Consider the following 55,903-nt stretch of genomic DNA (forward strand, 5'->3'; position numbering starts at 1 on the left):
TTCCCAGGAGATAAATGGTATTAAGTGACATATATGGTAAATAGATCACGGATGGCTATCTCCCTGGCTGTGCTGGAGAAGCCGCTTTTTTGACATTATTTTTTGTGTCGTTTTGTTTCGACAAAATATTGCCTCAGGGAGGATTATAATGGTTATGTAGCTTAAAATTATGTAAGATATGAAGATTGAACAAGGAGATGTTGCGCAATGGCCAGAGTTCTGATTGCCGGAATTGGTACAGGGCCTTCATTTCTACGGGGAGAGAAGGCGGTTAATAGTACAGCAACAAGTCTGGTGCCATCGCGTAAATATAGTTCAGCAAATTATATGATAGATAACGAACTCTACGAGAAGAAAGAGCTGATAGCCCAGGCTTTGATCGAGCACTATAAAATTGAGCGAGTCTTTCTGGTGGGTACGGCCCGCTCCATGTGGGAGCGAGTTTATGAGATCTTTTCGGCTGATAATTTTGATGAAGAGTACTGGCTGGAATTGTCTGATGCTATTGATAGGAGCAATCATAATCAGTACTGCTTAACCAGTGCACACCTGAAAAAATTGGAGCAGGCTATTGACCGGGAGCTTGGCCTTACAGGTTCGCGCTGCCTGCTGATCAAGTACGGTCTGAACACGGAAGAGTTGTTGTACGACTTCGACGTTTTTATGGATATCGCCGAATTGCTGCAGGATGGCGATGAAATTTATCTGGATATAACCCATTCTTTTCGATCCCTGGCATTATTTCAGTATGTGATGGTAGATTATATTGAGAATCTGGCGGACAAGCGGATTGTGATTAAAAAAGTGTTTTACGGTATGCTGGAATGTGCGCGGGAAATGGCAGACAAAGCACCGATAGTGGACTTGAAAATGGTTTATGATATGACCAGGTGGATTAAGGCCATTCATGAGCTAGATAGTTATGGTAACGGTTATTTAGTGGCCGAGCTTCTGGAAGGGCATGATAATAATCTTGCCAAAAAGATGCGGGGCTTTTCTGATTTAATAAATCTTAATTATTTATCTGGCATCAGGAATCAGCAGGACCAGTTAATCAGGGCTCTGCCCGAACAAATGCCGGGGCCAGCGGCCCGGGTGGTCAAGTATATCAAGGAATATTTGACGCGCTTTTCTCGTATACGGGAAGATTCCCTATTTCAACTGGAAATGGCCAGGTGGTATTTTGAAAACAAACGCTATGCTACTGGCTACATAGTGATGGCCGAGTCGATACTGACCAGGGTATGTGAATTGCTGGGCTGGAAATGGGATGAGAAGGTTAACCGGGAAGAGGCCAAAAAGCTATTATTCGCAAGCAGAAGTGATCTGGCAAAACAATTGAATGATAAATACAGGAATATTGCCCGAATACGCAATAACATTGCGCATGCTTTACCTGATAGAGATGAAAGTAATTATCTCATGGATATAAACAAAGTGTTCAACTATTGCGATACCCTGAAAAATATCTATCGACGAATTCAACCTGAAGATTTGAACGGGTGATGTTTGTGCATTTAATTACCTCTATTGGCAAAACCAAATATCAACCTTGTACATACTACTGGGACGGCCGGGAATACAGCACACCTTTTGCTCCCGTGGCGCTGGCCCGTCTGAAAGAGCTGCGCGGAGCCAGGGCCAGTGTGCTGGTGACCGCTGCGGCCAGGGAAGCAAATTACACGCCGCTGGCGGAGCAACTGCTGCAGGCCGGGCTCGAGCCCCGGGCCGTGCCGGTGCCCGAAGGGCGCGATGAGGCCGAGATATTGCAGATCTTCCGGATTATCACCGATTTGGTGCAGCCAGGAGAGGATGTGGTGTTGGATGTAACCTTTTCCCTGCGCCATTTGCCCTTCACCTATCTGGCTGCTCTGATCTATCTGGTGGGCCTACGGGAGGTAAATCTGAAGGGTATTTATTATGGTGCCTACGAATTCGGTACAGGGTCGGGGGAGGAACGGCGGGCTCCTATACTGGAAATAACTTACCTGTTCCGCCTGATAGAATGGTATTATGCTCTGAACACCGCCCGCCAGGAGGGGGATTTCCGACCTCTGGGGCGCCTTTTGCACGGTGACCTGGGCAACCTGTTCCGGCAGGGCGGCCGGGACGAGGTGCTGTCCCGGGTCAAAGGGCATGTGCAGGAGCTGGCTTTTGCCCTGGGGGCGGTGCTGCCTCTGGAAACCGGGTATCAGGCGGCCCGGTTAACTGCTTTGCTGGAGCAGTTGAGCTCTTTGGAACAACTGCCGGCCGCGGTGCTGGCCTTGAAAGATATGGGAGAGCTGCTGACCAGCTGGCAACTGACGGTGAACCTGGCAGAGAAAAACTGGAAACAGCAGGTGGTGCTGGATCGCCGGGAACTGGAACGGCAGCTGGTTCTGGCCCGCTGGTACGCCAGCCGGATGAACCGGCCGGCGGTGATGCTGGTGTTGCGGGAATGGCTGATTAGCCGCCTGCAGCTGGCCCATTGCTCCCGGGATGGCCAGCCGGTTTACAACTGGCTGGGGTATGAAAGGCGCAAGCGCTACGAACAGGCGCTGAACTGGCTTAAAGAGCGAGCTAAACAGGGTCTGGTAAAAGATGCGCAGGAAAAGCAGTTGGCTTCTCTCTGGAGCAGGGTCACTGCCGACCGGAACCTGGTGGCCCACGGCGGCATGGATGAGGGGACTGTGCAAATATCAGTGGATGAAATCAATAACCTGTTGCGGGAATGCCAGGCCCTGCTGTGTACCGAGGTGCCACTGGAAGTCATTCAGAGGAAAGGGCAAAGGGTTTTGCTAACCCCCCTGGGTTTGTCCCGGGGTGTGTTATATAGTGGGGTGAAGCTGACCGATCCGCAGCGAGTGGTGGTGCTTTCTTCCCCGCAGGCGGCGGCTGCCATACCCGAGATATTACAGGTGGCCGGGGCGGATCATATACCCTGCCATGTGCTCAATCTGGCCGACCCGCATCTGGGCTTTCGGGAAGCAGAAAGGCTGCAGCGGGAAAACAGGGCACTGTGGCAGGAGCTGGCCGGTGCCGGGGAAGTAGTGGTGAATATCACCGGCGGTACTACGGCCATGCAGTGTGTGGTGGAAGATCTGGCCGCTTATTTGAACCGGCTGGGTGTAGCAGTGCGCCGGGTGGCCCTGGTGGACAGGCGCCCTTATGAAGAACAGCGGGCCAATCCCTATGTCTGCGGAGAGCTGGTAGAACTGGAGCCGATGAGATGATACCGGGTGGGCGCTATGTGCTGCTGCGGCTCACCCCAGGGAGGGAGATTTTTTGCCCCGGGGCAGGAATGCGGACAGTGCTGTTAAAGAGCGCAGGGAAAGTATTTTGACTGCATTGCATCAGGTACCGGCTAACTGGTTGACCTATGAGGAATTACGGCAGGCGCTGGCCGAGCGGGGCTTTACAGTTTCTCCCCGCACACTGCGCTATGATTGTGCTGCTCTGGTTAGACAAAGTCTCCTTTGTGTGCAGCGGGGCAGGGTGCAGGCCAATCTGGCTGCCGGCAGTGATAATTGGGGAGAGCTGGCGGACAGGGTGCACAGCAGGCAGCGCAAAAAGCTGGCCCTGCTGAAAATTCTCTATAATGTACCCGGAGGGCTGACCACAGCTCAATTGCTGGCCGGTCATCCAGCCCTGGGGGGCCGGGATACAGTGGAATCCTTGCTGCATGAGCTGGCCAGTTCCGGCTTTGTGCAGGAGGTGGACGGGCGCTGGCAGCCCGGGCCGGCACTGGCCCGACCGATACCGGTGTCTACGGCCCTGGCAGCAGAGCTCTATGGCTATCTGGATTTGTTGTCCCAGTTGATCAATTTGCCTTCCGAGCTGGTACGTCTAAAAAGCCGCATGATACCGCACCTGGTTTTTCCCGGCCGTTCAGCCTGGCGCGAAAAAATGTGCCGGGTGGAAGAACGTATTTTGGCACACGGTCCCGGTACGGGAGGGCTGCTGGAAAACGCTGCTCTGGTGGGTACCCTGCGGCGGGCCATCCGGGAGCAAAAGTGGGTACAGGTGACTTACCGCCAAAAAGAACTGCAGCTGGCCCCGCTGGGCATGGTCTATCTTTGGGAGAAAAGACACTGGTATCTGGTGGCTGTGCCGCAGCATGGGGAAGAGCCGCGGGAATACCGGGGGGACCGGTTGGGGGTGGTGCAAGTGCTGCCCGAAAAACATACTTTCTCTGACGGTTTTCATTTGGAGCAATATCTGGGCCGGCGCTGGGGCATTGGTAACGATGCTGCCGAGCACCAGGTGCGGGTACGCTTTCGGAATACAGAATGGCATATGGTGGCTCTGGAACGGCTGCAGGGGGAAATCGCCCGCCGCTGGCCTTGCCGGCCCGATTGCCGCCTTTACGCCCGGGGTGAGGAAACGATTTTAGAAGACCGCATCTGCGGACTGTCCGAGTTTGCCTCCTGGCTGCGCAGTTACGGGGAGGCAGCAATTGTGGAGCAGCCTGCCGAACTGCGCGCCCGCATGTACCATACTGCCCACCGTATGCTGGAGCGTTATACCGGAGGTGATGGGCGTGAGTGAGTCCTGCTCCCGTCCCCTGCGGCGCCTGATGGATACTCTGGCCGCCCTGGAAGCCCATCCGGCCGGTTTGAGCGCCCGTCAGCTGGCGGAGATCACCGGTTACCCGCAGGGTTTGATCTTGCAGGACTTAAACGATTGCCTGCTGGACACCGACCTGGCTGGTTATTTTCCCCTGTATGTGGGGGAAGATGATCCGATCAATGACAGCATGCAGATCCAGGACCCGGATGTGCGCTGGTTTTTGCAACCCAATACGTCTATGCAGCAACCGGCCTGGCAGCTGGCGCCGGAGGAGGCGCTGGCTCTGGCCTGGATGATGCAGCAGTACCGGCCGGGTGGAGAACTGGAGCAGCTGGGGCGAACCATTTTGGCTGGCTGCGGAGCGGGGCAGCAGGCAGCGGCTGCTCGGGAAGGTGACGCCATGCCGGTGCTGCGCGGCGGGGTACAGCTGCAGGGGGGAGAGATTTGGGAAAAGGCGCGCCGGGCTTTGCTGGAAGAGAAAAAGATAGTCGTCAGCTATTATGCCCGCAATCTTCAGCAGGTGGTGGAATGGTTGCTCTGGCCCCTATGTCTGGTTTTCTTTACCGGCAATGCGGCCTGGTATTTGATTGCCCGGCGGGAGGATACGGCCGAGATTGTAGCCTGTCATCTGAACCGGGTGCGCCGGTTGCAGGTTAGCGAACGCTCATTTGTTTATCCCGCAGATTTTAGCCTGGAGGGCTACCTGCGCTTGCGCTGGGGCATGGATCTAAGCCTACCCGAGACCGTGCGGGTGCATTTTTACAATGAAGCTGGCGTGTGGGAGAAAGTGCGCCGGGAATTTGCCCGCCGGAGGATGGGTGGTTTGCGGGAAGTGTCTGACGATGTGCTGGAATATTACGGACCGGTGCACGGGGTGAACAATTTTGCGCGCTGGGTGCTCTCCTTTGGCTCTTCGGCCGTGGTGCTGGAACCGCAGTGGTTGCGGGAAAAAATGCTGCAAACCGCCCGGTACTGGCTGGAGATGTATGGTGAGGCGGCGGATGAGGGAAAAAATAAACAGGTTAAGTTCTGGTAAAGGATGGGATATGCAGGTGCGTCTTTGGTCGCTTCACCCCTGTTATCTGGATTCCCGGGGGCTGGTGGCTCTGTGGCGGGAGGCTTTGCTGGCCCAACAGGTGCTGGCCGGGCTGACCAGAGGTTATCGTTTTCATCCCCAGTTGATTCGTTTTCGGGAGCATCCGGATCCGCTTTCGGCTATCGGTTTCTACCTGGGCGCGGTGCTGGAAGAGGCCGGCAGACGGGGTTACAATTTCCGGAAGGAAAAAATTAGGTGTTTGCCGGCAGACATATCCTCTCTGACGGTGACTGCTGGACAGCTGGCCTATGAACTTTACCACTTGAGGCAGAAACTGGTGCGGCGGGATCCGGCCTGGCATGAGAAAATAATAAAAGTGGATCACCCATTGCCCCATCCCCTTTTCCAGGTAGTGCCCGGTAAGGTGGAGGAATGGGAGAAGATTTATTAGACGGCGGCCTGATAAAGGGCTGCTTTTTTGTTGCCCGGGGAAATTTGGGCGTAAGGTTAACTGGCAAAATAATCTACCGCAGCATGTAATAAAGTTAAGGATGGTGACAGAAAAGTTGACCCAAAACCATGATGGTGGAGGTGAGTTGAATGCAGAGCAAGCTATGTCCCTTTTGCGGCCGGCGGTCCTACAGCGCCTGGGGGGACCGCTGGGTTTGTCCCTACTGTGGTCGGGACATTTCCCATGTACCGGTAGAAAAAAGGGAGGGCAGTGAGCAAGATATGGACCGTTGCAATAAGTCTAATCATGTCGAAAATTAATGGAAAAATTTTTCAATATTAAGCAGGATTTAGATTATCGGGTAAAAAATAATCCATATCATGGGGAAAGGAGTTTTTTGATACTGGAGGTGAGTTGTTTGCCGGCAAAACAGAGGATGAAATATATCGAATGGCTGGCCTGGCAGTGCCAGAGGCAGGTGATCGCCAGGGATGATCTGCCCCGGGAGCGGGTGCACACCTGGCAGGACCCGCTGACCGGTACATGTTTTTTTATTACCGGTCAGGATCTGGACCAGATTGCAGGCCGGGCCGGGCAGGTCTGGCAGTACTGGGCTGACCGGATGGGTGAGGACGAGCGGGCAAATAGTTTCTGGGCTTATCTGCAGGATCCGGTGGGGCAGTGCCGGCGGCTTTTCGAGCAGTACGGCTGGCCGGCTACCGCCAATGACAGGAAGGAGCAAAGTGCGGCAGGGCCGGCCGGTGGGAAAGGGGCTTCCGGGGAAAGCGAATGGGAGAATGCACTGCGCCTCTGTCCTGCCCTGCCATATCTGCCCGGGCTGCCGGAGAGGGACAGTGGGCCGCTGCCGGCCTGTCCCCGCGGTGATGTGGCCGGAGTGGTAACCGGCCTTTACTATGCCCTGACCGCGGCTCTGTACCACTGGCCGGAACGGCCGGAGGAATGGCAGCGGGAAAGGTGGGTCAGCTTGCAAGCTGTGCTGGGCGGTTTCCCGGAAGGGGATGCGCAGGAAAAATTGCGCGCCCCGGATTTATGGCAGGCGGCCCTGGCCATTGCGCTGGCCCGGGGTGAACAGCTGCCGGGCAGTGCAGATGAAGCCAGGGGCCTGCTCCAGGGAAAAAAGCTTTTGCTGCTCAAGGGCGGGTCGGTGAAGGTCAAGCAGTATTTCCTGGAAAACAACAAAATTCCCGATGTGCGCGGCGCATCGGTGCTGCTGGACAGCATCAACCGGCTGCGCATCCCCTATTACTTCGAGAGAAATTATACGGCCGAGTCGCTGGTCTATTGCGGGGGCGGCAACTTCCTGGCTGTTTTGCCGGCATTGGGTAACAGTGAGGAAGAGAACCGGCAGGAGGCTGACCGGTTGGCCGGGGAGATAGAGGAGATTTACCGCCGGGTAACGCTCACCGCCCAGGCGGTGGTCACCGGCCGGGTGGTGGAAGCAGAGCAACTGCTGGACCGGGAGCAGTATCGCCGGGTGATGAGTGCGCTGGAGGGGCAGCGGGTGCGGCGGCAGCTACACCGGGCCTATCCGATAAATCCCGGGAGTGGGGACATCAATTATTATCTGTCCCCCGATGAAAAGCCGGTTGCCGTCGGAGATGAGGGCAAGGGCACTGATCTGCAAAGACTGTCGCCCGGGTCTACCCAGAAATGTACCCGCTGCGGCCGGCGCCCGGCCGCAGGGCGGCTGGTTTACACCCCGGGGGAGGAGGAATATTTTTGCCTGTCCTGCTGGCATAAATATCAGGCTGGTCGCCTGTTCAAGCAACTCATGCGCCGGGATTATGAAAGTTTTTGCCAGACCGAACTGGGCGGAGAGAAAAATCAGCTAATAAAAGTGGAAGCCAGCAGTACTCAGGATCTGGCCAGATGCTCCCGCGATGGGCGTTACATCGGGGTGCTCTACGGCGATGGCAACAATATGGGCCAGGTGGTGATGAACCTGCCTCATATGGCCGCCAGCCGCTACTTCAGCCGCCGGGTGGAGGAGGTGACCAAAGCGGCGGCCTACCGGGCGGTGGGGCGGCACACGGGCTCTACGGCCGTGGAGTTTATTGCTCTGGGGGGCGATGACGTATTTCTGCTCACGCCGGGCGATGTGGCCCTGCAGGTGGCGGTGACTCTGGGCCGGGAGTTTGACACGGCCTTTAAAAATTTATCCGAGAACAAGTATACCATGACCATGTCCCTGGGGGTGGTGGTGGCCGGTTATCAGGATCCCCTGGCCGAATTGCTGGAGATAGCCACCCAGCTGCTCAAACAGGCCAAGAAAAAAGCGCGGGCCAACCAGGAACAGGTGCAGCATCCGGAACTGGCGGGCGGTACGGTGGACATAGTGGTGCTCAAATCCTTTAGCGGTTATATCTCGGGGCCGGTGCAGTACCGGGAACAAAACCTGTGCCGGCAGGGCTGGTACCAGACTATGCGGCCCTATAGCTGGACGACGGCCGAACTGCTCATGCAGCTCATTGCTTACCTGCGCAGCGGCAAGGTGCTGTCCCGCAGCAACCTGTACGGTTTGCGGGATTTCGCCGCCCGACACGGGCCCGGGGAAAGCCAGCTGTTCTATTTGTACCAGGTTAGCCGCTTGCTGTCCGGCAATAAAAAGGAGCAGTTCCATACCCTGGCCCAATGGTGGGATAAACTGGCCGTTTCGCTGGGAGCACGGCAGGTGGGCGAGCAGCCGGACGGCAGTGCGCTTTTGCCCGGTTTGCCCCCGCCCGGCTTTAAGGATGTCCAAAAAGCTTATTATGCTCCCTGGCTGGACATTCTGGAACTGTGGGATTTCGCTTTCCCGGAGAGCGCTGCGGAAAAAATCCGCCAGGCAGAGGTGGAAACTGCCGGGAGTTCAGGACGGGAGGTGAACAGCCGTGTTCAGGCGGGTGCGCATTGAGATAATTGCCCGGCCCCGCAGCCGCTGGCACAGTGGATCGGCGGGGGCTGAAAGCGGGCTGCTGGACAAGTACTTGTTGCTGGACGGCCGGGGTCGCCCTTACATTCCCGGTTCCAGTTTGAAGGGCAAACTGCGGGCTTATGCCCGGCAGCTGGTTAACTGTCTGGAAGGTTTTGTTCGCTGTTCCGGTACCGCCGATTGCCCCTGTGATGTTTGTGAGCTGTTTGGCACAGGGGGCAACCGGCCGGGACGGCTGTATTTTCCCGATTTATACCTGACCGGGGAGGAAAGGGGATTTACACTGCACACTGCCGGCCGGGTGGCTCTGGAGCGCTACCGGCGGGTGGCCCGGGACCAGGCGCTGGCCTTTATTCAAGTAGCCGAGCTGGGGGCCGGTTCGGTCTGGCAGGGAGAGATCACCGGCAGCCTGGACGAAAGGGCCTTTAAACGCCAGCTGGTACTGCTCAGCCTGGCCCTGCGGCAGGTTTACGCCCTGGGGGGCGGAGTATCCAGCGGCTGGGGGCGGCTGCAGCTGGACTGGCAGGTGTACTGGATGGATCAGGATGGGGAGCAAAACCTGTCTTTCGACCTGTTGCGGAAATGGAGTGAAGAAATTGGAATGGCGGGTTGATGTGGAGCTGAAAAGCCCTCTGCTGGTGGGGGGACAGAAGACGGGCAGCGACTACATACGCTCCCTGCCTTACATTCCCGGTGGGGTGCTGCAGGCGGCTCTGGCCCGCTGGATTGTGGAGCAGTGTCCTCTGAACCGGGTAGGGAACAGGCTTTTCTGGGTGGAATTTCGAGATGAAATGGCCTGTGCAGAGTGCGCTGCCCATTTTTGGTGCCGTCATTTTACCCGGCTGCTGTTCACCTTTTGTTACCCGTACGGGGCCAGGCCCTGGCCGGTCACCGCAGTGCAGTGCAAATTCGATTCCGGCCATCCGGCCCAGGATGCGCTGGTACACCGCCTGCTGGCCGGACGGGGGCAGGCGGAGGGGCCTCCGGTATGTGCGCATTGTCCGGGAGGCAAGGGACGGGTGGAGAGTGTGAGTGGCTTTTATGTAGAGGATGGCGGGGTATATCGCTCTGTGCAGCCGGTTTATCGTCCGCTGACTCGCCTGGGGGTGGATCCTTACCGCCGGGTGGCCCGGGATGGCCTGCTTTATACGGTTAACGTGCTCAGCGAAGTGAACCGGCAGAACGGCCGGGAGCAGCCGGCGGTATTTTCCGGCCGGGTACGCCTGTCAGAACAGGCGGTGTCGCCTGCACCGGAAACGTGGCCATGCACTTTGCGCCTGGGGGCCAAGACTACCAGTGGATTGGGACAGGCCCTGGTTACCTGGCGGTTACTGCCTTCCCGGCCGGAGCAAGAAGGGCAAGAGCGCATAGCTAAGGGTATCAAGGCATTCACTGCGCTGCTTCCGGAAAGCTGGCGCCGGACGGGGCGGGTTTACATACCTCTGCTCCTGCTCAGTGACGCCTGCTGGCCCCAGATGCCGCCATCCGAACACCTGACCGATGAAGGCTGGCGGGAATTCTGGCAGCAGTCCCTGCAGGAAGCGCTGCCCTGGGAGGATGCGGGCTGGCAGGAACTGGGCTGGCAGCTGGAAGAGGTGCTGGTCAGTACGGGTTACCGGAGCGGTTTTGACACTTCCGCCCCCGGTGGAGCCTGGAAGGAATATGCCTTTCTGGTGCAGCGGGGCAGCATTCTGGTGCTCAGCCTGCCCGGGGATGCTCTGGACCGGGCGCTGCCATTGCTGCGCAGCCTGGAGTGGTGGGGGCTGGGGCAGCGCCGGGAAGAAGGTTACGGTCAGGTCAGTGTGGCCGATGAAATACACTGGCGCTGCGGGAAAAGTGGTTAAAGGGGGAAGCAAGATGAGCGGGCCGGTTGTCAATCTGGAGGAGTATTATCCTCAGGCTTTGCAGTGTGTAAATCAACTGATGGATGTTCAGGAGATCCGCCATGCTTTTTTAAGTAAAGAGCTGGGCAACAAGCAGGTGCGCAGCTTGATTGATATTGCTTCCCGGGCGTCCTGTCTGGAGGAGCTGTATGCTTACATCCTGTACAAGGTGGGACGGGATAAAAACCAGCATGGCTGGGCCAGGGCGGTCCCGTCTGACAGGGCGGCGGGTGATGGTCGTACCAATGTTCCTCTGGGAGAAAGGTTAATTGCGGCAACGCGTCACCTGTTGTCCAAGGAATCTATGGCCGGTCTGACGCAAAAGGAGAAATTAATGCTGCTCAGCCGCTTTTTTGGCTATCTGTACTGGCGGGTGACATATGAGGATTTTAAGGGTAATAACGGTGCCAGAGAGCAGGGCAATGGTCAGAGAAACAACAGTCAGCAGCAGGCCCGCCGGGGCAGGAATAGATGACCCGGCCGGGCCAGGAGGTGAAACTGTGGAGCAGATTTTTCTTTATGATCAATTTTACAACCGTTATATTATCACCGGCCGCCTGCGGGCGCTGACCGCCCTGCACATCGGGGCACCCCAGGACAGCCTGGAGATCGGAGCGGTGGATGCCCGGGTGGTGAAAAATGCGGCGGGCCAGCCTTTTATTCCCGGTTCTTCCTTCAAGGGTGTATGGAGATCCTTCACCGAACAGGTGCTGCGGGCGCTGTTGGGAGAGGATAAAGTATGCCTGATTACCGGCCAGGGCCAGCGCTGTGTGGACAGGGAAGTGGAACGTAATGATGAAAAGGTTAACATAATCAAATACTTAAAAGATAGTTATGGGGATAATCTCGAGGAACTGGCCAGGGAAATTTACCAGCAGAGCTGTCCGGCCTGCCGCCTATTTGGCCACACCCATCTGGCGGGCAAGGTACAGGTGGCCGATTTGCCGGTCCTTCCGGAAACCTGGTGCGGGCATTACGACCTGCGTACCGGCGTGGGCATTGAGCGCGACTCCCTGACCAAAGCGGACAAAGTGCTTTATGACCTGGAAGCGGTGCCGGCCGGCACCTGCTTTGCCCTGGAAGTGGTTATGGAAAACCTCACCGATCAGGAACTGCAGCACGCCCTCTATGGCCTGCTGGCCTGGCAGCGGGGCGAACTGGCCCTGGGAGGCCGTACCTCCCGGGGACTGGGCCGGGTGGTGCTGGAGGATGTGGCGGTGCGGCGGATTACCAGTAAGGATTTGAAAAAGTGGCTGCTCTGTCACAACTGGCAGGACTGGCCTGCTGTAACGCTGCAGGATATGATGCAAGCGTGCCGGAGCCGGACAGGGGGTGAACAGGATGTTCAAGGCGCTGTATAACCAGGCCCGCCTGACCTTTCAGGTGCAGGCCGATGGTCCGCTGCTGATCAAGGCGGGCGGTGAGGCGGCCAGCCTGGACCCCACCCTGCCCGATATGCAGTTTGTGCGGGCCTATCACAACGGGCAGGAAACGGTATTTTTGCCCGGCAGCAGTTTGAAGGGGGTTATGCGCAGCCGGGCGGAGCAGATTCTGCGGACTCTGGGCGAAAACTGCTGTATGGTTTTTGGGAGAGAGCAAAGTTGCTTGAAATATGAAGAAAAAATACGAAAAAAACCCGATGATTTCAAGGAAGCCTGGCAGCGATACAAAATAGCCTGTCTGGCCTGCCGTTTGTTTGGCAGCCCTTTCCTGAAAGGGCGGGCCCTGTTTGCCGATGCCTACCCGGTGGGTCCGGTGCGCCTGGGGGTGTGCAGCAATGTGGGCATTAACCGCATCACCGGCGGGGCGCAGAAAGGCAGCCTCTTCCAGCCCGAGGTGGTGGAAGAGGGCACCTTTCAGGTGAAAATTGAACTGGTCAACTATTTCACCTGGCAGCTGGTGCTGCTGCTTTATGTGCTGCGCGACCTGCACGACGGCCTGCTGGGGCTGGGCATGGGCGGCACCCGGGGCTACGGCAGGGTGCAGGTGTGCGGGCTGGAAATTAACCTGCGCGATTACCGGCAGGATAAGCCGGCGGGGATAAGAGGTTTTTCCGGGGAGGATGTACTGAATCCGGATGGGCTGGACTGGCAAAAGCAGTTTTACTACTGGCAGGGCCGGCAGGCAGAAGCAGCCATCTGGGGCGAGGCGGGCTGGCTGGCCCGGGCAAACCTGAACGATCTTCTGGAGAGGGAAAAAGAGTGGCTGGAACAGGTTAGTAATAAGGCAGGGGGGAACCGGGCATGAGTAACGGCAGGCAAGGCGGGGCAGACCGGCAAAGGCAGACCCTGCTGGGAGAAAAGCCCTATTCTTTTGTGCCCCTGAATGCACAGGTAGAGCGACAAAAGCCGGTGGGACACGAGCAGCTTTGTAGTAATTTGTACAGCGGACGGCTGGAACTAAAGATTACCTGTCTTAGTCCTGTGCACATTTTTTCCGGCCTGTACCAGCCAGACAGCCAGCATGGTTTATATAAGGTTTTTGCCCGGCGGGGGGAAAAGCCGGTCATTCCCGGTTCTTCTGTAAAAGGTGTGGTGCGCAGTGTGGCCGAGGCGGTGAGCCTAAGCTGTGCCCCCCGCTTGCCCTATAATAATAGTTGGCTGCGCGACTGTCTGCCGGAGGGAAACCGCCAGCGGTGTGACGATCCCAGAGGACAGCAGGCTGCGGATGGGATGGGACTTTGCCCTGCCTGCCGCCTCTTTGGTCACAGCAGTGGGCAGCAGGGCCGACGCGGCCAGGTGGCCTTCAGCGACTTCCATCTGGTTGGTGAACCGGCCCGGCAGCTGGATATTATTGCCCTGCCTGCGTTGAATGAACCCTTTAGAAATTATCCCGCCAAAAATAAGCGCTCCAATAGCAGAAGTGCGTCGGCGGAACCGCGCTATTATCCTGACAACACAGATACAGGCAATGAGCGCCTTTATTACTGCCGCCTTTGTGCGGAAGATTGTTTGAGCTGTTCCAAAAGTGATTTCTGGCAGCGGCTGAGCAGTCGGCCAGCGCGGGAAGCATTAAATCGCCCCCGCCTGTTTCGGGGCCGCAAATTTTATTACCACAGCCAGCAGCCAGAGGTGGGAAGAAATAATTCGGCAGCCCGGGAAAAACACGAGGTAGCCAGAAAGGACAGCGTTTTCCAGGGGCAGGTGGTGTTTTACAACCTCACCCGGGAGGATCTGTCGCTTCTGGCCTTCAGCTTAGGCCTGGATGGGAGCTTTTGCTTAAAAATAGGTTATGGCAAACCGGCCTATCTGGGCAGTGTGCGGGTGGAACTGCTGGCTGTGGAAAACCTGCTGCAGCGTTACGGGGTATCCACTCCGGATCAGCCGCCGTGGGATACGCCCGAAGCAATTCAGGAACTGGCCCGCCAGTATGGCCAGAACAGTGACGAAGCTATTGCCCGGGCCGTAACAGAGCTGCGCCGCATTTGGGACTGGAATAATCCTCGTGGTCCGGCCTGGCGGGAAGTGATGATTTCAGGCCAGGAGATGAAGATATATTAAGGAGGCGGTGCATGTGCTGCCTGAACCTTTGCGCCTGGCGCTGGTGGTGGTGGGCAAGTCGAAATACGGCAAAGTGGAAGTTGTTAATAAAGATAGAAGCAGTAAAATTGTTCCGCTGGATAACAGTGCGGTGGGCCTGGTGCTGGAAGTGTTTCGCTCAGTGCAGGCCCAAAAGGGTCTCAGTGATGAGGAGAAAAAGCAGCGGTTCTGGCAGTTGCTCCGGGAAATGGGGAAAAGCCCCTTTGTGCAGCGGGGCAGCATGCGAGTTCACTATGATTATATTGTGGAGAAAATATGGTGCCTGCCCAAGCAAGGGGACGGAAATAAAGGGCAAAAAATCCGAACAACATGTCCCAAACTGGACCGGCTGGATTTTGACCAGCTCTACCAGTTTGCCGGCTGGATCCAGCGCCTGCATGAAGCGGCCCTGAAACACCGGGAGAGTTTGGCCGGGCTTAGTCAGCCGGCAGCCGGGACGGGACCGGCAACTGCAGGGAGCCAGACCGTTCCGGGTCGGCACGGTGGAGCAAAACTCTCCCGCCAGCCGGCCGGGCAGAGTCAGGCGGGCCGGGTGTCCCCGGAACCCGGCCTGCAGGCGACAGCACAGGCTACATCGAACAGTGAGAGCATTAGCAGCGAATATATAGCGGCCATGCTCGGTCGTAATCCTAATATGAAGATCAGCAGGTCTCGTAGATAAAAATAGCCTGTTTTGGTGGCAGCTGTGACCAGATTGTGACATTTTGGTCATTGAGCTGCCAAGTTTTTTGTTTATACTGGCGGTATTATCAGAGTAGACCGGGATTTGCACATTATTGTAAGGAGGGGTATTGTGGTGCAAAATATTCGTTATCTGGTACAGGGAGTATTTCTGGTTTTGCTATCTTATCTGGGAGCGCGGCATGTGCTGCTGGGAGGAGGCCGTATGGGAGCAGCACCGGTGGATGCTTATTGCCCCTTCGGGGGCTTGGAAAGTTTGTACAAATTTGTAGCCGCTGGCACCTTTATTAAAAGGACAAACTTTTCCAATCTGGTTTTGTTAGCTGCGGTTATACTTACAGCTTTACTGGCCGGGCGGGCCTTTTGCGGCTGGATTTGCCCTCTGGGTACGATGCAGGAATGGTTATTAAAACTGGGGCAAAAAATAGGCATTAAGACTATCAGGGTGCCAGAACGAGTGGATCGGCTGCTGCGCTATGTAAAGTATGGCGTGCTGTTTATCTTTTTGGCGCTGACCTGGTGGACAGGGGAGCTGGTTTTTCGGACCTATGACCCCTGGGTGGCATTTAATCATCTCTGGGAAGGGATTGGAGCAGCTTTTAGCAGTTTTCCTGTCGGTGCAGTACTTTTATTAGTAGTTTTACTGAGCAGTCTTTTTATTGATCGAATCTGGTGCCGCTACTTTTGTCCGCTGGGTGCTTTGCTGGCTATCTTCAGCCGGATAGGTCTGTTGCGTCAGCCCGTGGGCGAATTGTGTAATAACTGTCGGGCCTGTGGCAGAACCTGTACCTTGCAGGTTATAGGTAGAGAAAACAGGGTGGATATTGCGGAATGTATTGCCTGTGGGCAGTGTCAGGAAAAGTGTTCCCGGGACGCCCGGTCGATGCAGGTGCTGGGCAGCAGAATCACTCCTCTCGGGGCTGGACTGCTGGCAGTAGCTATATTTTGGGGAAGTTATGCCGTGGCCAAAGCAGCCGGCCTCTGGATCACCCTGGGGGGAGGTAGGCATTGATAAACAAGCGGGGATTCGCTGTGCGGAATTTGCCTGATTAAATGACTATTGTGTATTCTTGGGGCAGGCCGCTAAGGTCTGCCTAAAATTTTTGCCATTTACTCTTTACAAAATTACTCGCTCATGCTATTATTCAATTGTGGATATAATATATCCACATAATCAGAAAAGAGGCACTGAACATGCAAATCACCCGGCAGACCGAATATGCCATCCGCACCATAATGGAACTGGCCCGGGCACCCTATGGCGAATTTGTCCAGACCCGGCTCATCTCCGAGCGCCAGCAGGTACCCGAGCTTTTCCTGAAAAAAACCATCCAGGCGCTCAGCAAGGGAGGGCTAGTGGTTACCCAGCGCGGCGCCCAGGGGGGGGTGCGCCTGGCCCGTCCGGCCGATACCATTACTATCGCCGATGTGCTGACCATTATTGAAGGTCCACTGGCTTTGAATGTGTGTCTGGGCAACGGTTTTTACTGTGCCAATTCAGATACGTGCAAAATTCACCGCATTCTGGGGCGCGCCCAGAAAGTATTGCTGGAGGAGTTGACAAAGGAAACTTTTGCCGATATAATAATGGGCAATATCGAATAATATTATGAATATTTGCACAATAAGCGACATAATGCTATTATTTACCCGAAACGATAGTAGTTTCGGAAATTTTTACCGCTTAATTTATACTAAATAGGTCCAATATGTATTAAAAAAATTAACCTTTGTTAGAAAAAATTAATCTTTGGGTTTTCCAGAAGGGGGTGATGTGTTGGTACCGGTGGTAAATCAAGAAACCTGTATAGCCTGTGCTACCTGCTACGAGGTATGCCCGGCCGTGCCCAAGGTGTTTGAAGTGACGGACAAATCCAATGTGGTAAATCCCGATGCCTGTTTGGAATGCGGAGCCTGTGAAGAAAACTGTCCCACGTCTTCCATCAGGTTGGTCTGATTTGAAACGGTTATTCAATTAATCAATCAAACACATATTGATCAAGGGAGGTAGAATCATGTTTTGTAACCAGTGTGAACAAACCGCCAAAGGGATGGGCTGTACTGTAGTGGGAGTATGCGGTAAAAAGCCCGATGTAGCCGCTTTGCAGGACCTGCTGCTGCACGCTGTTAAGGGGCTGTCGCTTTACGCTGCCGCCGGGCGCCAGGTGGGCGTGGTGGATCCCGAGGTGAACGCCTTTACTGTGGAAGCCCTTTTTTCTACTCTGACCAATGTTAATTTCGACCCGCAGCGTTTTGTGCCCCTGTTGAGCCGCTGCGTGGAGCTAACCGCCCGCCTGAAAGAGAAGGTGGCCGCTGCCGGTGGCCGGACCGACTTCACTGATCCTGTTGCCAGCTTCCAGCCTGCCGCCGACCTGGCCGGCCTGGTCAAGCAGGGCGAGGAAATTGGCGGCGCCTGGGATAAAAACGCCGATCCGGACATCCAGTCCCTGCAGCAGATTCTGATTTACGGGATCAAGGGAATTTCGGCCTATGCCGACCATGCCCGCATCCTGGGCCAGGAAGACGACCGGGTATATGCCTTTGTCCATGAAGGCATGGCGGCGCTGGCCAACCAAGAGCTGGGCTTGAATGACTGGCTGGGCCTGGTTTTGAAGTGCGGCGAAATCAACCTGCGGACCATGGAACTGCTGGATGCTGCCAACACCGGCGCCTACGGCCACCCTGTGCCTACCGAAGTACCCCTGGGTCACAAGAAAGGCAAATGCATCCTGATTTCCGGTCACGATTTGAAAGACCTGGAAGAACTGCTCAAACAGACCGAAGGCAAGGGCATCTATGTTTACACCCACGGCGAGATGCTGCCCACCCACGGCTATCCCGAGCTGAAGAAATACAAGCATTTTTACGGCCATTACGGTACGGCCTGGCAGAACCAGAAGAAGGAGTTCGCCCAGTTTCCTGGGGCCATCTTGATGACTACCAACTGCATTCAGGAGCCCCAGGGCTATCAGGACAATATCTTCACCACCGGTCTGGTGGGCTGGCCGGGTGTGCAGCACGTTAAAAACGGCGACTTCGGCCCGGTAATTGAAAAGGCTCTGGCCATGCCCGGCTTTGCTGAGGATGAAGACAAAGGGACGGTTATGGTCGGTTTTGCCCGCAACAGTGTGCTGGGCGTGGCCGACAAGGTCATTGCCGGTGTGAAGAGCGGGGCCATCCGCCACTTCTTCCTGGTGGCCGGCTGTGATGGCGCCAAAGCGGGCCGCAACTACTACACCGAATTTGTGGAAAAAGTACCACAAGACTGTGTAGTGCTGACCCTGGCCTGCGGCAAGTTCCGTTTCTTTGACAAGAAGCTGGGCGATATTGGCGGCATTCCGCGCCTGCTGGACGTTGGTCAGTGCAATGACGCCTACTCGGCCATTCAAATTGCCGTGGCCCTGGCCAATGCCTTCAACTGCGGTGTTAACGACCTGCCCCTGTCCATGGTGCTGTCCTGGTACGAGCAAAAAGCGGTGGCCATCCTGCTCACCCTGCTGCACCTGGGGATCAAGAACATTCGCTTAGGTCCCAGCCTGCCGGCCTTTATCACGCCCAATGTGCTGAATGTGCTGGTGGAAAACTTCGGCATCAAGCCCATTACCACCCCGGACGAAGACCTGGCGGCTATTCTTGGTAAATAAATAGAGTTTTGCTCAGTGGCTGGCTCCGGCCGGCTGGAGTGCTCCCTTTCAGGTGTCGTAGAAGTCCCCATCAGGCATAATAGCTCCGGCAGAGGGGGAGAATAGGGGACAAAGGGCACGGGAAAGAGGAGGAGCCGTATGGCCAGACACAGAGATAGACTGGATATAGCAGCGCAAAAAAATCCCAAAGAAGTTCTCAACCGGGAACGGGGTAAACAGAAGTTCATTGATCCGGAAAAAGGTCCAGAAAACAAGTGAAGCGGGCGCAGGCCGGCATGATTGCCGGCCTGCGCTTTTAATAACAACCTGATTACATATTGACATATATAAGCCATATCAATAATATTTTGAATATACAAAAAAGGGAAGTGTTGCCATATGGCGGAACAGATGATCAAACTCCCTCAGGGGGCCTGGTTTGCCGAGCAGGATATTGAGATCAGCTTTCCAGCTGACTGGCAGGTTAACCGGTGTGATAGTCCGGCCGACAGTATGGAGCAGGTGACGGAAGAAGAAATCCGCCGGGCTTTTGCCTCGCCGGTAGGATGCCTGCCCCTGCGCGAACTGGCGGTGGGGAAAAAAGAGGTCTGCATCATTTTTGACGACATCAGCCGCGGTACCAGGGTGGAGCAGCTGGTGCCTTTTGTGCTGGAGGAGCTGGCTGCCGCCGGCATCCAGGACCAGCAAATTCGCTTTATTTGCGCCCTGGGCATGCACGGGGCCCACACCCTGGATATACTGGCCAAAAAACTGGGCCGGGACATTGTGGCCCGCTTTCCCGTATTTAACCACAATCCTTATGAAAACTGCCAGCATCTGGGCCAGACCAGCCGGGGTACGCCGGTGGCGGTTAACGCCGAAGTGATGAAATGTGATTTAAAAATTGGCATCGGTTGTATCACGCCACACCCGTTCAACGGTTTTGGGGGCGGCGGCAAGATTCTGTTTCCTGGTGTCTGCGGAGTGGAAACCATTCTGGGCAACCACATTCTGTCGGCCACGGCCCTGATGGGGGCCGGGCTGAATCCTGTGGACGGTCTGGGGCGTTTCGAGGGCAACATCATGCGCCAGGAAATGGAAGAAGTGTGTCAAATGGCCGGGCTGGATATGGTGGTGAGCGCCCTGGTGAACAGCCGCTGTCAGACGGTGGGGCTGGTGGTGGGTGCACCAATTGCCGCGCATTATGCCGGGGTGGAAACCGCCCGCCGCATTTACGCCACACCTTTTCGGCCGGGGGCCGACATTGTGGTGGCCAATGCCAACTTTAAAGCCTGCGAAGCCTACATAGCGCTGTTGTTTGCTCTTAAATCACTGAAACCGGGCGGTGACGCCGTGGTGATTACCCATACGCCCTTGGGCCAGATTCCGCACTACCTACTGGGCGCGTTTGGCCGCTTTATTGGTGGGAAGCTCTGGAGCCCCAACCGCGCCGCCATGCTGGCCGGAGCAGGGCGCATTATTGTCTATAGCCCCTACCGGTACTATGCGGATGAAGAATGGTTCGGGGGATACGGGCGGGTGCAGTGGGCCGCCAGCTGGGCGGAAGTGCGGCAACTGCTGCAGCAGGGCCATCAAGCCGGCACGGTGGTCAATGTGTTTACCGATGGAACCATTCAGTTCTATGGAGCAGAGGAATAGTTCCGGCGTAAAAATATTTTCTAGGAGCGGTAAACCAAATGGTGGGCGGGGTCGTCAATTCTACAGAAAATTAACGGGAGGGGTTTTATGGAATCACCGGGCACTAACAAGAACACGGCCCTGGTACTGGCTGCCGCCATTATCGGCCTGGCTCTGGTTATCTGCAGCTTTATCGCAGCCGGGGCGCTCAACAATTTTGCCAGCAACAAGAACACCATTACGGTCACCGGGGCGGCCAAAAAGCAGATCCGCTCCGACCTGATTGTCTGGCGGGGCACTTTTTCCGTGCAGTCGCCCCAGCTTCCCGATGCCTACAACAAGCTCAAGCAGGACCTGGCCAGGGTGAAGAGTTACCTGATGGCCAAGGGCATTGCGGAAAAAGATCTGGTGGTCAATTCCATTCAGACCATTCCCATCTACCAGACCAGCAGCCAGGGCATGCAGACCAGTGTGGTGGAGGCCTACCGCCTGATTCAAACAGTGGAAATCACCTCCAAGGAGGTGGACAAAATCAGCGAGCTTTCCCGCACCTCCACCGAGCTGATTAATCAGGGTATTCAGTTTGAATCGCAACCGCCCCAGTACTTCTACACCAAGTTGAACGATCTGAAGGTGAGTATGCTGGCGGAAGCAGCCAAAGATGCCCGGGTGCGGGCCGAACAGCTGGCCAAAAGCAGTGGGGGGAAAATCGGCCCTCTGCGTTCGGCCAAAATGGGCGTTTTCCAGATCACCCCGCTGAATTCCACCGATGTTTCGGACTACGGGATCAACGACACTTCATCCCTGGATAAAGAGATAACTGCAGTGGTTAATGCCGAGTTTTATGTGAAGTAGGGTATGATTGCCGGAAAGGGGCGGGATAGCTGTCAGGTTTGAGCTACCGGACCAATAGCTAAAATGTGAAAACCGGGTGCCACAGGTCGCACCCGGTTTTTGCATGTCGGTTGGATTTATTGTCTTAGAGCCTGCTGCCGGGAAACCTAGCCGACCAGGTAACCGAAAAACAGGCCCGTGAGCGTGGACAGGACCACCACCAGCAGCACATAGACCGCTGTTCGGGCTACGCCCATCACCCGGCCGATGACCAGCATATTGGGCAGGCTTAATGAGGGACCGGCCAGCAACAGGGCCAGGGCCGGGCCCTTGTTCATGCCCATGTCCAGCAGGGCTTTGACAATGGGCACTTCGGTCAGGGTGGAGAAGTACATCAGAGCGCCGAAAACCGAGGCCAGCAGGTTGGCGGCCAGGCTGTTCTGGCCGACCGCCGTTTGAATCCAGTGCTGGGGGATGATCGCCTTGAGAATACCGGCGATAAACACTCCGGCCAGCAGCACCGGGAAAATCTGCTTAACAAACTTCCAGGTTTCACTCAGCCAGGTGCGCACATCCTCTCCGTCATACCACTGGGTGAGCACCACCGCCAGGAAGCTGAGCAGGGAAAAGATAATGGCTACCTTGCTCCAGAAGGGGATAGCCGCCGTGCCAAAGAGCAGGATGGCCACCAGGGTGCCGAAAAAGGCCAGCAGTTGCCAGGCCGGCCGGCTTTCCTCACCGGCAAACATGCCGTCGTCTTCCGCCTGCTCCTGGCGCTTGCGTTCAAAAATCAGGGCCATGAGCAGACCGATGATAATGGAAAAGGAGATGGCGCCCACGGCCCGGGCCAGGCCCAGCTCCCAGCCCATCTTGCGGGCGGTGAGCACGATGGCCAGAATGTTGATGGCCGGGCCAGAGAAAAGGAAGGTGACGGCCGGTCCCAGTCCGGCTCCTTTGCGATGGATTCCGGCGAAAAGGGGCAGGATGGTGCACGAGCATACGGCCAGGATGGCGCCCGATACCGAAGCCACACCGTAGGCCAGGTGTTTGGGGGCGCGGGGGCCGAAATATTTCAGCACCGCGCCGGTGGCCAGCACGGCCGCTATGCCGCCGGCGATAAAAAAGGCCGGGATCAGGCAGGTGAGCACGTGGGCCGAGAGATATTCCAGCAGCTCATTGACGCCGCTCATCAGGATGGCATTTAAACTCATCATACATCACCTCTATGAATATAATTTTATACGATATTTATATAAGTGAAATCTAATATTCGCAAACTGACAAAAAGCGGGGCTTTTCAGGGAGTGGCCCCGCTTTGGGCGGCAGTCGTCTACTATGGAAAGATTTGCTCCAGTTGTTTACTCTAAACAAACAGATCCACTTAAGCAGCAGTCTTTTAGCAGCCTTGGGTAAGGGAAGAACGCACCCGGTCGTAGATTTTCTGGATGTCTGTCGCATTCAGGTCGAAGTTGTGCGCTTTTTTGATCCCTTCTTCTGTAATCACGAGGTAATCGGTGATATTGATTCCAGCGTGTTCCAGGGTGTGTTTGGCACATTTCACCGGACAGCCGTCTATGGCTACCAACCTTTTGGCTCCTCTGGCCGATTCAATAAAGCTTTCCACATGTCCGCCAATGCCGGCCAGGCAGAACATCCGGCCCACACCGTTTTTGGTCAGCTCAACGCCCACCTGGTTGGCGATTTGCCCCACGTTGGAGGCTCCGGAACAGGGAAAGATTAGTATTTCCGATGCACTGGCTGTGCAACTGCAGTTGTCGGCCATTATTATTTCCTCCTTAAAAATTATTAAATTATCTTCGTGAATTTATTACCGGGATACTATTCTTCTTTGAGGTAATAACCACAGCCCGGTTCCGGTTACATCTCTTCTTTGATATAGCGCACCAGATCCTGGTGTTTGGGTACCCGACCGAATACCTTGACCTTGCCGTTAATCACCAGCCCGGGCGTCATCAGCACATTGTATGAGGATATCTGGTCAAGATCGGTAATTTTCTCGATGCTGGCGGCAATGCCTGTTTCCTCCACGGCCTTGCGCACTGCTTTTTCCAGTTCCTGACACTTTTTGCATCCCGGGCCCAGAACTTTAATATCCAAAATGTTCACCTCCAAATGAACAAACTAGAATTAATGCGTTGCTTATATAATAAATAGCTTATGTAAAAAGAATAAACCCAAACCTGTTGACTGTCAAGAGCAATGGGCAAAGATTCCGGAAAATCTTTTTTACAGGGACTGTTGTTTCCTGGTTGATTAAGGAAAGAAGGCCTGCAGCGCCTGGCCCAGTTCCGGATAGGTGAAAACAAAGCCTGCCTCCAGAGCGCGGGCGGGTAGAGCCCGCTGGCTGGCCAGCAGCAGAGCGTCAGCCATATCGCCCAGCAGCAGGCGCAGGAGGGAAGCGGGCTGGGGTAGCCAGGAAGGCTTGTGGAGCACCCGGGCAGCAGTGCGGCAGAACTGGATATTGGTGACCGGGCGGGGGGAGACGGCATTGAACGGGCCGCTGGCCCGGGGGTGGTGCAGCAGAAAATAGATCAGGCGCACCAGGTCCTGAATGTGGATCCAGGACATCCATTGCCGGCCGCTGCCGGTGCGCCCGCCGGCATAAAGGTGGAAGGGCAGCAGCAGGCGGGGCAGGGCACCGCCCTCCTTTGCCAGTACCAGGCCGGTACGCAGCAGCACTACCCGTGTGCCGTGTTCCTCTGCCCGCAGGGCTTCCTGCTCCCAGGCCGAACAAACCTGGCTCAAAAAGTCATGGCCGGGTGGGCTCTCTTCGGTCAGCACCTCGTCGGCCCGGCTGCCGTAATAGCCCACAGCTGAAGCATTAATCAGTACGCGGGGGCGCTGGTCGGGCGGCAGGCAGGCGATGGCCTCCACTAACCGGCGGGTGCTGTGCAGGCGGCTTTCCAGAATAGCCTGTTTGTAATGTTCCGACCAGCGCCGGCCGGCAATGGAGGCACCGGCCAGGTTGATCAGGGCGCTGGCTCCTTCCAAAACCTGTGCCCAGGTTAAAGAGCCCTGTCCGCTGCTGCCCGGCCAGAGGGCGAAGGGAGCCCCGGACGGCAGGTTCCGCGCCGGGGAGCGGGTGAGTACGGTCACCTGCCAGTTCAGGGCCAGTAGATATTCTGTCAGGGCGCGGCCCACCAGACCGCTGCCGCCGGCAATTACTGCACGCATAAATTAACCTCCAACTTTTTTAACAAACTTCTTTCGGCTCGGGGCGGGGAGTGCGCAAGTACCTTGCTCCGGTCCAGGTGAGCACGCCGGCAAAGATGACGCGCAAAGCTCCCTCGGGCAGGATGTGGGCCAGGGAGCCGCCCAGATATGTACCCAGCAGGATGCCCGGCACCAGTCCCGGCAGGATTTTAGCGTTCACATTGCCCAGGCGCCAGTGGGTCAGCGCACCCGCTATGCCTACCGGCACCATGGCCAGCAGGGAACATCCCTGGGCCAGATACTGGGAAAAGCCGGCCAGGAGCACCATGGAGGGAACCATGATGGTACCTCCGCCCACACCCATCATTCCTGAAAGAAAGCCGGTAAAAATACCGGTTAATAAAAAGACGACCACTTCCGCCCGCAAGGTGTTCAGGCCCGCGAGATGGGGCAGGTAGGGCTTTAAGAGTAAAAGAAGTGAGACGAAAACCAGAAATCCCCCAAAAGCTCTTTTCAGTTGCCACTCCGGGAGGGCATGGGCAAAACGGGCACCAGCCCGGGCGGTGAAGATGGCTGTGGAGGCCAGCAGGGCCGCGGCCAGGATGTCAACCGAGCCGTTTAAGGCATAGGTGGCTGCGCCCGCCATCCCGGTAAAAACCAGTGCTACCAGGCTGGTGCCATGGGCGCTGTGCTGGTTCATTTTGAGTACGGAAACCATCAGGGGAATCATGATTACCCCGCCGCCCAGCCCCACCAGTCCCCCAAAAAAGCCGGCAGCCAGGCCAATTAGCCAGCTGGTCATTTATGTATCACCTCAATTTAACAATATACTCAAAGCACCTGCTTGTAAACAAATAAACACACATTTTATTGACGGTGGAAAATTGACCAAAATTCGCTGGCAAAAACAAAAAGGCTGCCATATTACTGACAGCCTTTTATTTGCTGATGGTAATGGTGGAGGCGGGGGGAGTCGAACCCACCGTCCGAAGGAATGACCACAGCAGTCTCTCCGAGCGCAGGCTGTGCTTTAAGCTTCGCACCTTTGGCGGCCACAGCCAGCCTCCGCGGGTGCTATTCCGGTGAAAGTCCTACCAGATCTCCGGAAGGCAACCTGGCAGCCAGCCCGTTAATGTGACGCCCTTTCCCGGGCCACGGGCCCGGCGCGGGAAGGACGTAGCTGCTACAAATTAAGCAGCCAGAGCGTAGTTTTCGTTGGCACTTATCAGCTTTCCACCGTTTTTACGGGCGGGTGGAACCCCGGCTCGCTACTCCTGTCACCAGTTCCCCCGTCGAAACCAGTACGCCCCCTTGTTCATTAACCTTGCATTTTGGCTTCAGACTGGTTTGATGTTGTTCTTCTGAAACCAATGATTAGCCTTTGGCCCGGCGGGCTCGTTCCATTTCCCGCTGGGCATCCCGGGCGGCGATGTCCTGCCGCTTGTCGTAGAGCTTTTTACCCCGGGCCAGGGCCAGTTCCACCTTGGCCCAGCCTCGCTGAAAATACACTTTCAGCGGAATCAGGGTCAGCCCTTTCTCGCGGATTTTGCTGTGCAGGCGGTTGATTTCCTGCCGGTGCATCAACAGCCGCCGCACCCTTTTGGGCTCGTGGTTGAAGCGGTTGCCCTGCTCATAGGGGCTGATATGCATATTATACAGCAAAAGTTCGTTATTTTCAATACGGGCAAAGCTGTCCTGCAAATTGGCCCGGCCGGCCCGCAGCGACTTCACTTCGGTGCCTTTGAGTTCAATGCCGGCTTCAAAGGTTTCAATAATATGATATTCATGACGGGCCTTGCGGTTGCTGATGGTAGGCGTTCCGGCCATAATATCACAGTCCCATTTCCCGGGCAATGCCCTGCATGGCGGCAAGGGATATTTCCAGGAATTTTTCCAGTTCCAGCCCCAGCTCGGAGCAGGCGGCAATTTGCTGCCGGTTAGCTCCCCGGGCAAAGGATTTTTCACCAAAGCGGTTCAGCAAAAAGGGCACATCAATAGCCGCCAGCGATTTTTCTTTTTTGATCAGCGCACCGGCCACAATCAGCCCGGTGACCGGGTCGGCGCAGTAGAGCGCTTTGTCCAGCAGGGAAAGGCGGGGCAGGCCGTGTGCTTCATTGTGCGCTTTGACGGCATAGATTACATCTTCCGGCAGACCGTGCTGTTCCAGGATTTCTGCGCCCAGCAGGCTGTGCCGCTGCGGATCGTCTTTGGTTTGATCGTAATCAATATCGTGCAGCAGGCCGGACAGGCCCCATTTTTCTTCATCCTGATTTAAGTAACGGGCCAGGCCGCGCATGACGGCTTCCACGGCCAGGCAGTGTTTCACCAGATTGGCAGTTTTTAGGTATTTTTGTAACAGATCCAGAGCTGCTTCACGCTGCATGGTCAATTCCTCCGTTGATACTCGTTAGACTATTAATAGATCAAACCGGCTGGAAATTTACTTGCAAAAACTTGGCCGTGGCCCGGGAAGTGCACTGGCCATCCGGCAAAAAGATGCGTCCTTCCATGATTATCAGCCGGCCTTTGTGCTCCAGATTGCGGGCTTCGATGAGCAGCGGGGTGTGGATGGGCACGGCCTTCATATAGCGCACCGTCATTTCGGCGGTCATGGTGTCCAGACGGTGAAACTTGAGCCAGTTGGCCATGGTTTCATCCAGCAGGGTGGCGATGAGTCCCCCGTGCATATAGCCCGGCCAGCCCTGGTGTTCATCCCGGGCGGAAAACCGGCAGCGGCAAACGTTGTCCTGCAGTTCAAAAGTAAGTTGCAAACCGATGGGATTGTGGGGGCTGCAGCCAAAGCACATGGAAACACCGGTCTGGGACAGGGGCAGTTTCATGCGGAGCCTCCTGGTACAACCATATTTTAATGGTAACAATTAGTATTTTATCAGTCCGGACCCGTTTTCGCAAGCTCTCCCGGAAGACGCTCGCCGGAGAAATATCAGGACTGTCCGGTACCGGTCAGCTGCTGCATGATGGCCAGGGAGCTGCTGGTGCCCAGGCGGGTCGCTCCCGCCTGCAGCATGGCCCGGGCCTGGTCGGCTGTTTTAATCCCCCCCGAGGCTTTAACCCCTACGTGGGGCGGTACGTGCTGGCGTAATAGCTGCACGTCTTCCCGGGTAGCTCCCCCGCTGCCCAGTCCGGTGCTGGTCTTGACAAAATCCGCGCCGGCCAGCACGGCCAGCTCACAGGCCAGTATTTTCTCTTCCGGCGTGAGATAGCATGTCTCCAGGATTACCTTTACCAGAGCCCGCGGGGTGATCTGCCGCGCAGTTTGTACCACAGCCCGCAGGTCGTCCAGCACCGCCTGCATCAGGCCACTTTTCAGCCAGCCCAGATTGAGCACCACATCCAGTTCGGTGGCGCCATTCTGCAGGGCTGCAGCGGCCTCGGCCACTTTGGCGGCAGTGCTGCCGGCGCCCAGGGGAAAGCCAATCACAGTGCAGACTCCGACCGGGCCATCCTGCAGCGCCCTGCTGGCCGCTGGCACGTAGCACGGGTTGATACAAACGGCGGCAAAGCCGTATTGCCGGGCTTCTGCGCACAGGCGCTCAATGTCAGGCAGGGTGGCGGTAGGGGAGAGCAGAGTGTGGTCGATGAAGCTGGCCAGCCGGTTCGGTGTGAGCCTCTCTGTCACGACGGCAACTCCTTTGCTTGTGGTTTATATGCGCCACCTGGGCGGTAATGGGCCGGGAAAAAACTAACCCACCGGCGGCACCGGTGGGTATGATTACTCACCCAGTATGGCGGGAAAATCCGGGAACGTGCCATCAACCGACAGCGCCCGGGCCAGCAGCCGGTAGGCCGGCCGGGCCTGGGTTAGCAAGTCGTACTGGCGGCTGGAAAGCACCCAGCAGGTGGTAATTTCATCCAGGGTGCCGAAGATCATCTTGCGGGCTACCTTGATGTCCAGATCACGGGAGAATGCCCCTTTGTTCATGCCGTCGGCAATGATTTCCTCCAGGAAATTATAATACTCTTTGATGATCTTGGCAATGGCCCGCCTGATCGTGGTCTCGGATTGGCGCAGCTGGATCTGGAGCACGGAGGCCAGGGCCCGGTCGTTTTGCATGCGCTGGAACTGCAGGGTGATCAGCCGGGCCAGACGTTCAAAGGGGTTGTCAATTTCCTGCAGGGCATTGCGGGCGGCATTGGTGAAATCACCCAGCTTGATGCGGAACAGGGAGATCAGAACATCCTCTTTGTTCTGGAAATAAAGATAAATGGTGCCGTCGGCCACACCGGCCTCCCGGGCAATTTTGGCCACCTGGGAGTTGTGATAGCCGTTTTCCGCAATGACCTTTACGGCCGCTTCAATGATCGCCCGGTACTTTTCACCAGATCTTCTTGCCACGACCCTGTCCTCCTGGATAGCTCAAACTGTAATAAAAACAAGCGCCATTTCCGGAAGGGGCAGCTGATTGGGCCCGCCAAGGGGAGAAAGCGGACACAGGCTTGCTCCTTCCGGAAAGATCTGGCCAGGGGAAGGCCGGACATGGCGCTTGGAGGGGTCAGCATGGATTAATTACACGATATATTTTTCCGCTTCAATAACTCTGGCGGCAATTTGCCGGCGCAGTTCCACCAGGTTGGCCGGCGGGAACTTGAGCATGCGCTTGACAATGGAAAGCTGGGTGCGCAGCATATCTCCCTCAAACAAATAGCATAGCGCTTCCTTGGCCCACTTGTCAAACATGGGGAAGACGTCATAGACATAGGCCGAGGCCAGCAGCAGCTTGGTTTCGGCGGATGCCGGGTCTTTTTCCCAGGCTTTCAGGGCGCGCAGCACGGCGCTCTCCATGGCGTAGATTTGAATGGCCATATCGGCCATGATGGCGATCATTTCCTGTTCCTTGGCCAGCTTTTGCATGAACTTTTGCACGGCCTGGCCGCCCACCAGCAGGAACAGCTTCTTGGCCATATTGACCATGGCCCGTTCAGCAGCCAGCGGCTTGCCGTCTTCTTCCACACTGGCGCGCAGGTTGAGGATGTCATTGGACAGAGCCTGGGCGGCCTGCATCAAAGGCAGCTTGCCCTTCATGGCCTTGCGCAGCAGGGTGGCCGGGATGACCAGACGGTTGACTTCGTTGGTGCCTTCAAAAATGCGGTTGATGCGGGCATCGCGGTAGAAGCGCTCGGCAGGGAACTCCTGGGTGTAGCCGTAGCCGCCGTGAATCTGTACGCATTCGTCCACACAGTAGTCCAGGGTTTCCGAACCCAGCACCTTGGTGATGGAGCACTCGATGGCATATTCTTCAATGGCCGCTCCGGCTTCGGCGCCCGACTTCACATCGTGCAGGGCTTCTTCAATGTCGCCCACCAGGCGGTAGACGGCGCTTTCCGCGGCGTAGGTCTTGATGGCCATCTGGGCAATCTTGGTACGGATCATGCCGAATTTGGCCAGGGGCAGATTGAACTGCTGGCGCTCCAGAGCATACTTAACAGCCTGATTCAGGGCCACTTTGGAGGAACCCACGCAACCGGCGCCCAGCTTGTAACGGCCGATGTTCAGAATGTTGAAAGCGATGACGTGACCCTTGCCAACTTCGCCCAGCACATTTTCCACCGGTACTTTGGCGTCTTCAAAAATCAGGCTGCAGGTGGAGGAGCCTTTAATGCCCAGTTTCTTTTCTTCCGCGCCCACGCTGAAGCCCGGAGTATCGCGGTCCACAATGAAGGCGGTAAACTTGTCGCCGTCCACTTTGGCGTAGACGATAAAGACATCGGCGAAACCGGCGTTGGTGATGAAGATCTTTTCGCCGTTTAAGATGTAATACTTGCCATCTTCCGACAGCACGGCCTTGGTTTTGGAGTTCAGGGCATCGGAGCCGGCGCCGGGCTCGGTCAGGGCATAGGCGGCAATCAGTTCGCCGGTGGCCAGGCCGGGCAGGTATTTTTTCTTCTGCTCCTCTGTACCAAAGAGCACAATAGGCAGAGAGCCAATGCCGGTGTGGGCACCGATGCTCACCGCAAAGGAGCCGCCGCCCGAACTGTACTCGGCAATGATGGCCGAGGCGATTTTGCCCATGTCGGCGCCTTCATATTCTTCGGCAATGTCGGCGCCCAGCAGGCCCAGTTCGCCCGCTTTCTTCAGAGTAGCAGCCATCAGGCCTTCTTCCTGGTGATCCAGGCGTTCAATGTTGGGCACTACTTCGTTTTCAATAAAATCGGCCACAGTGCTGGCCACCATCTGATGTTCTTCGGAAAAATCCTCCGGGGTGAAGATATCAGCCGGATTAATCTGATCAATTAAGAACTTGCCACCGGGAATGGGCATAGTGTTTTCGCTCCTTTCGGGATGGGTTGGGATTTTAGTCTACCAGTTCAAATACGCCGGCTGCGCCCATACCGCCGCCAATGCACATGCTGACCACACCGTAGCGGGCCTTTTGCCGGTGCATCTCATGAATCAGGGTAGCGGTGAGTTTGGCTCCCGTGCAGCCCAGCGGGTGACCCAGGGCCACCGCGCCGCCGTTCAGGTTGATTTTGGCCGGATCCAGTTCCAGCACCTTGATGCAGGCCAGGGCCTGGGCGGCAAAGGCCTCGTTCAGCTCGAAGACATCCACCTGGTCTTTGGTGATGCCGGCCAGCTTGAGGGCCTTGGGAATGGCCACCGTGGGGCCAATGCCCATGATCTCGGGCGGGCAGCCGCCCACAGCGTAGGAGCGGAACACGGCCAGGGGCTTTAAACCCAGCTCTTCGGCCTTCCGGCGGCTCATCAGCACGGTGACGGCCGCGCCGTCGCTGGTCTGGGAGGAGTTGCCCGCAGTGACGCTGCCGCCAGCCCGGAAGACCGGTTTTAGCTTGGCCAGCACTTCCATAGTGGTGCCGGGGCGCACGCCTTCGTCGGTATCGAATACGGTCTTTTTCTCAACGATCTTGCCATTCTGCCAGAATTTCTCGGTGATGGTCAGGGGTACGATTTCATCCTTGAATTTGCCTTCGGCTATGGCTTTGGCCGCTTTGGCATGGCTCTGGACGGAAAATTCGTCCTGCTGTTCGCGGGTGATGCCGTATTTGTCGGCTACGTTTTCCGCGGTCAGGCCCATACCCATATAGGCTTCGGGGCAGATGCTGATCAGTTCCGGGTCCGGGGACAGCTTGTTGCCGCCCATGGGTACCTGGCTCATGCTTTCCACACCGCCGCAGACATAGACATCGGCAAAACCGGCCATGATGCGGGTGGCGCCGATGGCAATGGCCTCCAGGCCGGAGGAGCAGAAACGGTTGACCGTGACACCGGACACGCTGTCGGGCAGTCCGGCCAGCAGGTTGATCATCCGGGCCACGTTCATGCCCTGCTCAGCTTCCGGGAAGGCGCAGCCAAAGATTACATCATCTATTTCCGCCGGGTCCAGGGCCGGCACCCGGGCCAGGGCTTCCTTCAAGGCGGTGGCAGCCAGGTATTCCGGGCGGGTGTTTTTCAGCTTGCCCCGGGGAGCTTTGCCCACCGCTGTACGCACGGTGCTGACGATTACAGCTTCTTGCATTCTACCTTTACCCCCCTAGTTCCTCAGCGGTTTGTTGGTGGCCAGCATGTGGCGAATTCTCTCAATGGTTTTGGGTTCGCCCAGCAGGCTCAGGAAAGCTTCTCTTTCCAGATCCAGCAGATCCCATTCGCCTACCATGGTGCCTGCAGTGACACCGCCGCCGGTGATGATGTGGGCCACTTTGCGGGCGATCTTGGCATCGTGGTCGGAAATGTAGTTGCCCCAGCGCATGGTGTGGATGGCTACATCCAGCGCGGCGTAGCCGGGAGCGCCCACTGCCGGCACCTGCTTCAGCTGCAGGGGGCGGAAGGTGGGGGCCAGTTCCAGCACCAGCTTTTTAGCATCGCCAATCACCAGGTCGCGGTTGGTGGTTACCCGGTCGGTAGCCCGCATCAGGCCCAGTTTCTGGGCTTCCCGGGCGCTGGTGGATACTTTGGCCATGGCAATATTTTCAAAGACCTTGTTGATCATGGGCTGGACCGAGTTGGTGCCGCCGGTCTTCACGCCATCGGCGGACGGAGGCATCAGCTCATAGGCACGCAGGGTCAGCTCTTTGCAGCCGCCGCCGGCCGGGATCAGGCCCACGCCCACTTCCACCAGGCCCATGTAGGTTTCGGCATAGGCGTTGACCGCATGGGAGTGCAGGCAGACTTCGCAGCCGCCGCCCAGGGCCATGCCGTGCGGTGCGGCCACCACGGGCTTCTGGCACATCTTCAGGGCCATGGTGCCTTTCTGGAATTCCTTGATCATGAAGTCCAGATCGTCCCACTCTTCGTCCTCAGCTTCCATCAGCACCAGCATCAGGTTGGCGCCCACCGAGAAGTGCTGGCCGTAGTTGGCCACCACCATGCCCACATAGTCATTTTTCTCTACAAACTCCACAGCCTTGCGCACCATACCCATGACGTCTTCGCCCAGGGAGTTGGCCTTGCTGTGGAATTCCAGGTTGACCACGCCATCGCCGATGTCAATCAGGCTGGCTCCCGAGTTGGACAGCAGCACTTTGCCCTTTTCCTTCAGCGGGGTGAGGAAAATAACGCCTTCGCCCAGCTTTTCGGGTTTGTGTTCCTTGCTCTGCTGGTCGAAGATGAAGCGGTCGCCCTGCTTGGCTTCGTAGAAGCTGGTCTTGCCGGCGGCCAGCAGGTCTTCCACCACCTGGGGTACCGGGATGCCTTCGGCCTTGAGGCGTTCCACTACATTGGGTACGCCCAGGATGTCCCAGGTTTCAAAGGGACCGAAATCCCAGTTGAAGCCCCACTTCATGGCGTTGTCAATAGCCTGGATATCATCGGCAATTACGCCCAGCAGATTGGCGGCATAAAGCAGCACGTCGCGGGTGATCTTCCAGGCAAACTGGGCCGCTTTATCTTTGCCGGCGAGCAGAGCCTTGAACTGGTTGGCCGGTTTGCCGGCCTGCTTGGCCGCTTCCAGGGAAGCAAACTTGACCTTTTGTTTGGGCCGGTATTCCAGAGTTTTCAAATCAATGGCCAGAGTTTCCCGACCGGCATTGGTCTTGACCTTCTTGTAAAAGCCCTGTTTGGTCTTGTCACCCAGCCATTTGTTTTCCAGCATCTTCTGCAGGGGTTCCACTGGTTCGAATACAGCTTTTTCCGCCGGATCGCTGGTGTAGTCGTAAACCGTTTTGGCCACGTGCAGCATGACGTCCAGACCCACCATGTCCAGGGTGCGGAAAGAAGCACTCTTGGGCCGGCCCATCACCCGGCCGGTCAGCGCGTCCACTTCTTCCACGCTCAGGTCGAATTCCAGGGCGGCCTTGATGGTGGCGCACATGCCGTACACGCCAATGCGGTTGGCCACAAAGTTGGGCGTGTCTTTGCAGATAACAATGCCCTTGCCCAGCACTACTTCGCCGAAGTAGGACACAAAGTCCACCACTTCGGGCAGGGTTTCCCGGGCCGGGATTATTTCCAACAGGCGCATATAGCGGGGCGGGTTGAAGAAGTGCATGCCGATGAAATGCTGCTTGAACTCTTCACTGCGCCCTTCGATCATCTGGTTGATGGACAGACCCGAGGTGTTGGAGGCCACAATGCTGCCCGGGCGGCGGAACTGTTCCACTTTGGCGAACAGGTTCTGCTTGATGTCCATCCTTTCCACTACAGCTTCGATGATTAAATCGCAGTCGGCCAGGTAGGCCATGTTGTCTTCAAAGTTGCCGGGGGTGAGCAGGGCGGCGTTTTCCGGTACATAAAAGGCGGCCGGTTTGGCTTTGACCAGGTTGGCGATGGCGCCGGTAGCAAAGCGGTTGCGTACGGCCGGGCTTTCCAGGGTAAGGCCCTTTTTCTCTTCTTCCGGAGTCAGGGCATTCGGCACAATATCCAGCAGATATGTAGGAATGCCCACATTGGCCAGGTGAGCGGCAATGGCGGCGCCCATAACGCCGGCACCCAGCACGGCAGCTTTGTTGATGCTGCGCTTCATCTTCTGCGTTCCTCCTTTGGCGTTGGCTTTAAGCAACCTTGTCCCTGATCCGGTCTTGGCCCGGTATGCAGGTCTGGCCGGACCAAGACGGGACAGGGGAGTTACCCGCTTCGCAGCTACATGACTGAATGTTCAATCATGATGTATCAATATAAAGATATTTCATATTATAAAAAAAATCAATACTAGTTTGAGAGCCGTAAAGACCGCTGGTAGCCCCTGAATGACTATTCAGGTATAAAATTTGTTGTTTGGGGGGTATTTTTGCATATTTGAGGGGAATTGAATAGAAAATTCGGGAATGTCAGGCACGGGGTGCGGCAGGGGCGGCATATTTTTGCTGCAGTTCCCGGTCCAGCCCGGCCAGATAGACCAGCACCTGCGCCACAGCCTGATAGAGCGCGGGAGGGATTTCCTGGCCCACGGGCAGTTTGAGCAGGGTTTTGGCCAGCTGTTCGTCCTGGTAGATGGCTACGCCGTGCTGGCGAGCGGTATCAATGATCCGGCGGGCCATTTCGCCCCGGCCGCTGGCCACCACCAGCGGGGCATTGTCCTGCCCGGGGTCGTAGCGCAGGGCGGCGGCGACGGTTGGCTCGGCCTGCGTTTTTTCCCTGGCAAGCTGCTGCTGGCTGTTTTGCCGTTTGAGCTGTTCTGCCGGTCCGGACACAATATTCACCTGCCCTGGGTTAATTACGGCTCATTATACTGTCAGATCAATCAAGATGGCCCGGGGGAGATTTTGGAGCTCGGGAATGAGCTGCCGGGCCGTGTGGACGTCGGGGCGGTAGTGACAGATGACCTGGCTTTCGGGGTAACTGTGGTGCAGCAGCGCTTCCAGTTCGGACAGCCGTTCCTGCAGCAGGCGGGCTACCTCTTTGTCGGGCGTGTAGAGCTGCAGCAGGCAGTGCTGGTTTTCTACCAGCCAGTACAGCCACAGGTAACCCAGCTGGCTGGTCTGGAGCTGGATGAACAGGCCGAGCGAGGATGCTGTTGCCGGATCTTTGGCTCCGGCATCCCGTTCATTGAACTTGATGTAAAAACTGGCCCGCGGAAAGAGCTCGCTGCGCCAGGGCAGAGGGAAATAGCCCGGCCAGGCGGTCTGGCCGGATGTATCCGGGGTCGGGGCGGTATCCTGACGGGAAAGAACCGGCTCTGCAGCGGTGCGGCTGGCTGCAGCAGCCGGGGTGTCCTGAGCCATTACCCGGGCGAAATCCTGCTGTCCGGGAGGGGATTTGTCGGGCGGGGTGGGTGCGCGCTGGCCCAGGATGCGCAGCAGGGCCGGGACGAGCTGGGTGATTTGCACGGCACTTTCACCTCGCTTGTATTACATAATTAATTATCGATCAAAAGCCGGGCACAATAAAGGTTTTTTTGTCCGGTCGGCCGCCGGGGGGGAAAAGTTATCGCCCCCTGCATGGCAGCAGGAATTTTCTGCCGCCGGGCCGAAATAAACCAGGTCCTGATCATATGTAGGCTCATAATGTTTGTATGAAGCGGAAAAACTGTTTTGGTGAACCAATCACGAAAGCGGGATGGTGATGGGCATGATGTCAGTGGTGATGGGCGGCCTGTGTCCCCATCCGCCCATTATGGTGCCCGAAGTGGGAGGAGCAGAGGCACAGAAAGTGGCTGCTTCGCAGCAGGCCATGCTGGAAATGGGCCGCCTGCTCCAGCAGTGTGGAGCACAGGCGCTGGTCTTGATCACTCCCCACGGGCCGGTTTTTCGCGATGGCCTGGCGGTGGGGGTGGAGGAAAACTGGCAGGGCGATCTGGCCGCTTTCCGGGCCCCCGGGGTCCACTTGAGCCTGCCCGGTCATCCGGAACTGGCCCGGCAAATCTGCCGCTGCCTGGAGGAGGCGGGGATTGTTCATCTGCCCTTGAGCCGGCAAAATGCTGCCGACTGGGAAGTGGACCTGGAGCTGGATCATGGTCTGACCGTGCCGTTATATTTTCTGCAGCAGGCGGGGGAACTGCCGCCGCTGGTCCCCGTTTACATGGGGCTGCTGCCGCCGGTGCAGCTGTACCGGTTTGGTCTGGCCGCCCGCCAGGCGGCCCGGGAGCTGGGCCTGAAAATTGCTTTGCTGGCCAGCGGTGACCTTTCCCACCGCCTCACCCCCGATGCTCCTTCCGGCTACCACCCGCAGGGGGCGGAATTCGACCGGCTGCTGGGGGAAAGGCTGGGGCAGGGCGATGTGCCCGGGCTGGTATTCATCGACGAGCAGCTGCGCCGGGCGGCCGGTGAGTGCGGCTGGCGGCCGCTGGTGATGATGCTGGGCGCTCTGGACGGCTTTTCCTACACCGTGCCGGTTTATTCCTATGAGGGTCCTTTCGGGGTGGGCTATCTGGTGGCTGCTTTAAAGCCGGGTGAACCGGACGAAGGACGACTCTTTTCCCGGCAGTTTGCCGAACAGGAAAAAGCGGCGGTGCAAGAGCGCAAAGCCGGTGAGGGTTATCTGCCCGCCCTGGCCCGGGCGGCCCTGGAGAGCCATTTGCGCGGCCAGCGTTACCGGGTCTCGCCGGAGGAGGTGCCGGAGGAGTTCCGCCGGCCGGCCGGGGTTTTTGTCTCTTTGAAAAAGCACGGGGAACTGCGGGGCTGTATCGGCACCATTGAACCCCAGCACGACAGCATTGCCGGGGAAGTAATCGCCAACGCCATCAGCGCCGGTACGGCCGATCCGCGGTTTTATCCGGTCAGTGCGTCCGAGCTGGATGAAATTGATATCTCGGTTGATGTGCTGGGTCCGGCAGAGCCGGTGAGCGACCCGAGCCAGCTGGACCCCAGGCGCTACGGCGTGATTGTGCGCAGCGGGTGGCGAAAAGGGCTTTTACTGCCTGATCTGGAAGGGGTGGATACAGTGGAACAGCAGCTGGAAATCGCCCTGCAGAAAGCCGGCATTAGCCCACAGGAAAAATATACCATAGAACGTTTTGAAGTGGTCAGGTACAGGTGAGGAGGTCCTCAGGCAAACAGCAGGAAATATAGAGCAACTAAAATCATTTGAAGGAAAGCCGGTGCATAAATATGCAGGAAGCGCTGTATTACCGGCGCCTGCCGGAAAACCGGGTGCACTGCCTGCTCTGTCCCCAGGGCTGCCGCATTGCCGACGGGCACGGCGGTATGTGCCGGATGCGCCAGAACCGGGAAGGGCGGCTGTATGCAGCCAACTACGGTCTGGTCAGCGCGGCGGCCCTGGATCCCATGGAAAAAAAGCCGCTGTACCATTTTTATCCGGGCAGCCTGATTTTTTCCCTGGGCACTCTGGGCTGCAATCTGCGCTGTGGTTTCTGCCAGAACTGGCACATCGCCCAGACCGACAGCGCGCCGGCCCGCTATTTCAGCCCGCAGCAGGTGGTGCAGCAGGCCCGGGCTTTCAGGGAGCGGGAAGGGAATATGGTGGGTCTGGCCTACACCTATTCCGAGCCGCTGATGTGGTACGAGTTTGTGCTGGATACGGCCCGCCTGGCCCGGGAAGCGGGGCTGAAGAATGTGCTGGTGACCAACGGGTATATCAATCGCCAGCCGCTGCAGGAACTGCTGCCCTACATTGATGCCATGAACATAGACCTGAAGGGGGCGACCGGTGAGTTCTACCGCCGGCACTGTGTCGGCCGGCTGGAGCCAGTTCAGGAAACCATCCGGCTGGCCGCGCAAAGCTGCCATGTCGAGGTGACCACTCTGCTCATTGGCGGGGAGAACGATAGCCCGGAGCAGGTGGAGCAGCTGGCCCGCTTTCTGGCCGGAGTGGACCGCCGTTTGCCCTGGCACCTGTCGCGCTATTTTCCCAATTACCAGTTTGACCTGCCTCCCACCCCGCTGGAAAGCCTGCAAAGGGCCCGGCAGGTGGCCCGGGAATACCTGGATTTTGTTTACACGGGCAACGCGCCCGAACTGGATGGCAGCAACACGCTCTGTCCACGCTGCGGCCGAACAGTGATCAAACGGTATGGTTATCTGGTGGACGGAGACGGGCTGGCGGGCGGCAACTGCCGCTACTGCGGCGAGCCGATCTGTAAGAATATGTGAACAGGGGGGAAAAGTATGCCCTGGCGGGAAAAAATTGTTGAACTGGCCGATCTGCTGCTGTCCAGCAGCAAAACCCTGGTGTTGACCGGTGCCGGTATCTCTACCGAAAGCGGTATTCCTGATTTTCGCGGACCGGACGGGCTGTGGAGTAAGGTGGACCCCATCGAGGTTTTTTCGGTGGAAACCTTTACGCAGCGGCCCAAAGTGTTCTATGAAGTCGGGCTACCCCTGCTGGGCGCGTTGCACCGGGCCCGGCCCAACACCGCCCACTATGTGCTGGCTCGCCTGGAGGAAGCCGGTCTGATCCAGGGGGTAATCACCCAGAATGTGGACGGGCTGCACCAACAGGCCGGTTCCCGCACCGTGTATGAGATGCACGGGCACCTGCGCTCGGCCACCTGCATCGGCTGCGGGCATCAGGTGAGCTGGCGGCAGCTGGAGGAAATGGTGGAGCAGGGGGCTCTGCCTCCCCTCTGCGCGGCCTGCGGGGGAGTGTACAAACCGGATGCGGTTTTTTTCGGGGATCCGCTGCCGCCCGAATTTGATTATTGCTGCCGGGAGGTGGCCGACAGCCAGCTGCTGCTGGTGATTGGCTCCAGTCTGGAAGTGGCGCCGGTGAACTATCTGCCCTACTTGAGCAAGAAATTTGCCCTGATCAACATGGGTCCAACCATGGCCGACAGCCGGGCCGCCCTGCGCATCGAGGCCAGGGCGGGTGAAGCCATGCAGGCGCTGGCCGATGAGCTGGTCAAGCGGGGCCGGTTGCGGGAAAAAACTATCTAAAAAACAACTGTTGCACTGACCATGCATCTAGTTGTATAATTATAAAACGAAGCCGGTTTATGAGCCGGTGATCGCTGTATAAATATACACGATATACAGCGACGCCGGTTTAATATTTATAATAGCTGCTGTAGAAACAGAACAATGATGGCCGGAAAAGAAGGGAAGTGCTGTTTTGTGGCAGAAATCAATGTGGGCATTGTGGGGGCTACCGGTTATGCCGGGGCCGAGCTGGTGCGCCTGCTGGCCGGCCACCCGGCGGTGAACCTGGCTGTGTTGACCAGCCAGAGCTATGCCGGGCAGGCTTTCTGGGAAGTCTACCCGCACCTTTACGGTTATGTGGATATGGTAACCGAGGAACTGGATCCCGATCTGCTGGCCGAACGGTGTGATGTGGTGTTCACCGCCCTGCCCCATGGCCATGCCGTGGCCGTGGCCCGTGCCGTCAAAAGCCGGGGGAAAAAATTCATCGACCTGGGGGCCGATTTTCGTTTTACCAGTGCGGAAACCTACCAGCAGTGGTATAAAGTGGAGCACACCGGTGCCGACCTGCTGGGCGAAGCGGTATACGGCCTGCCCGAACTGCAGCGGGAAAAGATCCGGGGAGCCTGGCTGGTGGCCAATCCGGGCTGTTATCCCACCGGGGCTATTCTGGGGCTGGCGCCGCTGCTCCGGACGGGGCTGATCGAAACCGACAGCATTATTATCGACTCCAAGTCGGGAGTTTCGGGGGCCGGGCGGGGATTGTCCCTGAACACGCACTACTGTGAGGTTAATGAGAATATCAAGGCGTACAACGTGGCCCGGCACCGCCATACCCCTGAAATTGAGCAGATGCTGTCGGCTCTGGCCGGGCAGCCGGTGACCATCTCCTTCACTCCTCACCTGACTCCCATGAACCGGGGTATTCTCAGCACTATTTATGCCCGCCTCAAGGACGGGGCGGATGTGGGCGGCCTGCCTGAACTCTACCGGCGGTTCTATGAACATGAACCCTTTGTCCGCGTGCTGCCTCCGGGGATGCTGCCGGGGACCAGAGCGGTGGCCGGCAGCAATCACTGCGACATCGGTCTGGTGTACGACCCGCGCACCCGCCGGGTGGTGGTGGTGACTGCTATAGACAACCTGATCAAAGGAGCGGCCGGACAGGCGGTACAAAACATGAATATCATCTGCCATCTGCCTGAAAGTACCGCCCTGGCCGGGCCGGGCCTGTATCCCTGATCAACTGCCACCGGGCATCACAGAAAGGAGCATTCTTCTTGAACCAGTACAGTGTGCAAATTGTGGAAGGCGGAGTGACGGCAGCGGCGGGCTATCTGGCCGCCGGAGTGTCTGCCGGCATCAAATATGTGGGAAAAAAAGATGTGGCCCTGCTCTTCAGCCAGACCCCGGCAACCGCTGCCGGGATGTATACTACCAACCGGGTGCAGGCGGCGCCGCTCCAGTTGACCCGCCGCCATATTGCCGCCGGCCATCCGGTGCAGGCCATAGTGGTGAACAGCGGCAATGCCAATGCCTGCACCGGCCCGCAGGGGGAGAACGATGCGCTGGCCATGGCCGGGCGGGTGGCGGAAAAGCTGGGTCTTAAGCCGGAAAACGTGCTGGTCGCCTCCACCGGGGTGATCGGCCAGCCCATGCCCATGGGCAAAGTACTGGCGGGTATTGATGCGGCGGCAGCAGCTTTGAGCCGGGAGGGAGGAATTGATGCCGCCGAGGCCATCATGACCACCGACACCGAGCTCAAACAGCTGGCCCTGGCTGTTTCTACATCCGCGGGCCGCTTTGTCATTGGTGGTATGGCCAAGGGTTCGGGGATGATTCACCCCAACATGGCCACCATGCTCTGCTTTTTGACCACCGATGCCGCCGTGCCGGCCGAATTTCTGCAGCAGTGCCTGCGGCAGGCCGTGGAGGCTACTTTCAATCAGATCAGTGTGGATGGTGACACCAGTACCAACGATATGGTGGTACTGTTGGCCAATGGTGCCGCCGGTGTGCGCATTGAACCGGACAGCCCGCAGGCGGCGGCTTTCCAGGATGCCCTGGAACAAATCTGCACCGTGCTGGCCCAAAAAATCGCCCGGGACGGGGAAGGGGCCACGCACCTGATCCAGGCCCGGGTGCAGGGGGCGGCCACCCTGCAGGACGCCCGCCGGGCCGCCCGAGCCATCGTTTCCTCCAACCTGTTCAAGGCGGCGGTGTTCGGGCGCGACGCCAACTGGGGCAGGATTATCTGCGCCCTGGGGTATTCAGGCGCGGCATTCGACCCGCAGCGGGTGGACATCTATCTGGGTGAGGTGCAGGTAGCAGCGAACGGATGTGCCCTGGCCTTTGATGAGGAAAGGGCGGCCGGGGTGCTGGCCCGGGAACAGGTGGATGTGATCGTGGATCTCAAACAGGGTGAGTACAGTGCCCTGGCCTGGGGCTGCGATTTAACTTACGAGTACGTCAAGATCAATGGCAGTTACCGCACGTGAAAAGAAGGTGGTTTGATGACGACGGCGCAGGAGAGGGCGGCCATACTGGTGGAAGCCCTGCCATATATCAAGAAATTTTACGGCCAGACCGTGGTGATCAAGTACGGCGGGCACGCCATGGTCAGCGAGGAGCTGAAACAGGCCGTGCTCACCGATGTGGTGCTGATGAAGTATGTGGGTATGCACCCCGTGCTGGTGCACGGCGGTGGCCCGGAAATCAGCGCCATGCTGCGGCGGCTGGATATTCAGTCCCGCTTTGTGGGCGGTTTGCGGGTTACCGACGAGCCGACTATGGAAATAGTGGAAATGGTGCTGGTGGGCAAGATCAACAAGGACATCGTGGCCCGCATCAACCAGCTGGGCGGGCGGGCCGTGGGCCTGTGCGGCAAGGATGCCGGATTGTTCACCGCCGTGCGCCGGGCCGGCCGGGTACAGCAGCCGGACGGCACTGTGCAGGAGGTGGACATCGGCCTGGTGGGTGATATAGAGCGGGTCAATCCGGGTATTGTGAGCTCGCTGATCGAGCAGGGCTATATACCGGTGATTGCCCCCGTGGCCATGGGCAACGGCGGAGAAAGCTATAACATCAATGCCGATTATGCCGCCAGCGCTCTGGCCGGGGCACTGGCGGCCAACAAGCTGATCAACCTGACCGATGTGCCGGGAATCTTGCAAAAACCGGACGATCCGGGTTCGCTGCTCTCGGTGGTCAGCCGTCAGGACATTGATCGCCTGGTGCGTCAGGGAGTGATCGGCGGCGGGATGCTGCCCAAGGTGGACTGCTGCCTGCACGCCCTGCAGGCGGGAGTGCAGACCACGCACATTCTGGACGGGCGGGTGCCCCACGCCATCCTGCTGGAGGTGTTCACCGACCGGGGTATTGGTACCATGGTGGTAAATTAGGTTACATAGTGCTAGAGAGCGGGTGAATATAGATGCATTCGGCAGAAATCATCGCTTTAAGCGACCAGTATATCCTGCCCACCTACGGCCGGCTGCCTTTTTGTCCGGTACGGGGTGAAGGGGCGCTGCTTTACGATGCCGAGGGCCGGGAATACCTGGATTTTGTGGCCGGCCTGGCAGTGAATGCCCTGGGACATGCCCACCCGGCCGTGACCCGGGCCATCTGCGAGCAGGCCGGGCAGCTCATGCATGTCTCCAACCTGTACTATATTGAGCCGCAGGCCCGCCTGGCGCAGGTGCTGGTGCAGAATTCCTGCGCCAGCAAGGTCTTCTTCTGCAACAGCGGCGCCGAGGCCAACGAGGCGGCCATCAAGCTGGCCCGCAAGTTTGGCAAGCAGGAAGGCCGGCACCGTTATGAGATCATCACCGCCCGGCAATCCTTCCACGGCCGCACGCTGGCGGCCATCACGGCTACCGGGCAGCCCAAATACCAGCAGGGCTTCGAGCCGCTGCCCGAGGGCTTCACCTATGTACCCTTCAACGACCTGGAGGCCTTGGCGGCGGCCATTTCCCCCCGCACTTGCGCCATCATGCTGGAGCCGGTGCAGGGCGAGGGCGGTGTTTATCCAGCCGATCCACATTACCTGCAGGGCGTGCGCCGTCTTTGTGATGAAAAAGGACTGCTGTTGATCTTTGATGAGGTGCAGTGCGGCCTGGGCCGCACCGGGCGGCTGTTTGCCTACCAGCACTACGGGGTGGAGCCCGACGTGCTCACTCTGGCCAAAGCCCTGGGCAACGGTTTCCCCATCGGGGCCATGCTGGCCGGCCCCCGGGCGGCAAATGTGCTGCAGCCCGGTGACCACGCCTCCACTTTTGGCGGCAACCCCCTGGCCTGCCGGGTGGCCCTGGCCGTGCTGGAACAGCTGCTGGACGGCGGAGTGGTGGAAAATGCCGCCCGGGTGGGCGCTTATTTCTTCCAGCGCCTGCAGCAGCTGCCGGCCAGGTATTCCTTTGTGCGCCAGGTGCGCGGACTGGGCCTGATGCTGGGTGTGGAGCTGACGCGGGAAGGCCGGCCGGTAGTGGAGGCCTGCCGGGAGCGGGGCCTGCTGATTAACTGTGTGGGAACCCATATTTTGCGTTTTGTGCCGCCTTTGATCATCAGCCAGGCTGATGTAGACCGGGCGCTGGAGATTCTGGAACAGGTGTTGAGCAGTCTAAGCTGATCAGGAGGATAACATGCCCAAGAGGACGGACATCAGGAAAGTGCTGGTTATCGGTTCGGGTCCCATCATCATCGGTCAGGCCGCCGAGTTTGACTACGCCGGTACCCAGGCCTGCAAGGCGCTGCGGGAGGAGGGCGTGGAGGTGGTCCTGGTCAACTCCAACCCGGCCACCATCATGACCGATGATAACATTGCCGACCAGGTCTACATAGAGCCCCTGACCTGGCAGAGTGTAGCCGCCATCATTGAGCGCGAGCGGCCGGACGGACTGCTGCCCACTCTGGGCGGCCAGACCGGACTGAATCTGGCCGTGGAACTGGCCGAGCAGGGCGTGCTGGAGAAATACCGGGTGCAGCTGCTGGGTACTTCCCTGCAGACCATCAAAAAGGCCGAGGACCGGGAGCTGTTTAAAAAGACCATGCTGGAAATTGGCGAGCCGGTGCCCGAGAGCACCATCTGCACCAGCCTGTCCGAGGCCGAGGAGTTCGTGGCGCAAATTGGCTTTCCGGTGATTGTGCGGCCGGCCTATACCCTGGGCGGAACCGGGGGCGGTATAGCGGCCAATCAGGCCGAACTAGCGGCCATAGTGGACCGCGGTCTGAAGATGAGCATGATCGGTCAGGTGCTGCTGGAGCGCAGTGTGGCTGGCTGGAAGGAAATAGAGTACGAGGTGATGCGGGACGGCGCCAATAACTGCATCACCATTTGCAATATGGAAAACATCGATCCCATCGGCATCCACACCGGCGACAGCATTGTGGTGGCCCCTTCCCAGACTCTGGCCGACAAGGAATACCAGATGCTGCGCAGTGCTGCACTGAAGATCATCCGGGCGCTGGGGGTGGAGGGCGGTTGCAATGTGCAGTTCGCCCTGGACCCTTTGAGCTTTAAATACTATGTCATTGAAGTCAACCCGCGGGTGAGCCGCTCCTCGGCCCTGGCTTCCAAGGCCACCGGCTATCCCATTGCCAAGATGGCGGCCAAAATTGCCATCGGCCTAACCCTGGACGAAATCACCAACCCGGTTACCGGCAAGACCACGGCCTGTTTCGAGCCTACCCTGGATTATGTGGTGGTCAAGATTCCCCGCTGGCCCTTTGACAAGTTCACCGCCGCCGACCGCACCCTGGGCACCCAGATGAAAGCTACCGGGGAAGTGATGGCCATCGACCGCACCCTGGAAGGTGCGCTCTTAAAAGCCGTGCGCTCGCTGGAAATTGGCGTGGACAGCCTGCAGTTGCGCGGCTGTGCCAGCTGGAGCGAGATGGAGCTGGAAAGTCTGCTGGAAAGGCCCAACGATTTGCGCCTGTTTGCCATTGCCGAGGCCTTCCGGCGGGCCTGGGCCATGCGCGAGGTTTTCCAGCTCACCAGCATCGATTATTTCTTCCTGGAGAAGATTAAGAACATTGTGGTGCTGGAGGGCGAGATCCGGGCGGCCGGCTGGCCGCTGCCGGCTGAACTGCTGCGGCGGGCCAAGCAGATGGGACTGGCCGACAGCTACATCGCCCGCCTGACCGGCCAGAGCGCGGCGGCTGTGCGGGCGCTGCGCCGCCAGCTGGGCGTGCTGCCGGTCTACAAAATGGTGGATACCTGTGCGGCCGAATTCGAGTCCACCACTCCCTATTACTACTCCACCTATGACCAGGTGGATGAAGTGGCGGTGAGCGACCGGCCCAAAGTGCTGGTGCTGGGTTCGGGTCCCATCCGCATCGGCCAGGGCATCGAGTTCGATTATTGTTCGGTGCACTCGGTGTGGGGCCTGAAAAATGAACAATACGAATCCATCATTATTAATAACAACCCGGAAACCGTGAGCACCGACTTCGATACGGCGGACAAACTATATTTCGAACCCCTCACCCTGGAAGACGTGCTCAATGTGGTGGAAAAAGAGCAGCCCCTGGGCGTGATTGTGCAGTTTGGCGGTCAGACCGCCATCAACCTGGCTGCCGATTTGCACGCGGCCGGAGTGTGCATTCTGGGTACACCGGTGGAAAGCATTGATGCCGCCGAGGACCGGGAAAAATTCAGCGCCCTGCTCAAGGAACTGCAGATTCCCCAGAGCGAGGGAGCCACGGCCTGCACGGTGCAGGAAGCGCGCCGCATTGCCGAGCAGCTGGGCTACCCGGTGCTGGTACGTCCCTCCTATGTGCTGGGCGGCCGGGCTATGGAAATTGTTTATAACACCGCCGAACTACTCAAGTATATGGAAACCGCCGTGCAGGTATCTCCCCGCCACCCGGTGCTGGTGGATAAGTACATCCTGGGCCGCGAGGTGGAAGTGGACGCTATTGGCGACGGGCGGGATGTGTTCATTCCGGGCATTATGGAACATATTGAGCGGGCCGGGGTGCACTCGGGCGACTCCATGGCGGTGTATCCGCCCCAGACCCTGTCGCCCGAAGTGCAAAGGCAGATTGTGGATTACACCCTGCGTATTGCCCGCCGCCTCGCGGTGTGCGGCCTGATCAACATCCAGTATGTGGTGGCCGGGGAGCAGGTTTTCGTGCTGGAGGTCAACCCGCGGGCTTCCCGCACGGTACCCGTGCTGAGCAAGGTCACCGGTGTACCCATGGTGCAGGTGGCTACCCGGGCCATGCTGGGCCGCCGGCTGTCCGAGATGGGTTACCGGCCGGGTCTGGGTCCCCTGCCCGATTTGATCACGGTCAAAGCTCCGGTGTTTTCATTTGAAAAACTGGACCAGGTGGATGTGTCCCTGGGACCGGAAATGAAGTCCACCGGCGAAGTGATGGGCATTGCTCCCCGGCTGCCCCAGGCCCTGTACAAGGCCATGCTTTCGGCCGGTTTGAGAATTTCCGCCGGCGGAGAAATGCTGGTGTCGCTGGCCGACCGGGACAAACCGGAGGCGCTGCCCCTGGTGCGGGGTTTTGCCGCCCTGGGCTACCGGCTGTATGCCACACCGGGTACGGCAGTGGCCCTGGCGGCAGGCGGGCTGGGAGTGCAGGTGGTATATGAACAGGATGTGCCGGAACTGATTCGTTCCGGCCGGGTAAACCTGGTGCTCAATACGCCCACCCGGGGCAAAGAGCCCGGTCGTCCCGGTTTCACCCTGCGCCGGGCGGCGGCCGGATACAAGATTCCCTGCCTGACCTCGCTGGACACGGCCGGTGCCCTGCTGGAAGTGTTGCGCAGCCTGCATCGCGGCGAGGAGGCACCGCCGGTGAACATGCACCAGTTTGTGCGTAAAGGAGAGGAAGACCATGCCGCTACCGCCGCTGCCCGCTGAGCTTAAAGGGCGGGATTTGCTATCGCTGGCCGATTTCAGCCCGCAGGAGATTCTGCAGATCCTGGACTGGGCCGATACCTTGAAAAAATTGCAGAAAGAAAGAATACCCCATCCCTACCTGGCCGGTAAAACTCTGGCCCTGATCTTTGAGAAATCTTCCACCCGCACCCGGGTCTCCTTTGAAGTGGGCATCTACCAGCTGGGCGGCCAGGCGCTGTTTTTGAGCAGCCGCGACATCCAGCTGGGCCGGGGGGAGAGCATCGCCGACACCGCCCGCGTGCTTTCCCGCTATGTCGACGGCATCATGATCCGCACTTTCGGGCAGCAGGTGGTGGAGGAACTGGCCGCTTACGCTTCCGTGCCGGTGATCAACGGGCTGAGCGATCTGCTGCACCCCTGCCAGATCCTGGCTGACCTGCAGACCATCCGCGAGTACAAAGGGCGGCTCCAGGGGCTCAAGCTGGCTTTTGTGGGGGATGGCAACAATGTCTGTCATTCCCTGCTCATCGGCTGCAGCAAGCTGGGGCTGGATGTGGCTGTGGCCACGCCGCCTGGTTACCGGCCGGCAGAACACATTGTGGCGCGGGCGCGGGAATTTGCTGCGGCGGCCGGCAGCAGTGTGTTGATCACCGGTGACCCGGCCGAGGCGGTGCAGGGGGCCGATGTGCTGGTCACCGATGTCTGGGCCAGCATGGGTCAGGAGGACGAACAGCGGGAGCGGGAGCAGGTATTTGCTCCGTACCAGCTCAATGCCCGGCTGGCTGCTCTGGCGGCACCCGATTATATCTTTTTGCACTGTCTGCCCGCCCACCGTGGTGAGGAAGTGACCGCTGAAATCATTGATGGGCCGCACTCGGCGGTGTGGGATGAAGCGGAAAACCGCCTGCATGCCCAGAAGGCCGTGATGGCACTTTTGCTGCAGGACTGAAAATGCTGGTACATCTGGCAGGTTTTTTGTCCGGTGCCCGGGAAACATGATATAATAACAAACGTGCAGGAATGAATACAGATTGCCGCCGGGGCCCGCCCCGGCGCATCTGGCTGAAGGAGGATACAGCAGAAAATGGCCAAAGTGGTTCTGGCATACTCGGGGGGGCTGGATACTTCCATTATCATCCCCTGGCTGAAGGAGAATTACGGCTATGAAGTGATCGCCATGGTGGCCGATCTGGGCCAGGGCGAGGAGCTGGCCCCCCTGGAGGAAAAGGCCATCAAAAGCGGGGCCAGCAAGATTTACATTCAGGATGTGAAAAAAGAGTTTGTTACCGATTATATATTCCCCACCCTGCGGGCGGGCGCCATTTATGAAGGCAAATACCTGCTGGGCACCTCCATGGCCCGGCCGCTGATTGCCAAACAGCTGGTGGAAGTGGCCCGCCGGGAAGGGGCCGAGGCCGTGGCCCACGGCGCTACCGGCAAGGGCAATGATCAGGTGCGCTTTGAGCTGGGCGTCAAGGCGCTGGCTCCCGATTTGAAGATCATCGCTCCCTGGCGGGAATGGAATATTCGCTCCCGGGAAGATGCCATTGACTATGCCCAGGAAAGGGGCATTCCCGTGCCGGTGACCAAAGCCCGCCCTTACAGCATGGACCGCAACCTGTGGCACCTGAGCCACGAGGGCGGTGACCTGGAGGATCCGGCCAAAGAAATGCCGGAGGACGTGCTGATGCTCACCGTGCCGCCGGAAAAGGCTCCCGACCGGCCCACCTATGTGGAAATCGGCTTTCGGGCGGGCACGCCGGTCAGTGTAAACGGCGAAGAACTGGCACCGGTGGAACTGGTGGACAAGCTGAATGAGCTCGGGGGGGCCAACGGTATCGGTGTGGTGGATATGGTGGAAAACCGCCTGGTGGGTATGAAATCGCGCGGTGTCTATGAAACGCCCGGCGGTACCATTCTCTGGACGGCCCACCGCGAGCTGGAGTCCATCACCCTGGACCGCATCACCATGCATTTCAAACAGCTGGTGGCCGCCCGCTATGCCGAACTGGTTTACGACGGGGTGTGGTTCTCGCCCCTGCGGGAGGCTCTGGATGCCTTTGTGGATGTGACCCAGCGCACGGTGACCGGCAGTGTGCGGCTCAAGCTGTACAAGGGCCACTGCCTGCCGGCCGGGGTGACCTCCCCCTATTCGCTGTACAGCCAGGAGCTGGCCACCTTCAGCCGGGACGAAATATACAGCCAGAAGGATGCGGAAGGTTTTATCAACCTTTTCGGACTGCCCCTCAAGGTGCGTGCCCTGATGGAACAACAGGCCGGTCTGCGCTAAAGAGCTAAATGGGCAAAAAAGGCGGCGGCCCGGATACGGGCTGCCGCCTGTTTAACTGTTTTGCTTGCAGGCCGCCATTTTGGTGAAAACAAACTGGAAGATGCGGTCGCGCTGCCTTTCGGTAATATCAATAAATTCAATGCCGATGTGGTAAATTTTGCCACCCCGGGGCGATTCCACGGTTTCGCAGCGGCGTACCTCGGCGGTGAGCTGGAAATCATACACCATTTTTTTCACCGGCAGACTGAACTTGACCAGGATCTGCTCCCGGGGCTCAAGCGGTTTTTTATGGGCGATTTTGGCCCCCCCGGCGCTGATATTGAGCATTTCCGCCCGGCTGAACAAAGGCTTCTGGTCGGGCAGTTCGGGGACCGGGGCGATCTCGATGGCGTGCAGCAAATCCAGCCGCACATAGCGCCGGCTTTGCTGCCGGATTACTTTTTCCGGCATGGCCAGAGCGTAAAGCGGCACATTGTCCCGGCGCAGGCCCACCACTGTAGTGTCAAAGAACAGTACCTGCTCGGGGGTAGGGACGCGCACGCTGACGGCATCGCCCACATGCAGAGTGAGCGGTACCTGCTGGGCGTAGGGCATGGTGATGAAAAAACGGTCACTTTTAAAATCCTCGATGGAGGAGGTATAAAAGCCGCTGTCGCCGCGCTGGACATATATTTTCTGGCTTACCTGGGGGCGAAAGGTGATGTCGGCCATTGCATTCTCTCCTGTATCTGGCCCGGTGTACCGGTAATCCGGTTTGCCGGGCTGTTCTCCGCAAGACACTGGTATAATTTGACGTTGTGATGATAAAATCCTTTTAATTTCATGTTCCGGAGGGTAAATTTATGAGCAAACTGTGGGGAGGTCGCTTTGAGAAAAACACACACAGCCTGATGGACGACTTTCATTCCTCCATCTCCTTTGACTGCCGCCTCTACCGGCAGGATATAACCGGCAGTATGGCCCATGCCGCCATGCTGGCCCGGTGCGGGATCATCACGCCCCAGGAAGGCGAACAAATTATCAACGGGCTGAAAGAAATACTGGAGGACATAGAAACCGGCCGGGTACAGTTTTCCACTTCCGCCGAGGATATCCACATGAATGTTGAACTGCTGCTGACCCGGAAGATTGGAGCGGTGGCCAAAAAGCTGCATACTGCCCGCAGCCGCAACGATCAGGTGGCCCTGGATGTGCGCCTGTACCTGCGGGAGGAAATAGATCAAATCAGCCGGCTGCTCCGGCAGCTCTGCCGTCAGCTGCTGGATTTGGCGGAAGGTCACCTGGAAACCGTCATGCCCGGTTACACCCACCTGCAGCGGGCTCAGCCCGTAACTCTGGCCCACCATCTGCTGGCCTATGTGCAGATGTTCCGGCGGGATCTGGAGCGCCTGGCCGACTGCCGGCGGCGGGTCAATGTGCTGCCTCTGGGAGCGGGGGCGCTGGCCGGCACCACCTTCCCCATTCAGCCCGAACTGGTGGCCCGGCAGCTGGATTTTGCCGCCCTGGCCGAAAACAGCCTGGATGCGGTGAGCGACCGGGATTTCGCTGTGGAGTTCACTGCGGCGGCGGCGCTGATCATGGTGCATTTGAGCCGTTTCTGTGAGGAGATTGTGCTCTGGTCCAGCGGCGAGTTTGCCTTTGTGGAGGTGGACGATGCCTTCAGCACGGGCAGCAGCATGATGCCCCAGAAGAAAAACCCCGATGCGGCTGAACTGGTCCGGGGCAAGGCCGGGCGGGTTTTCGGCGATCTGCAGGCGCTGCTGGTCATGCTCAAAGGGCTGCCTCTGGCCTATAACAAAGATATGCAGGAGGATAAAGAAGCGCTTTTTGATGCCGTGGACACGGTGAAAAAGTGCCTGCTGGTCTTTACTCCCATGGTGGGCAGCCTGCGCTTCCGCAAGGAGAACCTGGCCCGGGCCGCCCGGGGCGGCTTCACCAATGCCACCGACCTGGCCGACTACCTGGTGGGCCGGGGGGTGCCCTTCCGGGAGGCCCACGAAATGGTGGGCAAAACCGTGCTCTACTGCCTGCAGCAGGGTAAAGCGCTGGAGGAACTCACTCTGGAGGAGATGCGCCAGTTTTGCCCGCCGGTGGAGCAGGATGTCTACCGGGCCCTGGATATTGTCCAATGTGTCTCCCGCCGTCATGTCCTGGGCGGTCCGGCTCCTGCCGCCGTGAAAAATGCCATTGAGCAGGCCCGGAAAGCGCTGGAATGAGCTTTATCGACCCTTTATGCCGGATGATTTATCCGGTAGAAAATTTATAAAACTTCGTTGTTGGTGGCAGGATTATTAAAACTTATGTCAAATAATTACTAATAACCCAGGTAAATGGTTGGGGTAGCGATATATCGACAGTGTATTCAGTCAGTCCATAATTTTATTTTATTTAGTACATAGTAAAGGCTACGTAAGCCTTCCAGACTGGCAGAAGCCGGTTGGGGGGCTTGTTTTTTTTACAGCCCTCATGTTAAAGAATCCTGGTAACGCGTTTTAAAAAACAATGTTTATAGGGGATTTATAGGGGATGGACATGCTTTCGTACCTGTTTAGGCGACTATTTTACTTACTGCCCGTTTTGCTGGGTATTTCCCTGGTTACCTTTGCTCTAATTAAGTTGGCTCCCGGTGATCCGGCGGAAGTGTTGCTGCGGGCTTCCGGCACCGAGCCTACGCGGGAGGCGGTGGCTGCTTTGCGCCGGGAGCTGGGACTGGAAGAACCAGTGCATCTTCAGTACTGGCACTGGTTGCGGCGGGTGCTGGAAGGGGACCTGGGGATTTCCTACCGCACCGGCCAGCCGGTGCGTGAAGAATTGCTGGAGCGACTGCCCGCAACCGTTGAGCTGGCCGGTGCGGCACTGGTATGCATGCTGCTGCTGGCCGTGCCCGTAGGGGTGGGGGCGGCGCTGTATCGTTACAGTTGGCCCGACCATTTGGGCAGGTTGCTGGCTTTGATCGGAGCGGCCATGCCTTCCTTCTGGCTGGGGCTGCTGCTGATCTACCTGTTTTCGGTACGCTGGGAGTTGCTGCCCGTCATGGGGCGGGGTGGGCTGGAGCATTTGCTTTTGCCTGCATTGACTCTGGGGTTGGGTATGGCAGCGGCCTATGCGCGTATTTTACGGGCGGGGATGGTAGAGGTGTTGGAGCAGGAATATGTGCGGGTGGCCCGGGCCAAGGGTTTGCCCGAGCGCCTGGTGGTGGGCAAACATGCATTAAAAAATGCTCTTTTGCCTGCTCTGACTCTGCTGGGCATGAGCCTGGGGCATCTGCTGGGTGGTACGGTGATTGTGGAAATGGTTTTTGCCTGGCCGGGCGTGGGGCGCCTGGCTGTAGAGGCCATATTCAACCGTGATTATCCGGTTATCCAGGGCTATGCCCTGATGATGGCGGTTATATTTGTGTTATTGAATACCCTGGTGGATCTGCTGTACAGCTGGCTGGATCCCCGCATTCGATGGGGTGGTGAAAATAAGTGAACATAACAGCCAGACAGATGCCGGACGTTAAAACCGGTGAGAATCTATTGGAAGGCCAAAGCCGGCATGTGTCCACCAGGGCCCGGGGGCTGGTGGGCAGGTTGGCCAAAGACAGGATGGCCCTGCTGGGGCTGGGAGTTATAATGCTTTTGGCCTTGCTGGCGGTGCTGGCGCCGTGGCTGGCCCCCCATGACCCTGTGCAAATCAACCTAGAGCAAAGTTTGCAGCCACCAGGAGGGTCATACTGGTTGGGTACCGACCATCTGGGGCGGTGTGTATTTTCCCGCCTGCTCTGGGGGGCCAGGGTGTCGCTGGGCACGGCGCTGCTGGCGCTGGGGGCTATTTTATTAATCAGTCTACCTTTGGGATTGCTGGCCGGGTACTGTGGCGGCCGGGTGGATAACTTGATCATGCGCCTGGTAGACGTGGTGCTGGCCTTTCCCGGACTGATTTTAGCCCTGGTTATCTCCGGCATGCTGGGACCCGGGTTATTGAACATGATGCTGGCCCTGGCCGGTGTGTGGTGGGCGGAGTATGCCCGGCTGGTACGGGGACAGGTGCTGGCAATCAAAGAGCGGGATTTTGTGCTGGCAGCCCGGGCGGTGGGAGCCGGTCCGGGGTGGCTGATGCTAAGGCATCTTTTGCCGGCAGCGCTGGGGCCGGTGATTGTGCTGGCTACGCTGGACATGGGCAAGTTAATACTGGCTATTTCCGGCCTGTCCTTTCTGGGACTGGGGGCCCAGCCTCCTACTCCGGAATGGGGCACCATGCTGAGCGACGCCAGACCTTACTTGCAGACCGAGCCCCGTTTAATGCTGGCTCCCGGTTTGTGTATTATGCTGGTGGCTCTGGCTTTCAACCTGCTGGGGGACGGATTGGCGCAAGCGCTCCATCCTCAGGAAAACAAGTGCTGTTGGAAGGGCGGATAACCCGGCTTAAGGAATCTTTTCTCCCTTTCGTCACACAAGGAAAAAGGGGGGAGATTAACACATTGTTCAAGGAGGAGATGCTCAATGCCCAGGGTGGTAGTTTGTGGGCGCGGCGGCAGTGGTAAAAGCACACTGGTGGCTCTGCTGGCCAGAGTGCTGGCCGATCAGGAGCGTGTGCTGGTGGTGGACGCTGATGAATCCAATCTGGGTTTGGCAGCAATGCTGGGTGTGCAACCGGCGGAGAGCACCTTGCTGTCCTGTCTGGGCGGCAAAGAAGGAGTGCGGGACAGGCTCTTGGCCAGTTTGCGCCAGGATGTCAGCAATGGCGAGAAAGTAACCGGCATTTTTTCCCGTCCCCTGACACCGGAAACCGTACCGGCGGAATGTACCGCCCGGCAGGGTAATCTGGCCCTGCTGCGCATTGGTAAAATCCAGCGCAGTATGGAGGGGTGTGCCTGCCCGGAGGGGGCGGTGGCCCGTTCGCTGCTCAATGCTATGCAAACCCGCAGCGATGAGTGGGTGCTGGTGGATACGGAAGCGGGAGTGGAACATTTTGGGCGTGGCCTGCTGGAAGGAGCAGATGTCCTACTGGTGGTGGTGGAGCCATCACGGGAAGCACTGGAAACCGCTCGCCGTGTGCAATCCCTGGCAGCTTGTTTGGCGAAACCAGTTCTGGTGGTGGTCAATAAAGCTGGCACGGAGATGGGGCGCTACCTGGTGGAGCAGTTGGCGCAGGATCACCTGGAGCCGGTGATCGTTTTGGAAAACTCTCCCGAGATAATGCGGGCTAACCTTTACGGGCAAATGCTGGATGTTCCTCTGTGGTCGAATCGCTTGTTGTTGCTGGCAGAACGGTTGAAAAGTTCAGCTAGTTAGCTGAATCATCCGAGAGAGTATTTATAGACCAGCACGGGGAGGTAATTTTTATGAGAGACAACAAAAAATATATAATTATTAATATAGCGTTGGTGTTATGTTTTGCGCTATTGTTTAACTTGCTCTGGGTGCCCGGTGAATGGGGGCAGGGTGCTCCAGCTTGCGCTCAGGAAAGACAGCAAGTGGCAACAAGTTTAATGAACCAGGCTGGTAAAAAGATCGGCGAGGAAGCCCAAAAACAGTTTCCCCGGGGAAAAAATCTGCTGGTGCTTACCAATGCAGGTTATGCTCAAATAGCCGGTCAAACAACCCTGGGGGCACTGGAGGGTATCCGGCAGGCAACCGGTTGCAGTGAGGGTCTGGGCAACCTTTTGCGGGTGCATTCAGCCAGTACCCGGCCTCTGTGGTTTTTCTTCTTTGAACCGGCTAGCGGGGAGGGTTTATATTGTGAAGTAAATTCAGCAGGCCTGGCAGACCTGATTGCCCAGAACAAAAATAGCGTTGCTGACCTGAATAAATTAATCAGCAAAAAAGCCAAAGAAAATGTTGCTGCTGCCAAACTGTTGGCCAATCCAGCCGCGTGGGATAAAAAGGTGCAGGAGAAGATCTTCAACGGCTTGGAGTTTGCGCTGGTTACCATAGCAAATGGTGTGGCCCGGGGAGCTCCTCCGGAGCTAGTGCAATCGATGCTGTTCCACGACCACTACTGCCCGGGGGTAACCAGTGGATATTTTATCGCCCGGTATCTCCAGAACAATTTTCCCCTGCGTGATGGTGAAAGCTACTATATAATCGCCTTGCCGCCCTGGTGCAAGGACGATGCCCTGCAAGTCATGCTCAACACCACACCCGGCAAAAACGGCATGGCTGTCTTGCCGCTCAAGGATCGGAGCATACTGGCCGATGCATACAAGAGTATGGCAGGGGTTTACTTTCGCTACAACAGCAAAACCCAAAAAGGTGAGGGAGTTGTCCTGAGCTTCGATTTTAATAAAATCAAAGAGTTGACCGGTGTGGATACCGGCAAAGGTTACCCCTGGGAAACACGCCTGAAGGCGGATTTACTGTACCTGCCCTATGTAAACAAACCGGAACTGTTTGTTCAGGTGTTGAAAAAATTTGAGCTGGCGCCCAATGAAGAACCCCAGGACTATGTGCAACCGGGAGTTAATCCGCTTACCAAGTTGGGTTTGCTAAAATGGCAATGGCAATGGTAGTTGTTAAAAAAGCCCTGCTTTACGCAGGGCTTTCAGCCTGTAGACAAAGCTCCAAACAGAGCAGGGTCTACAGGCATTTTTGTTGTATTTTTATTTACAGGAGGAAATTTATCGAGGTGAAACGTTGATGCTGCGAAAAAATCATCATCAAGGTGTTGATTGTCAACAGAATTGACCCACTATGTGCAAATAAAATTGATCCAC

50 protein-coding genes and 1 other RNA gene are annotated in these 55,903 nt (G+C 57.7%); 34 read left to right on the forward strand and 17 right to left on the reverse strand.

The features are described from left to right. The first annotated feature begins 207 nt into the window (after window positions 1-207). From csx2 to ACUVTU_RS05815, 19 genes are all read left to right on the forward strand, one after another. The gene (csx2, locus tag ACUVTU_RS05725; protein WP_445889002.1) at window positions 208-1,506 is read left to right on the forward strand and encodes a TIGR02221 family CRISPR-associated protein; all 1,299 of its coding nucleotides are present in this window, start codon (window positions 208-210) and stop codon (window positions 1,504-1,506) included. A gap of 5 nt (window positions 1,507-1,511) precedes the next feature. After that, on the forward strand, window positions 1,512-3,212 hold the full coding sequence (locus ACUVTU_RS05730; RefSeq protein ID WP_445889003.1) for a hypothetical protein: 1,701 nt from the start codon (window positions 1,512-1,514) through the stop codon (window positions 3,210-3,212). 106 nt (window positions 3,213-3,318) lie between these two features. Continuing rightward, the gene (locus tag ACUVTU_RS05735) at window positions 3,319-4,527 is read left to right on the forward strand and encodes a helix-turn-helix transcriptional regulator (protein WP_445889004.1); all 1,209 of its coding nucleotides are present in this window, start codon (window positions 3,319-3,321) and stop codon (window positions 4,525-4,527) included. Beyond that, a complete protein-coding gene (locus ACUVTU_RS05740) occupies window positions 4,520-5,584 on the forward strand; it encodes a helix-turn-helix transcriptional regulator (RefSeq protein WP_445889005.1) in 1,065 nt (354 codons plus the stop codon). Before ACUVTU_RS05735 ends, ACUVTU_RS05740 begins: the two co-directional genes overlap by 8 nt. 10 nt (window positions 5,585-5,594) lie before the next feature. Continuing rightward, a complete protein-coding gene (locus ACUVTU_RS05745; protein ID WP_445889006.1) occupies window positions 5,595-6,035 on the forward strand; it encodes a pyrimidine dimer DNA glycosylase/endonuclease V in 441 nt (146 codons plus the stop codon). Window positions 6,036-6,453: 418 nt separating this feature from the next. Next, complete coding sequence (locus ACUVTU_RS05750) at window positions 6,454-8,949, forward strand: Cas10/Cmr2 second palm domain-containing protein (RefSeq protein ID WP_445889007.1); 2,496 nt, start codon at window positions 6,454-6,456, stop codon at window positions 8,947-8,949. Next, a complete protein-coding gene (locus tag ACUVTU_RS05755) occupies window positions 8,927-9,580 on the forward strand; it encodes an RAMP superfamily CRISPR-associated protein (protein ID WP_445889008.1) in 654 nt (217 codons plus the stop codon). The genes ACUVTU_RS05750 and ACUVTU_RS05755 overlap by 23 nt, the downstream gene beginning before the upstream one ends. Continuing rightward, window positions 9,564-10,811, forward strand: a complete 1,248-nt coding sequence (locus ACUVTU_RS05760; protein ID WP_445889009.1) for a hypothetical protein — start codon at window positions 9,564-9,566, stop codon at window positions 10,809-10,811. Before ACUVTU_RS05755 ends, ACUVTU_RS05760 begins: the two co-directional genes overlap by 17 nt. Window positions 10,812-10,824: 13 nt before the next feature. Beyond that, window positions 10,825-11,325, forward strand: coding sequence for a hypothetical protein (locus ACUVTU_RS05765; protein ID WP_445889010.1), 501 nt, complete (start codon window positions 10,825-10,827; stop codon window positions 11,323-11,325). Between the two features lie 25 nt (window positions 11,326-11,350). Next, window positions 11,351-12,211, forward strand: coding sequence for a type III CRISPR-associated RAMP protein Csx7 (csx7, locus tag ACUVTU_RS05770; RefSeq protein ID WP_445889011.1), 861 nt, complete (start codon window positions 11,351-11,353; stop codon window positions 12,209-12,211). Further along, window positions 12,192-13,097: an RAMP superfamily CRISPR-associated protein gene (locus ACUVTU_RS05775; protein ID WP_445889012.1), complete on the forward strand. Its 906-nt coding sequence runs from the start codon at window positions 12,192-12,194 to the stop codon at window positions 13,095-13,097. The genes csx7 and ACUVTU_RS05775 overlap by 20 nt, the downstream gene beginning before the upstream one ends. After that, the gene (locus tag ACUVTU_RS05780; protein WP_445889013.1) at window positions 13,094-14,350 is read left to right on the forward strand and encodes an RAMP superfamily CRISPR-associated protein; all 1,257 of its coding nucleotides are present in this window, start codon (window positions 13,094-13,096) and stop codon (window positions 14,348-14,350) included. The genes ACUVTU_RS05775 and ACUVTU_RS05780 overlap by 4 nt, the downstream gene beginning before the upstream one ends. A gap of 13 nt (window positions 14,351-14,363) precedes the next feature. Next, on the forward strand, window positions 14,364-15,050 hold the full coding sequence (locus tag ACUVTU_RS05785; RefSeq protein ID WP_445889014.1) for a hypothetical protein: 687 nt from the start codon (window positions 14,364-14,366) through the stop codon (window positions 15,048-15,050). Between the two features lie 132 nt (window positions 15,051-15,182). Continuing rightward, window positions 15,183-16,082: a 4Fe-4S binding protein gene (locus ACUVTU_RS05790; RefSeq protein WP_445889015.1), complete on the forward strand. Its 900-nt coding sequence runs from the start codon at window positions 15,183-15,185 to the stop codon at window positions 16,080-16,082. A 182-nt stretch (window positions 16,083-16,264) separates the two neighbouring features. After that, window positions 16,265-16,675 (forward strand): RrF2 family transcriptional regulator, encoded by a 411-nt coding sequence (locus ACUVTU_RS05795; protein WP_445889016.1) that lies wholly within the window; start codon window positions 16,265-16,267, stop codon window positions 16,673-16,675. Window positions 16,676-16,844: 169 nt separating this feature from the next. Further along, window positions 16,845-17,027, forward strand: a complete 183-nt coding sequence (locus tag ACUVTU_RS05800) for a 4Fe-4S binding protein (protein WP_445889017.1) — start codon at window positions 16,845-16,847, stop codon at window positions 17,025-17,027. A gap of 58 nt (window positions 17,028-17,085) precedes the next feature. Continuing rightward, on the forward strand, window positions 17,086-18,714 hold the full coding sequence (gene hcp, locus ACUVTU_RS05805) for a hydroxylamine reductase (protein WP_445889018.1): 1,629 nt from the start codon (window positions 17,086-17,088) through the stop codon (window positions 18,712-18,714). Window positions 18,715-19,092: 378 nt separating this feature from the next. Next, window positions 19,093-20,352, forward strand: a complete 1,260-nt coding sequence (locus ACUVTU_RS05810) for a lactate racemase domain-containing protein (RefSeq protein WP_445889019.1) — start codon at window positions 19,093-19,095, stop codon at window positions 20,350-20,352. A gap of 87 nt (window positions 20,353-20,439) precedes the next feature. Beyond that, window positions 20,440-21,186, forward strand: a complete 747-nt coding sequence (locus ACUVTU_RS05815) for an SIMPL domain-containing protein (RefSeq protein ID WP_445889020.1) — start codon at window positions 20,440-20,442, stop codon at window positions 21,184-21,186. Window positions 21,187-21,332: 146 nt separating this feature from the next. On the opposite strand, the gene ACUVTU_RS05820 is transcribed toward ACUVTU_RS05815, so the two are convergent. From ACUVTU_RS05820 to ACUVTU_RS05895, 16 genes are all read right to left on the reverse strand, one after another. Next, entirely contained in the window at window positions 21,333-22,379 is a 1,047-nt protein-coding gene (locus ACUVTU_RS05820; RefSeq protein ID WP_445889021.1) for a permease, read from the reverse strand. Window positions 22,380-22,561: 182 nt separating this feature from the next. After that, window positions 22,562-22,948, reverse strand: a complete 387-nt coding sequence (locus tag ACUVTU_RS05825) for a putative zinc-binding protein (protein WP_445889022.1) — start codon at window positions 22,946-22,948, stop codon at window positions 22,562-22,564. 95 nt (window positions 22,949-23,043) lie between these two features. Then, complete coding sequence (locus ACUVTU_RS05830; protein ID WP_445889023.1) at window positions 23,044-23,283, reverse strand: thioredoxin family protein; 240 nt, start codon at window positions 23,281-23,283, stop codon at window positions 23,044-23,046. Between the two features lie 156 nt (window positions 23,284-23,439). Next, window positions 23,440-24,360: a TIGR01777 family oxidoreductase gene (locus ACUVTU_RS05835; RefSeq protein ID WP_445889024.1), complete on the reverse strand. Its 921-nt coding sequence runs from the start codon at window positions 24,358-24,360 to the stop codon at window positions 23,440-23,442. Window positions 24,361-24,379: 19 nt separating this feature from the next. Continuing rightward, window positions 24,380-25,141 (reverse strand): sulfite exporter TauE/SafE family protein, encoded by a 762-nt coding sequence (locus tag ACUVTU_RS05840; protein WP_445889025.1) that lies wholly within the window; start codon window positions 25,139-25,141, stop codon window positions 24,380-24,382. Window positions 25,142-25,294: 153 nt separating this feature from the next. Continuing rightward, window positions 25,295-25,650, reverse strand: a transfer-messenger RNA (tmRNA) gene (ssrA, locus tag ACUVTU_RS05845). Between the two features lie 63 nt (window positions 25,651-25,713). After that, on the reverse strand, window positions 25,714-26,166 hold the full coding sequence (gene smpB, locus ACUVTU_RS05850) for an SsrA-binding protein SmpB (RefSeq protein WP_445889026.1): 453 nt from the start codon (window positions 26,164-26,166) through the stop codon (window positions 25,714-25,716). Window positions 26,167-26,170: 4 nt separating this feature from the next. Further along, the gene (locus tag ACUVTU_RS05855) at window positions 26,171-26,722 is read right to left on the reverse strand and encodes an HDIG domain-containing metalloprotein (RefSeq protein ID WP_445889027.1); all 552 of its coding nucleotides are present in this window, start codon (window positions 26,720-26,722) and stop codon (window positions 26,171-26,173) included. Window positions 26,723-26,762: 40 nt separating this feature from the next. Continuing rightward, window positions 26,763-27,179 carry a PaaI family thioesterase gene (locus ACUVTU_RS05860; RefSeq protein ID WP_445889028.1) on the reverse strand — a complete coding sequence of 139 codons (417 nt, stop codon included), beginning with the start codon at window positions 27,177-27,179 and terminating at the stop codon, window positions 26,763-26,765. Between the two features lie 104 nt (window positions 27,180-27,283). Then, window positions 27,284-27,979: a deoxyribose-phosphate aldolase gene (deoC, locus tag ACUVTU_RS05865; RefSeq protein WP_445889029.1), complete on the reverse strand. Its 696-nt coding sequence runs from the start codon at window positions 27,977-27,979 to the stop codon at window positions 27,284-27,286. Between the two features lie 93 nt (window positions 27,980-28,072). Then, window positions 28,073-28,696, reverse strand: a complete 624-nt coding sequence (locus ACUVTU_RS05870; RefSeq protein ID WP_445889030.1) for a TetR/AcrR family transcriptional regulator — start codon at window positions 28,694-28,696, stop codon at window positions 28,073-28,075. A 171-nt stretch (window positions 28,697-28,867) separates the two neighbouring features. After that, complete coding sequence (locus ACUVTU_RS05875; RefSeq protein WP_445889031.1) at window positions 28,868-30,619, reverse strand: acyl-CoA dehydrogenase family protein; 1,752 nt, start codon at window positions 30,617-30,619, stop codon at window positions 28,868-28,870. Window positions 30,620-30,653: 34 nt separating this feature from the next. Further along, a complete protein-coding gene (locus ACUVTU_RS05880; RefSeq protein WP_445889032.1) occupies window positions 30,654-31,832 on the reverse strand; it encodes a thiolase family protein in 1,179 nt (392 codons plus the stop codon). 15 nt (window positions 31,833-31,847) lie between these two features. Then, window positions 31,848-34,274, reverse strand: a complete 2,427-nt coding sequence (locus tag ACUVTU_RS05885; RefSeq protein WP_445889033.1) for a 3-hydroxyacyl-CoA dehydrogenase/enoyl-CoA hydratase family protein — start codon at window positions 34,272-34,274, stop codon at window positions 31,848-31,850. A gap of 304 nt (window positions 34,275-34,578) precedes the next feature. Next, window positions 34,579-34,941, reverse strand: coding sequence for an EscU/YscU/HrcU family type III secretion system export apparatus switch protein (locus tag ACUVTU_RS05890; RefSeq protein WP_445889034.1), 363 nt, complete (start codon window positions 34,939-34,941; stop codon window positions 34,579-34,581). Window positions 34,942-34,974: 33 nt separating this feature from the next. Continuing rightward, window positions 34,975-35,577, reverse strand: a complete 603-nt coding sequence (locus ACUVTU_RS05895) for a hypothetical protein (protein WP_445889035.1) — start codon at window positions 35,575-35,577, stop codon at window positions 34,975-34,977. Between the two features lie 241 nt (window positions 35,578-35,818). Between ACUVTU_RS05895 and amrA the strand changes: the two genes are divergently transcribed. From amrA to ACUVTU_RS05945, 10 genes are all read left to right on the forward strand, one after another. Further along, on the forward strand, window positions 35,819-37,225 hold the full coding sequence (gene amrA / locus ACUVTU_RS05900; RefSeq protein WP_445889036.1) for an AmmeMemoRadiSam system protein A: 1,407 nt from the start codon (window positions 35,819-35,821) through the stop codon (window positions 37,223-37,225). A gap of 71 nt (window positions 37,226-37,296) precedes the next feature. After that, entirely contained in the window at window positions 37,297-38,298 is a 1,002-nt protein-coding gene (gene amrS / locus ACUVTU_RS05905; RefSeq protein WP_445889037.1) for an AmmeMemoRadiSam system radical SAM enzyme, read from the forward strand. 15 nt (window positions 38,299-38,313) lie between these two features. Then, the gene (locus ACUVTU_RS05910) at window positions 38,314-39,081 is read left to right on the forward strand and encodes a Sir2 family NAD-dependent protein deacetylase (protein ID WP_445889038.1); all 768 of its coding nucleotides are present in this window, start codon (window positions 38,314-38,316) and stop codon (window positions 39,079-39,081) included. Between the two features lie 147 nt (window positions 39,082-39,228). Then, window positions 39,229-40,305 (forward strand): N-acetyl-gamma-glutamyl-phosphate reductase, encoded by a 1,077-nt coding sequence (gene argC / locus ACUVTU_RS05915; protein ID WP_445889039.1) that lies wholly within the window; start codon window positions 39,229-39,231, stop codon window positions 40,303-40,305. 38 nt (window positions 40,306-40,343) lie between these two features. Next, the gene (gene argJ / locus ACUVTU_RS05920) at window positions 40,344-41,561 is read left to right on the forward strand and encodes a bifunctional glutamate N-acetyltransferase/amino-acid acetyltransferase ArgJ (protein ID WP_445889040.1); all 1,218 of its coding nucleotides are present in this window, start codon (window positions 40,344-40,346) and stop codon (window positions 41,559-41,561) included. Between the two features lie 15 nt (window positions 41,562-41,576). Beyond that, a complete protein-coding gene (argB, locus tag ACUVTU_RS05925; RefSeq protein WP_445889041.1) occupies window positions 41,577-42,464 on the forward strand; it encodes an acetylglutamate kinase in 888 nt (295 codons plus the stop codon). A gap of 32 nt (window positions 42,465-42,496) precedes the next feature. Then, window positions 42,497-43,687, forward strand: a complete 1,191-nt coding sequence (locus tag ACUVTU_RS05930; protein WP_445889042.1) for an acetylornithine transaminase — start codon at window positions 42,497-42,499, stop codon at window positions 43,685-43,687. Between the two features lie 13 nt (window positions 43,688-43,700). Beyond that, window positions 43,701-46,934, forward strand: a complete 3,234-nt coding sequence (gene carB / locus ACUVTU_RS05935; protein WP_445889043.1) for a carbamoyl-phosphate synthase large subunit — start codon at window positions 43,701-43,703, stop codon at window positions 46,932-46,934. Next, window positions 46,909-47,862 (forward strand): ornithine carbamoyltransferase, encoded by a 954-nt coding sequence (argF, locus tag ACUVTU_RS05940; RefSeq protein ID WP_445889044.1) that lies wholly within the window; start codon window positions 46,909-46,911, stop codon window positions 47,860-47,862. Before carB ends, argF begins: the two co-directional genes overlap by 26 nt. Window positions 47,863-47,997: 135 nt before the next feature. Further along, window positions 47,998-49,203: an argininosuccinate synthase gene (locus tag ACUVTU_RS05945; protein ID WP_445889045.1), complete on the forward strand. Its 1,206-nt coding sequence runs from the start codon at window positions 47,998-48,000 to the stop codon at window positions 49,201-49,203. A gap of 51 nt (window positions 49,204-49,254) precedes the next feature. Here the strand turns inward: ACUVTU_RS05945 and ACUVTU_RS05950 are convergent, their stop codons facing one another. Next, a complete protein-coding gene (locus ACUVTU_RS05950) occupies window positions 49,255-49,914 on the reverse strand; it encodes a flagellar brake protein (protein ID WP_445889046.1) in 660 nt (219 codons plus the stop codon). Window positions 49,915-50,045: 131 nt separating this feature from the next. On the opposite strand from ACUVTU_RS05950, the gene argH reads away from it, so the two are divergent. The 5 genes from argH to ACUVTU_RS05975 all read left to right on the forward strand — a co-directional run bounded on the left by argH (window position 50,046) and on the right by ACUVTU_RS05975 (window position 55,699). Further along, on the forward strand, window positions 50,046-51,419 hold the full coding sequence (gene argH / locus ACUVTU_RS05955) for an argininosuccinate lyase (protein WP_445889047.1): 1,374 nt from the start codon (window positions 50,046-50,048) through the stop codon (window positions 51,417-51,419). A gap of 310 nt (window positions 51,420-51,729) precedes the next feature. After that, the gene (gene nikB / locus ACUVTU_RS05960) at window positions 51,730-52,677 is read left to right on the forward strand and encodes a nickel ABC transporter permease (RefSeq protein ID WP_445889048.1); all 948 of its coding nucleotides are present in this window, start codon (window positions 51,730-51,732) and stop codon (window positions 52,675-52,677) included. After that, complete coding sequence (gene nikC, locus ACUVTU_RS05965; RefSeq protein ID WP_445889049.1) at window positions 52,674-53,606, forward strand: nickel transporter permease; 933 nt, start codon at window positions 52,674-52,676, stop codon at window positions 53,604-53,606. The genes nikB and nikC overlap by 4 nt, the downstream gene beginning before the upstream one ends. Before the next feature lie 84 nt (window positions 53,607-53,690). Further along, the gene (locus ACUVTU_RS05970; RefSeq protein WP_445889050.1) at window positions 53,691-54,482 is read left to right on the forward strand and encodes an ATP-binding protein; all 792 of its coding nucleotides are present in this window, start codon (window positions 53,691-53,693) and stop codon (window positions 54,480-54,482) included. 197 nt (window positions 54,483-54,679) lie between these two features. Further along, window positions 54,680-55,699: an FmdE family protein gene (locus ACUVTU_RS05975; protein ID WP_445889051.1), complete on the forward strand. Its 1,020-nt coding sequence runs from the start codon at window positions 54,680-54,682 to the stop codon at window positions 55,697-55,699. Window positions 55,700-55,903: the final 204 nt, after the last annotated feature.

Source organism: Desulfurispora sp. (assembly GCF_052744395.1).

Excerpts from the sequence above, each read along its gene's own strand:
- ACUVTU_RS05780 (WP_445889013.1), top strand. The coding sequence starts at position 13,094 with ATGAGTAACGGCAGGCAAGGCGGGGCAGACCGGCAAAGGCAGACCCTG.
- ACUVTU_RS05855 (WP_445889027.1), bottom strand. The coding sequence starts at position 26,722 with ATGCAGCGTGAAGCAGCTCTGGATCTGTTACAAAAATACCTAAAAACT.
- ACUVTU_RS05745 (WP_445889006.1), top strand. The coding sequence starts at position 5,595 with ATGCAGGTGCGTCTTTGGTCGCTTCACCCCTGTTATCTGGATTCCCGG.
- ACUVTU_RS05795 (WP_445889016.1), top strand. The coding sequence starts at position 16,265 with ATGCAAATCACCCGGCAGACCGAATATGCCATCCGCACCATAATGGAA.
- argH (WP_445889047.1), top strand. The coding sequence starts at position 50,046 with ATGAGCAAACTGTGGGGAGGTCGCTTTGAGAAAAACACACACAGCCTG.
- smpB (WP_445889026.1), bottom strand. The coding sequence starts at position 26,166 with ATGGCCGGAACGCCTACCATCAGCAACCGCAAGGCCCGTCATGAATAT.
- ACUVTU_RS05825 (WP_445889022.1), bottom strand. The coding sequence starts at position 22,948 with ATGGCCGACAACTGCAGTTGCACAGCCAGTGCATCGGAAATACTAATC.
- ACUVTU_RS05860 (WP_445889028.1), bottom strand. The coding sequence starts at position 27,179 with ATGAAACTGCCCCTGTCCCAGACCGGTGTTTCCATGTGCTTTGGCTGC.
- csx2 (WP_445889002.1), top strand. The coding sequence starts at position 208 with ATGGCCAGAGTTCTGATTGCCGGAATTGGTACAGGGCCTTCATTTCTA.
- hcp (WP_445889018.1), top strand. The coding sequence starts at position 17,086 with ATGTTTTGTAACCAGTGTGAACAAACCGCCAAAGGGATGGGCTGTACT.
- ACUVTU_RS05910 (WP_445889038.1), top strand. The coding sequence starts at position 38,314 with ATGCCCTGGCGGGAAAAAATTGTTGAACTGGCCGATCTGCTGCTGTCC.
- amrA (WP_445889036.1), top strand. The coding sequence starts at position 35,819 with ATGATGTCAGTGGTGATGGGCGGCCTGTGTCCCCATCCGCCCATTATG.
- argF (WP_445889044.1), top strand. The coding sequence starts at position 46,909 with ATGCCGCTACCGCCGCTGCCCGCTGAGCTTAAAGGGCGGGATTTGCTA.
- carB (WP_445889043.1), top strand. The coding sequence starts at position 43,701 with ATGCCCAAGAGGACGGACATCAGGAAAGTGCTGGTTATCGGTTCGGGT.
- ACUVTU_RS05970 (WP_445889050.1), top strand. The coding sequence starts at position 53,691 with ATGCCCAGGGTGGTAGTTTGTGGGCGCGGCGGCAGTGGTAAAAGCACA.
- argB (WP_445889041.1), top strand. The coding sequence starts at position 41,577 with ATGACGACGGCGCAGGAGAGGGCGGCCATACTGGTGGAAGCCCTGCCA.
- argC (WP_445889039.1), top strand. The coding sequence starts at position 39,229 with ATGGCCGGAAAAGAAGGGAAGTGCTGTTTTGTGGCAGAAATCAATGTG.
- ACUVTU_RS05930 (WP_445889042.1), top strand. The coding sequence starts at position 42,497 with ATGCATTCGGCAGAAATCATCGCTTTAAGCGACCAGTATATCCTGCCC.
- ACUVTU_RS05945 (WP_445889045.1), top strand. The coding sequence starts at position 47,998 with ATGGCCAAAGTGGTTCTGGCATACTCGGGGGGGCTGGATACTTCCATT.
- ACUVTU_RS05835 (WP_445889024.1), bottom strand. The coding sequence starts at position 24,360 with ATGCGTGCAGTAATTGCCGGCGGCAGCGGTCTGGTGGGCCGCGCCCTG.
- ACUVTU_RS05950 (WP_445889046.1), bottom strand. The coding sequence starts at position 49,914 with ATGGCCGACATCACCTTTCGCCCCCAGGTAAGCCAGAAAATATATGTC.
- nikB (WP_445889048.1), top strand. The coding sequence starts at position 51,730 with ATGGACATGCTTTCGTACCTGTTTAGGCGACTATTTTACTTACTGCCC.
- ACUVTU_RS05880 (WP_445889032.1), bottom strand. The coding sequence starts at position 31,832 with ATGCAAGAAGCTGTAATCGTCAGCACCGTGCGTACAGCGGTGGGCAAA.
- ACUVTU_RS05765 (WP_445889010.1), top strand. The coding sequence starts at position 10,825 with ATGAGCGGGCCGGTTGTCAATCTGGAGGAGTATTATCCTCAGGCTTTG.
- ACUVTU_RS05885 (WP_445889033.1), bottom strand. The coding sequence starts at position 34,274 with ATGAAGCGCAGCATCAACAAAGCTGCCGTGCTGGGTGCCGGCGTTATG.
- ACUVTU_RS05875 (WP_445889031.1), bottom strand. The coding sequence starts at position 30,619 with ATGCCCATTCCCGGTGGCAAGTTCTTAATTGATCAGATTAATCCGGCT.
- ACUVTU_RS05775 (WP_445889012.1), top strand. The coding sequence starts at position 12,192 with ATGTTCAAGGCGCTGTATAACCAGGCCCGCCTGACCTTTCAGGTGCAG.
- ACUVTU_RS05810 (WP_445889019.1), top strand. The coding sequence starts at position 19,093 with ATGGCGGAACAGATGATCAAACTCCCTCAGGGGGCCTGGTTTGCCGAG.
- ACUVTU_RS05840 (WP_445889025.1), bottom strand. The coding sequence starts at position 25,141 with ATGACCAGCTGGCTAATTGGCCTGGCTGCCGGCTTTTTTGGGGGACTG.
- ACUVTU_RS05815 (WP_445889020.1), top strand. The coding sequence starts at position 20,440 with ATGGAATCACCGGGCACTAACAAGAACACGGCCCTGGTACTGGCTGCC.
- ACUVTU_RS05820 (WP_445889021.1), bottom strand. The coding sequence starts at position 22,379 with ATGATGAGTTTAAATGCCATCCTGATGAGCGGCGTCAATGAGCTGCTG.
- ACUVTU_RS05975 (WP_445889051.1), top strand. The coding sequence starts at position 54,680 with ATGAACCAGGCTGGTAAAAAGATCGGCGAGGAAGCCCAAAAACAGTTT.
- amrS (WP_445889037.1), top strand. The coding sequence starts at position 37,297 with ATGCAGGAAGCGCTGTATTACCGGCGCCTGCCGGAAAACCGGGTGCAC.